The sequence below is a fragment of the Flavobacterium sp. W21_SRS_FM3 genome, assembly GCF_052113625.1.
Taxonomy (GTDB): domain Bacteria; phylum Bacteroidota; class Bacteroidia; order Flavobacteriales; family Flavobacteriaceae; genus Flavobacterium.
In genome coordinates this window covers 115,344-173,014 of sequence record NZ_JBGQOD010000004.1, presented here as the reverse complement: position 1 = coordinate 173,014, position 57,671 = coordinate 115,344, and the positions used below count along the sequence as shown (strand labels likewise).

Here is a 57,671-nt window from a genome sequence, read left to right as displayed (position 1 = left end):
GATAAATACTTGTATTCTCAGAAGGAAGGTGATGTACAGAAAAAACAATATAATTTAAAAATCAAAAAAGGAAGTAAAACCCGGAAATTAACCGTTCATCCTGACGGCGAAATTGTAGCAGGAATTTAAATAAAATAACCTTGGGCTGTTTATTTATCTAAACAGCTCTTTTTTGGTGTATTTTCTCCTCGCAAGCAATAAAATTTAAAATAGCATACTTGTAAAACTACACTATTTATTACAAAATAGAATTCAACTTCTGAAAAATCTTATTAAATTATCTGGAAAAACCTACTATTTATTAACAAAACATAGTATTATAATTAACACTTTAGGGACTTAAAAAGAGTAACTTTACAATAGTGAGCTTTTTAAACAGACACACAAACCATTGTTTAACAATCACTTACATTGCTCCAAATGATGAATTTTTATATGTAACCACATTATTAACTTAAATACATAACATCATGAAATCATTTATTATTACCCTATTAATTATCGGTTTAAGTGTTCCGGCTTATGCCCAAGTCAAAACAAAAAAAAATGCTGAGAGTGGCATGGTTAAAATGGAAGAATTACCTGCAGTTGTCATAAAAAGAGCGGGAGCTGACTTTTCAGTTTATATTCCAGATCAAAATCCCGATCAAACAGTAAGACGTATGGAGGAAAAATTTATTGCCTATGATTTAGGTAAAGATTATGAAGGTTATGAAAACTACTTAGTCCTAATGGAAACTAAAAATGGATCCTTATCTGCGACTTATAATGAAAAAGGAAAGCTAATCAGAGTTATTGAAAATTATAAAAATGTACGATTACCCAGCAAGGTCATTTACTCTATTTACAAAACGTATCCAGGGTGGACTATTGTGAATGATAAATATCTGTATACTCAAGAAGAAGGAGACATCATTAAAAAACAATATAACCTCAAAATTAAAAAGGACAAAGAAACTCGAAAATTAATCGTTAAAGCTAATGGAGATATTATTAAAGTGAATTAACATATTAACACTGCAATAAAGGCTGTACAAGATAAACTTGTACAGCCTTTATTTTTTTTAAATCAATAAGATCGTTATTTTAAACTTACTACTGCATTTATATTTGCAGTTATAAAAGAGGTATCATACCCACCAAATGCCTTCATATAACTTCTAATCGAAGTCCCATAGGCATCTTTTATGTACCTTTTCCCATTGTTCTTAAAATATCTTTTCACAGATCCAGCACCTCCTAAGTGAGCAGCTGCTAAAATTCCCGATTCTGTGACTAAGATACCGTTGACTTCAGTACCTTCATATTTTTCGATAACATCTTGTAGAATCGCTTTGTTTTTAGATAAAAGCGCTACAAAAGCTCTTTCTTGCATCTTAGGACTTCTTAAGAATAGAAGGCTATCATGAATTCCAACTGATTTTAAGGTTTCAACGCCAAACTGGTATTTACCTAAATAACCAAGAGAATTAATTTTTTTGTATTTTCCTTCAGATTCTTTGTAACCTAATGCTTCTTTAAAACCAATAAATAAATTTCCAGTAAAAGGAATATTCAAATTGGTGTAATCTTCTTGTTCTAAAGATGGATATAAGTATTGTTTCCCATCTGTGTTTTTTACTAGAAACCATTTATTTGTGTCTAATTTAAGCGGCTTAAAACCGGAACTTAAAAAGGCTATAATAATAGTTAAACTTGCATAAAAATACCACTTCTTTACCATAAATTGTTTTTCTTCAAAACGCTGTCCCGTTAAGAAATTTCTGCGTGCAAAGATACAATAAAATTTATAATACTGAAAATCAACCCGTTAAAGTTGTCTAAAAATACAAAATGTGAGTTCTAAATCCCTCATTAAGTGAGTATTCAATCGATGGAGCGGGGATTTTGATCGAATTAAAAACCGTGAAAAAAGTCTTTAAAAAAGGTGAATTTGTATCGATTTTCGTCAGATCAACGTCAAAACTAAGATAAAACTGTCGTTTTCTTCCCGATGCGGAAAGGTTCTTTTTGTCAGAATAATCCCCGTTTCCAGACAGCATTCCGTCGGCTCCATAACCCACTGCAAGATTTAACCATTTGGGAATTTTTGATGCTTTTGCAAATGAATGCAAATTGACCGATAGCCAATAGGTTTGACCGTTATAATCTTTTAGAATTTCTTCGGCTAAGTTTTCTCCTAAGGCAGTAGGACGAATTGCTGCATATTGTGTTCTGTGAAAGGAGAATTTGGGTTGGATTCGTTGTTCATTCCAGATTAATTCTTGTGAAACATATAAGGCAGTTCCAGAAGCATTAGCGACAATATCCCCCATAGAGAACCCCCATTCTGAAGAAAAACCATCCATTAGCTCGACAGTTGTTAAAAATGCAAAACCTACTCCAGCACCATACAACAACTGTGTTTTTTGACAAGCACCACTCCACTTAAGCGCCTCAGAACTAAATCTTCCTAACTGATAAGACGAATAGGCGTGTCCAACTTTATCCACTTGGAGCCATTCCTCAGTGTCATTAATGAGATGGAATTGAGATTGTGGATAGTCAGCATACCACAACTGGTTTAAGGCAGCTAAAGTTGCCGTAGCTAACAAACCCTCAGAAAGTAACACAGTGTTTTGCCTTTTTGCATTTAGTGTATCAGACGGCTTTAAGAATTTATTTAATCCATTTTGGCCATAAGACAACGAACATGCAACTATGAAAAAGATAAGAACTAAATATTTTCTATAACCCAAAACTATCTTTTTACTCCTTGGGCGTTAATCCAGTCTGAATATTTTTTTGCATTTTTATTATGCTCTGCTAAAGTCGCTGCAAATTCATGGTAACCAAAACGATCAACACTAGCACAGAAATAAATAAAATCATTTTTTTCTGGATTTAACACTGCTTCTAATGCAGTAATATCAGGCATCGCGATAGGTCCAGGAGGAAGTCCTATATTGACATAAGTATTGTAAGGAGAAGCCATCGTTAAGTCATTATAAAACACTCTTTTGATTACTTGGTCAAAATCGTTATCTCTCTTTTTAATGGCAAAAATCACTGTTGGATCTGCTTGAAGAGGCATTCCTAATCGCAAACGGTTTAAATAAACACCAGCAATCCTAGGACGCTCGTCCTTTTTAACAGATTCTTTATGAACTATAGATGCTAGTATTGTCGCTTCGATAGGCGACAGACCTTGCTTTTCAGCCTTGGCTACGCGTTCTTTGTTCCAAAAATTACGGTATTCTTTAATCATTTTATCCCTAAACTTTTCAGCCGAAGTGTTCCAATAAAATTCATAAGTATTAGGAATGAACATAACAAACACATTATCCTCATTAAAACCGTTTTCTTTCAAAAATATCGAATCTTTAAATGTTGTTAACAGTGAAATACTATCTGCTTCAATTTGCGAACCTACTCTACCAGCAAGGTTCTCTAAACGTTCTTGATTATTAAAGGCTAAGCTAACAGGCACATTAGAACGCAAACTTTTCACTAATTCGTAACTGTTCATTCCTTTAGTAAATAAGAAACGCCCAGACTTTACTGATTGTGGATAGTTTCTTTTATTGGCCACCATTTCAAAACGGTCCATATTGTCAACATAAGAAGCAATAATCACTTTCGCTTGTGCATAGGTAGCATCTGTCGGGATGTGAACGTAAACCTCTTTCTCGGCAAATTTAGTGTTGGCTGCAAATATTTGTCTTACTAGTATGAAACCATAAATGATTAAACCCGTGACAACAACTACGGCTACGATTGATATAATTTTCTTTAAGTTCAAAGTTTTAAATTTAAAATTGTTGGTTGATTAATTGGTATACCGCTTCGTCTTTATAAGCCCCTTCCACTAAATTCCAATCTTTTTTTATCCCGATGCATTGAAAACCAAATTTAGTAAAAAGTGCTATACTAGCTTCATTTTTAGTGTCAATATTTGCATAAAGTTGGTGCAAATTCAAATGATAAAATGAGTACGTAATTAGCAACTCAAGTGCCTCTGAACCTATGCGTTGATTGCGTTGATCATTCTTTTGAATAACGATCCCTACTCCCGCTCTATTATTTTTTGGGTCAAAATTAAATAAATCAATCAATCCCAAGGCGGGAAAATCCTCATCTTGACATATTGCTAAACGCAATTGTTTCGCTTCATAAATATCTTGATGTGCATTTTCCAAATATTGTTTTACTAGAAATCGGCTGTAAGGTGTTTGCGTATTACTAACGCCCCAAATGCTCTCATCATTTTCTATTGCATAGATAAATTCCAGATCATTAGGTTCAAGTGCTCGAATATAGATATTGTCTCCTTTTAGCGTAATCATTTATTTATTGTTTACTATACCTCAATAGTCCCCTCAAAAACAAATTCTGCAGGACCTTTCAAGAATACATTACTATACTGATCATTAGTTACATCGAATGAAACAGCTAATTTACCCCCTTCTACATTCAAATTTATTGCAGTTGCATCCGTAACTCCGGTAGCATTCATAGCAATAGCCACCGCTGTTGCACCTGTACCACAGGCTAAGGTTTCGTCTTCAACGCCTCGTTCATACGTACGAAGAGAAAAAGTAGTATCGTCTATTTTTTTTACAAAATTAATATTACTTCCTTCGTCACCATATAACTCACTGTAACGGATGGCAGCTCCACTGTCTTTTACATTATAAGTTTCCAAATCATCAACTATTTGCACATGATGGGGTGAACCTGTATTTAAAAAAGAATAGTGTTCAAATCTATTGATGCTGTTTACGTCAATCATTTGTAATGAAACTATGCCGTCTACGTCAATTGAGGCGTGATGTAAACCATCAACTGCATTAAAGGTAGTTTTATTATCTATGACTGCAAGTTTTTTGGCAAAAGCCACTAAACATCTACCTCCATTACCGCACATTGTACTTTGATTCCCATCAGAGTTGTAATACACCATTTTAAAATCAGATTCAGGATCATTTTCTAATAAAATTAGTCCATCTCCCCCAATTCCAAAACGTCTGTCGCATAAATGGGCTATAAGTTTGATGTCCTCTTTAGGAAAGTTTTGTGCACGATTATCAATCATTACAAAATCATTTCCTGTTCCTTGATATTTATAAAATTTTATTTGCATTATCTAAGCTATTATTCTCTACAAAAGTAAGATTATTAATGAAATGTTAATCATTGTTAAAGAGCGTTAAACTGCTTTTTAACATTTGATTTTAGCACTAAATTTACCTTACAAATAACGTAAAAACGATTTTTATTATGAAACAATTTTCCAAGCTATTTTTGGTATCGCTTTTAAGTGGTGCCACCACGTTAGGAGCTTATAAATTATTATTCGATAGTAATGGCTATTTTTCGACTCATAATAATCCCATTACTACAGTTGCAAATGAGTCTTTTGGAAGAAAAGTAGGCTTATCATCTGATGTAGTTGACTTTACTGAAGCAGCAGAAAACACAGTGCATACTGTGGTTCACGTTAAAAATGTATCCTACAAAACAATCTCTAACCCCATGCTTGAATATTTTTATGGTTATAAAGGCGGACAATCCCAAGAGCAAGTTGGAACAGGATCAGGAGTGATTATTTCTGCAGATGGATATATTGTCACTAATAATCATGTTGTGAAAGATGCTTCGGAAATTGAAATTACCTTAAATAATAAAAAATCATACAAAGCTAAACTTATTGGTACGGACTCCAAGATGGACATTGCCCTTTTGAAAATTGATGCCGATGAAAAATTACCTTATACTAGTTTTGGGAATTCAGATTCAGTGAAAGTCGGCGAATGGGTTTTGGCAGTCGGAAATCCATATAATTTAACATCGACAGTAACTGCTGGAATTGTTTCGGCAAAAGCCAGAAACTTAGGAACCAGTGGTATCCAGTCTTTCATTCAAACGGATGCAGCGGTAAACCCAGGAAATAGTGGTGGTGCTTTAGTGAATACCCGAGGAGATTTAATAGGAATTAATACGATGATTTCTTCCATGACGGGCTCATATGTTGGCTATTCTTTTGCGGTTCCTTCAAATATTGCCAGAAAAATTATTGAGGATATTATGGAATACGGTAATGTGCAACGTGGAATCCTGGGCGTAGAAGGTGGCGAACTAAATTCAATGGCTTCAAAAGAATTGGGCTTGACACAAACGGAAGGGTTCTATATCAATAAGGTTACTAAAAATTCTGGTGCTGAGAAATCAGGTCTAAGAAAAGGAGATATTATTGTAAAATTAGACAATCAAAACGTAGCTACATTTGCTGATTTATCGGGTTACATTAATACTAAAAGACCAAATGATAAAGTTGAAGTTACGATTTTACGAGATGGAAAAATGAAAGCAGTTCCCGTTGTTTTGAGTAAAAATGAATTTTTTACTACCGAATTCAAGGGAATAGAACTAGAAAATATCGACGCTGCAGACAAAAAGAGGTTTCGTATCGATTATGGTGTTAAAATTAAAGCCATAAATAACGAGAATCTTAGACAGTACGATGAAGAATTAAGAGGAAATATAATTCTAAGTATTGATAATGTAAAAGCTAAAGATATCGAAACGGTTGCTAAACTTTTAAATAAAAAAGAAGAGAATCAAAGTATGCGACTTGAAATGATTAACAAAAATGGGGAAGTCATTAGAATTATAATCTAACAGTTTCAAATATATACAGTAAAAGCCAGCTTGTAAATCAAGCTGGCTTTTTTTTATTTGAAAAAAAAGTGAAAAATAGTTTACGAAATCGATTGAAATGGGTATTTTTGCGCCAAATTTAAAAAAATAACTACTCAATTTTTACAAATTTTCATTTATGAAAAACACAGCTTTGTACCAAAAAGAAGTTTCATTTCAAGTCGACAGACGTCGTGCGGGAGTCGAATTAATTAAAATCATTAGTGATTTATGGTATGACAAATCCATCGAAATGGTTTTGTTCAAAAACCAATTATTAGACAAAAACGTTAGCGACATTATCAATTTGCATCATTATGCAGGAGAATTTGTAGGTAAGCCAATTACTATCTTTGATTCAGTCGAAATTGCTAGAGTCGTTTTAGAATTAGATTTGCCACCTTCAAAATTAGATATTGGTAAATTAACTTATGAATACCTTTTAGAAGATGAAAAATATCCAGATGCAAGACATTTTGTACTTGACAAACTAAAAGATGCTAAAACATCCGAAGAAATTCAGCCTAAAGATGTAGTTCTTTATGGTTTTGGTAGAATTGGACGCTTACTAGCAAGAGAATTAATGTCAAAAACAGGTAAAGGGAATCAATTAAGGTTAAGAGCCATTGTTACTAGAGATAAAAATGATGCTGCAAGTCTTGAAAAAAGGGCTTCTTTATTACGTTATGACTCTATTCATGGAGACTTTCAAGGTTCTGTAGTGGCTGATCCAGAGAACAATGCTTTAATAGTAAATGGAACTACTGTTCATGTGATTACAGCCAATGCTCCTGAAGATATTGATTATACTGCTTATGATATAGACCATGCATTAATAATCGACAATACAGGTGCTTTTACTACTGAGGAAGCATTAAGCAGACATCTGGTTTCTAAAGGTGCTCATAAAGTCTTACTGACTGCACCAGGAAAGGGTGTTCCCAATATCGTTCATGGGGTGAATCAAAATGAATACAATCCTGACGAAATCAATATTTTTTCGGCAGCATCTTGCACTACTAATGCTATAACACCAATTCTTAAAGCTGTTGAAGACACTTTAGGAGTGGTAAAAGGCCATTTAGAAACAATTCATTCGTATACAAACGACCAGAATTTAGTAGATAATATGCACAAAAAATACCGCCGTGGAAGAGCTGCAGCCTTGAACATGGTGATCACTGAAACAGGAGCAGGAACGGCTGTTGCCAAAGCACTGCCTTCACTAACCGGAAAACTGACTTCAAACGCGATACGTGTTCCTGTACCTAATGGTTCTTTAGTAGTATTGAATTTGGAGGTAGAAAAAGAAACTTCAGTAGAAGAGATTAACACTATCATGAAGAAATATGCCCTTGAAGGGGAACTAGTGGAGCAAATTAAATACTCCGTAAATAATGAGTTAGTTTCTTCAGATATCGTAGGGACCTCAGCACCATCAATTTATGACAGTAATGCTACTATTGTATCTAATGATGGGAAGAACATTGTATTATATATTTGGTATGATAATGAATATGGTTATAGCCACCAAGTAATTCGTTTAGCCAAATACATTGCTAAAGTAAGACGCTTTACGTACTACTAGCCTTCCGCTTACAGGTTGGAATCGGTTACTATATATTTTTAGTTTTTAGTTTTTAGTTCAAGTTTTAGATTAAAGTTTATAACCCCAGCCTGTATAATATCAAAAATCCGTTTCGTGCAATACGAAACGGATTTTTTTATGTTTAGTAAAAATAGAATAAAGGAATCCTTTTCCTTTGCTTTTTATTCTATTATAAGAAGTTATTCTTTCGCCTTTGTCAAATAATACACTGGTATACCAAGTAGCATGATCAAAACTCCCCAGCCACTCGTACTAGTTTTTGTATAAAGTAAAGCAATACAAATAGCACTTGCAATAATAATATATAGCGCAGGCAAGAATGGATATCCAAACGCTTTATACGTGCGCTCTGCATCTGGCATTTTTTTACGCAATATAAAAATCCCAAGAATAGTTAAGATATAGAATACCAACACAATGATGACTACAAAATCGAGCAAATCTCCATATTTCCCTGTCAAGCACAAAGCAGAAGCCCAAATACATTGTGCCCAAATAGACCAAGCAGGAACTTTGGCATCATTTAATTTAGCTGCTTTTTTGAAAAACACACCATCTTGTGCCATAGTGTAATACACTCTGGCTCCTGCCATAATTAAACCATTGTTGCAGGCAAATGTAGAAATCATAATCATCACCGCTATTATCAATGTTCCAATGGGACCAAAAATATATTGAGAAGCGACCACTGCTACTCTATCTGACTCGGCTGTAGCAATTTCTTGTAAAGGGACTACCGCCAGATACATAATATTAGCTAAAATATAAATGATACTAACTATCATTGTTCCTAAAAACAGACTTAAACCTACATTACGCTTTGGGTTTTTAATTTCAGCAGCTATAAAGGTCACCCCTTCCCAAGCCACACTAGAGAACATGGAACCCACTAAGGCAGCAGATATTCCTGAAATCAATGCCGTTCCACTTATAGGCAACCATGAACCACTTGCTACATCTAATGATTGCGATGCCCAGGCATTAGCCCAGTTTGCATCCCAAACCTCAGCCTTCGCAGCAAAAAAGCCAAAAAGTATTAATCCTGCTAATGACAATATTTTAATTACAGTCAAAACCGTTTGTAAAATCTTTGAGTTTTTTACTCCCCTACTATTTAAGTAACTCAGTAATACAATCGTGACTATCGACACAATTTGAGCCGCATTCAATTTAAAATCTCCTATTTCATACAAGATATTTTTATCACTAAAAGAGGGAAACAAATAGGCGGCAAATTTTGAAAACGCAACCCCTACGGCAGCAATAGTACCCGTTTGTATTACGGCAAAAAAGCTCCAACCGTATAAAAATCCTATCAACTTACCATAAGCCTCCTTGATATACACATATTGTCCACCAGCTTTAGGAAATAGGGCGCTCAGCTCACCATAACTAACAGCAGCAATCACCGTAATCGTTCCCGTAAGAACCCACATAGCAATCAACCAACCGGCCGAACCCAACTGTCGCACCATATCAGAACTGACTATAAATATTCCTGAACCTATCATTGATCCCACAACCAGCATGGTTCCATCCATGAGGCCGAGTTCTCTCTTAAAATCATCTTGATTATTCTCTTGCATATTTGTTTTTGCTTTTAATAGTTGTCTAAAGATATACTTTTTTTTGAAAAAGTATAAAGTATCTATAAAACTTAGCTCTACTGATTCCAGAAGAAATATATTACTTAAAAAAATATGTGGCGCATTATTAATTGACTGCGTTAGTACTTAATTCAAGAATTGATTATGCAGAATCATAGATGTATTGCGAAAAATCAAAAACTTAAGTTTTTTACTTTTATATTTGAATTCGCTTCTTAGCTACCAACACCTAAAAATTATTAAAATGTTTGAAGTTTTTTTTTCTCATATACTTAAAAAAGTTTCCCTCACGGAGAATGACAAAGAAAATATCAAAACCTATTTCATTGCAAAGAAACTACGAAAAAAAAACTTCTTACTTGAAGAAGGCGAAGTTTGTAAATACCTGTCATTCGTAGAAAAGGGTTTACTAAAATCTTATAATATCGATCAAAAAGGAGTCGAGCACATCAACATGTTTGCAAGTGAAGGTTGGTGGATAGCTGATATTTGCAGCTTTTTTTCAGCTGAAAAAGCAGTTTTAAATATAGATGCTTTAGAAGATGCTGAACTGCTGATGATATCGCTTCAGGATTTTGAAAAAATGACTTTAGAAGTACCGATAATGGATCGTTACTTTCGAATCCTTTTCCAAAATAGCCTTTTTACAAAAGAAAAAAGGTTAATGAGTGCTATTACACATACTGCCGAAGAAAAATATATCCTCATCACTCAAAATAATCCAGAACTTATTCAACGAGTGCCGCAGCATTTAATTGCGTCTTATTTGGGTATAACCCCAGAAACCCTGAGCCGTATTAAAAAGAATATTTTGATTAAGTAATGCATGAGCTTACCATAGATCAATATTATTTCTTATTTTACATCAACATACATCCAATAGCTGAACTTTATATTTGTAATCAAATTAAATAATTAGAATTACTAAAGATTTACATAACGATGGCAAATACAAATCCCAGAATACTTATTACTGGAGCTACTGGTCAGGTTGGTAGCAAAACAATAAATTACTTATTATCAAATCCGTCTATAGAAATTGTTGCAGCTGTACGTACCGTTGAAAAAGCAGCCTCATTTAAGTCTAAAGGCATTGCAACTGTTATTCTTGATTTTGATGATGAGAGCACACATCTTACTGCGTTTGAAAACATTGACTGTGTTTTTATAGTTACTGGATACACGGTCGATATGCTACGCCAGAGCAAGGCTATATTAGATGCAGCTAAAAAAGCAGGAGTTAAACATATTGTGCATTTGGGGGCTTGCGGACCAGACGATACCACTGTAGGTCATTGGGTTTGGCACCAATTTGTAGAGCGTTATATCGAATGGTGTGGTTTTTCATTCACTCACTTGCGACCTCAGGATTTTATGCAAAACCTTATTGGCTATGGTGGAAAAAAAGGAATTAAAAATGGTGTCCTTCATCATTATGTTTCTAATGCCCGATTAAGTTGGGTGGATGTGAATGATGTAGCGCAGGTTGCTGCAATAACATTAGCTAATCCAGAAATACACAACGGTAAAACCTATAGACTTGGCTATGACGCGCTGAATTTTACTGAAATCGCTAAATTGATGACTTCAATTATAGGTCAACGTTTTCGATATGAGCCCTTATCCCCTGAGGTTTTTTTACAAGCAATGATTGATTCGGGGGCAGAAATGGCATACATGACTTGTGTGTATGACCATTGGAAGAGACATGCGGCTGGAACGATACCTAATGCAGATGAAACTTTTGACAATTTCTACGCAATAACTGGCAAACAACCAACAAAATGGGCGGAGTTTATTGAGAGACATAAAGACCAGCTAGTATATTAAGGCATTGCATTTTAGTTCAATGGAAAAGTTGACTAAATCTAATTCTTCCCTTATAGCCATAATTATATAATCCTTAATGTGATTATGCAGCTACTGTAATGTGGAATAGACAGCTAAAAAAAACTGCATTTTTAAAAATGCAGCTTTTTTTTAAAATTGATAAAAACTAAATATATTTATTTAGTTTTCATTGGTGGTAAATCAAATGCCGCTGATTCATGATTAAAATTGTTACGGTGCGACCCATCGCAGAAAGGTTTATTGGAGGATAATCCACAACGGCACAACCCTAAAGCTGTTCTTCCTTCTAATCCATATACTTTACCGTCACAATCCATTATTTCGAAGTCACCCTCTATTTTAATTGATCCGTTGTTGTTAATTATTAATTTTGTCTTGCTCATAGTTTCTTTGTTTTTCTGAGTTCAAAGATTATAAAATATCTACTAATCTTTTATATTGATTTGCATTTTTTATGAAGTACTAACGCTATTTACATTAATTCTATTTTAACGAGTTAATTTCATTGTTAAGTTGATTCTAACAGTTCTTTTATTTTTTAAAAGGCAGCTACACAAAAGACAGCTGTTCTAAATCCCTTTTCGTTTTGTAGGTCAAATCAAGTATATTTACAAAACTGCTGTTGGATTACAAGCAGCACTTTGGCTATTTAATAAATCTACTGCATTTAATAAAAACACTATTTATAGCATGAATAAAAAAATTGGACTCTTTGAAGCAATGTCAATTGGTATTGGCGGAATGGTAGGCGGCGGTATTTTCGCCGTACTTGGTTTAGCCGTTTCACTAGCACAGGGCGGCACTCCACTCGCCTTTCTATTTGCGGGACTAATTGCTTTGATCACTTCCTACAGCTATGTAAAATTATCTCTAGCGTATCCTGATAGAGGCGGAACTGTAAAATTTATCAACCAAGGCTTTGGTCAATCTGTTTTTAGTGGCGGAATGAATAATATATTATGGGTGAGTTATATCATTATGTTATCACTTTATGCCTCTGCTTTTGGTTCTTATGCTCCTAATTTATATTCAATAAGCTCTAAAGCTGTAGACTTTCATATCTATGCAAGTGCCATCATAATAGTAGCAACTGCCATTAATTATTATAGCATAAAAGTGGTGGGTCAAATCGAATCTTATGCTGTAATTATCAAACTTTCTATCTTGCTTCTATTTACCATAGTTGGCGTATATGGTTTGTTTGGAAATGCCAATTTATCCCAACTGACAATTTCCAATTGGGAAACTCCAGTTAAACTTTTAACTGGAGGGATGGTCATATTTGTAGCCTATGAGGGATTTGAGTTGATTGCCAATGCTGCTCCTGACATTGAAAATCCAAAAAAAAATATTCCAAAAGCCTACTACTATTCTATCCTTTTTGTAATTGTGTTATATGTAATTATTGCAGTTGTCACCGTAGGCTCTTTGCCATTTTCAACTATTGCAACTGCAGAAGATTACGTGTTAGCCGCAGCAGCAGAACCTATGATAGGGAAAGCGGGGTTTACCATCATCACCATTGCCGCTTTAATCTCAACTTTCTCGGCCATCAATGCCTCCTTATATGGAGGCAGTAGGGTCAGTTATGAAATTGCCGAAGAGGATGAATTGCCTCATCACTTAACCAGTAAACTTTGGAACCAACCTATAGGATTACTGATTACAGCTATTGCTACTTTAACAATTGCTAATTTGTTAAAATTAGAAAGTCTTTCAACTGCGGGAAGCGTAGGTTTTCTCTCCATCTTTGCAATTGTTAATTACGTAGGTTTTAAATTGCATAGCCAAATTAATGGTAACAGAGTCATCCCGTTACTAGGTTTTTTACTTTGTTGCAGTGCTTTGGTAATCCTAATACAGCAACAATATTTATCAAATAAAACAGCTGTAATTGTTGCCTTATCAATCATAATTAGCTGCTTTGTTTTAGAATGGATTTATAAATCAAAAACGCACCCATCATTGCAGTGATAGACAACAAAATCTCTATTTAATTTTTCTATTATTGCAAACATGAAAACGAAATTATTTAAAGAAGTTTATACCTAGTTATATAGTCTAATATTGGTCGTTTAAATGATGTATTTATTTGTTGACTTATTCAAAAACCAATATTATTTTAGTATCACCCTAAAATCACCCTCAAATATGGAAGATAGATCTTTAGACACTGATTTTTTAACCAGCTTAAAATTTGAACCTTTAGAAAAAAAGAATTGGCATCAATTGGTAAAGTTATTTGGAAACAATGGCGCTTGCGGTAATTGCTGGTGTATGTACTATCGCCTTAAAAAAAGTGATTTTGATGAAGGAAAAAGCAATGAAGGTAATAAGGATGCAATGAAAGAATTAGTTTGGGCTGAAAAACCAACAGGACTTCTTGCTTTTTATGAAGACATTCCTATAGCTTGGTGCGCCTTTTCGCCTAGAGATGACTTCTCTAAACTAGCTAGATCTAGAGTACATAAGCCTATCGACAATCAATTAGTCTGGTCTATACCTTGTACTTTTATTGCCAAAAAATTTAGACGTCAGGGCGTTTCTGTAGCAATTCTAAAGGGAATAGCAATCTATGCAAAAGCTGCGGGGATTAAAATTATAGAAGCCTACCCTACAATCCCTACACAGGAAAAACTCCCCGACTCATTCGCTTGGATTGGTTTGTATAAATCTTTTGAAAGAGCGGGTTTTGAAATTGTAGATCGTACTTCAAAAAACAGACCTATGGTACGCTATTATGTAAAATAACAGCACTCCCCTATTTTATTATAAGGTTTTTCGTTTTGTAAACATTACCAGAAAATAAATGGTAAATTAGTGCTTCTTTTTTAGCATTTTGAAAACAGAAGAATTTAAAAAAATTGGATAAAATTAATCAGACAATACTAATATGGATAAATTAAAAATAGGATGGGTAGGACTTGGTAATATGGGGAATCCCATGGTTATGAATTTACTTAAAGCAGGTTATGAAGTAAGCGTCTTCAACCGTACCAAGGATAAAGAAGCAGCTTTAATTACAGAAGGAGCAAAAGCGGCGACTAGTTTGAAAGACATAATAGACAACAATGATGTCATTATCACCATGCTATCCAATGATGCTGCTGTGAAAGAAGTATTTGAAGGGGAGGGTGGCCTGTTATCTGCCAATTGTTCTGGAAAAGTCATTATCAACATGAGTACAGTTTCTCCAGAGACTTCTCGTTATTTGAATACTCTTTGCAAAGAAAAACAAGTACATTTTATAGACGCACCTGTTTCTGGTAGTGTTAAACCCGCCCAAGAGGGAACATTAGTTATCCTAGTAGGAGCTACTACCGCTGATTTTCAAATAGCTAAACCTATATTTGATGTTTTGGGTAAAATTGCAATTCATGTTGGCGAACCCGCTGTTGCCAGTTCGGCCAAACTTGCTATTAATTATTTGTTAGGTCTTAATCTACAAGGACTAGCCGAAACTGTATTATTTGCCGAAAAAAATGGCGTAAGTAAAGCTGATATGCTAAACATTATAAACCAAGGTGCCTGCGGTAACGGTATCACAAATATCAAAGCTCCAGCAATAATCAACGACAACTACCCTGCTGCCTTTGCTTTGAAACATCTGGTAAAAGATTTAGGCTTAGCCAAAGCAGCAGGTTTAGATTCACCATTAATTCACCCACTGTATGATAGTTTTGTTCAGGCACAAGATGAAGGATTAGGTGAACAAGATGTGATGGCTATTATAAGTAGTTTAAAAAACAAATAAAACGATTTCAAATAATAATAATAATAATAATAATAATAACACTTAGTAATTTATGGGTTTATTTTCAGCACTTCTAGGCAACGCAGGAGCGGTAAGTCAAGAGCAACTAGCTAAAGAATACGGGCAGTTAATGATTGATGGTGAGGAAATAGAATTGGGTTTTAAATTAATTCGCGACACTTTTATTTTCACTACTAAACGCTTAATATTAGTCGATAAACAAGGATTAACTGGCAGCAAAACTGAGTACAAATCGATTTCTTATAAAAGCATCTCAAGATTCAGCATTGAAACAGCGGGCACCTTTGATCTCGATGCGGAATTGAAAATTTGGGTGTCTAGTGAATTGCAACCCAGTATCAGAAAACAATTTAATAAATCCGTGAATGTATATGAAGTTCAAAAAATACTTGCTCATCACGTATTAAGATAAAAAAAACATGAACACAAAACTTCAGCTTTGCCTACTTGTCAGTTTATGCTTCATCAGTTGTAAACCAACCATAGACGAATCTACTAAAATAAAACAGCTGCTTGAAAAAGAATCAGCGACATGGCGCTCTGGAGACAGCCAGGCACATGCATCTTGCTGGCACATTCAGCCCTACAGTAAGATACTTGTTTCTACCATGGATGGCAAAACCTATGATGTCCCTCCAATGGAGATGATTAAAATAAACCCCGATAATGTAGGCAGTGGCGGAAGTTCAATAAATACCAATTATAAAATGAGCATCCATAAAAACAATGCTTGGGTAAGTCATGATGAAGTATCAACTGCAAAAGATGGAAGTATAAGCTATTCCCATGAAATCAGATTATTAGAGAAAGTAAATAAAGAATGGAAACTGGTAGGACAATCCATTCATGTTTTTAAAAAAGAATAATTAAACGCCATTTCTGTTATTGAAATGTTAATATGGTAATGCTGTAAGCTTTCAAAAAAGTTTTGTAACAGCTAAGATTCTCATTTATAAGATCTTTGTAATCTAATTATTAGTGACAACTCAAAATATAGATATCATGGAAAATGAAAAAGCAATAAACCTATTAAACAATTTAATTGAAATTAATAACGACAGAATTGAAGGCTATGATACCGCTTCGAAAGAAACAGAAGAGGGAGATTTAAAAGCATTATTTGCACAATTTATTCAAACTAGTCTAAAATGTAAAGAAGAATTAGTTATTGAAGTTACCAGTTTAGGTGGTGAACCAGCAGAAGGTACTAGAGTAACAGGTAAATTTTTCAGAGTTTGGATGGACGTTAAAGCTGCTCTAACTGGAAAAGACAGAAAAGTAATTTTAGAATCTTGTGAATACGGAGAAGATATAGCAAAGAAAAATTACGAAGACACCTTAAAAGACCATGCAACAGACTTGTCATTTAATGTGCAATCTATTCTTAAAAACCAGTATCTACAAATCAAAGCAGATCATGATCGAGTTAAGGCTATGTGCCAAGCATTAGACTAAAATTTTTGAATAGAAAAAAAATTGTAGAAAAATGCAAAATGTGGAAGAGTGCATTTTTCTACAATTTATAAAAATAAAAACGAGCTTATAAAACGCGGTTAATCTGGCTTACTTTTTTACTGTAATATTTTTCTTTAATAGAGGAAATGATCACACCTCCACTAACAGAAGCATGAATAAACTTAATATCACCGTCGTTAACGTCAACAACCATTCCTACATGATTGATGCGATTTCTACGACTTGTTTTAAAAAAAATTAAATCGCCTTTTTGTGCATCCTCATTATTGATTACAACTCCATATTGAGATTGTTCCAGCGAAGTTCTAGGCAATTGAATATCAAAAGCACTAAAAGTATTACACATTAAACCAGAACAGTCGATTCCGTTTTTAGAAGTACCGCCATAAACATACCTTGTTCCTAAGTTTTCTGATGCTGTCGAAACCAACTTGTCTAAAAATTCAGAATCGTAAGCTGTTTTTCCAGTATATGGTGCAGTATATTTGTCTGCTGTTTCATTTGAAGCTATCGCCTCTTCAACTGGAGCTGCTTGTTTTTTACTGCGAATCGTAAGTACAAAACCAACAGGCAAACTGCGAGAAATTTTAGGGTTTTGCCTTTCTAATTCTTTCACAGAAATCCCAAACTCTTTGGCTATACCATATTTAGTTTCTTTGGCTAAAACTTCGCGATTAATTACTGTTTCAGCAACTTCATCGGCTACAACTGGGACTTTTACTTCAGCTAGAGGTGCTTTTTGAATCTCTTGCATTTTGATTTCTTTTTTAGCAACACTTGCAACAGCTTCTTCCATCTTTTTTGTCTCCTCTACCACAACAGCATTTTTAGAAGTAGTTTCAACCTTACTTGGAATAATTATTTTTTGCCCTATTTTCAAAGCTTCAGTTTCTAAAATAGGATTTGCTTGATCTAACTCTGCAACCGTTACACCATATTCTCTTGCTATAGCATATTTAGTTTCATTAGGTAAGATTTCTCTAATAATTCCTCCTGACGAGATTTCAGAAATAGTAGCTGAAGATTTTTGACTGCTACTACTTATATCATTCCCTTGTTTAGCTGATTCATTAGTAGTGACATTAGATTTTATAGCTTTATCGGCAGTGACTAAATTTGATTCTAAAACGGGAACTTGAATCTTTTGACCGTTCTTTAATCCTGATTTTTGAAGTGTTGGATTGATTTTGTATAAATCATCAACTGTAATTCCATGCTTTTTAGCAATGCTGTATAACGTTTCTTTAGGATAAGCTGTATACGTTTTTGTAGTTGTTGTTACAGCTTTTTCAGCTACTGGACTTTTAGTCTTTTGACCTGCATTTGGTATTAACAGTACTGATTTAAACTTTATTCCCTTTTTAGCATCAGGATTTAAATTGTAAATCTCACTGGCTTTGATATTGTATTGTTGAGCAATTTTAGTAATAGTTTCTCCCTTTGCAACTGTGTGTTCTTTGTAATTTTCTTGTGAAAAAGCACTAAAACCACTCATAAAAACCATTCCTAAAATCCAAGTACGATACCTCATAAACACTATTTTAACTTTATTTACTCCTTATTAAACTTCAAAACACTTCTGAAACGTCAGTTTAACATTAATTCAAAATTTATGTATACACTAACGTAAAAAGATGCTACTTAAGTATTTTGAAAAGCGAATTTAACCTATAAATACAAATATCGCACTTTTTTAACAACCTATTATAGTGATTTTAACAATTTTTTCAAAATTTAAAAGTGCGCTGGGACAAAAAATATATAAATTTGAGCTAGATACAAATAAAAAATGCTCTGTTTTCACAGAGCATTTTATTATAAAATAGAATACTTACTATTAAGCTTTACCAGCAGCTATTAAGTTTAAAGCTGAACCTGCAACAAACCAGCCAATTTGACCTTCGTTGTAAGTATGGTTAGCTAAAATTATATCTTTAGTACCGTCAGCATGCACAAATTCTAAAGTTAATGGCTTAGCTGGAGCAAAATCGACTAAATCAATGATATTGATTGTATCATCTTCTTGTATTTTATCGTAATCGGCTTCATTAGCAAAAGTTAATCCTAAAAGACCTTGTTTTTTAAGGTTTGTTTCGTGGATTCTTGCAAAAGATTTCACCAATACGGCTTTTACTCCTAAGAAACGAGGTTCCATTGCAGCATGCTCACGAGAAGATCCTTCACCATAGTTATGGTCACCCACAACAATTGATGGTACACCAGCCGCTTTATAAGCACGTGCTACAGCAGGAACTGCATCATAAGCACCCGTTAATTGATTTTTTACAGTATTTGTTTTTTGGTTGAATGCATTAATAGCACCAATCAACATATTATTTGATATATTATCTAAATGTCCACGGAAACGCAACCATGGTCCTGCCATAGAAATGTGATCTGTTGTACATTTACCGTATGCTTTAATAAGTAATTTAGCACCAGTAATATTCTTACCATCCCATGCATCAAAAGGAGCTAATAATTGTAAACGCTCTGAATCTGCACTAACAGAAACAATTACACCAGAACCATCAGCAGCTGGCGCTTGAAAACCTGGATCTTCAGCATCAAATCCTTTTGGAGGTAACTCATCACCTGTTGGCGCGTCTAACATTACTTCCTCACCATTTTCATTAATCAATGAATCTGTCAATGGATTAAATCCTAAATCACCAGCAATAGCCATCGCAGTCACTAACTCTGGAGAACCTACAAAGGCAAGCGTATTTGGATTACCATCTGCACGTTTTGAGAAGTTACGGTTAAAAGAGTGAACGATCGTATTACGCTCTTCTTTTTCAGCTCCTTCTCTATCCCACATACCAATACATGGTCCACAAGCATTTGCAAATACAGTAGCACCAATTTTATCAAAAGTATCAATAAAACCATCACGTTCTATAGTATAACGAACTACTTCAGAACCCGGAGTAATTGTAAACTTCGATTTTACTTTTAAGTTTTTAGAAGTAACCTGTTTTGCTAATGAAGCAGCACGAGCTATATCTTCATAAGACGAGTTCGTACAAGAACCAATCAAACCAACTTCAATTTTTAATGGCCAGTTATTTTTAATGGCTTCTTCTTTCATTTTAGAAATAGGAGTCGCTAAATCTGGCGTAAAAGGTCCGTTTAAATGTGGCTCTAATTCAGATAAGTTAATTTCAATAACTTGATCAAAATATTGCTCTGGATTAGCATATACTTCTGGATCACCAGTTAAGTAATCTGCTACTTTATCAGCAGCATCAGCTACATCAGCTCTATTTGTAGAACGCAAGTAACGACTCATAGAAGCATCATATCCAAAAGTAGAAGTCGTAGCACCAATTTCAGCACCCATATTACAGATAGTCCCCTTTCCTGTACAAGACATAGAAGTAGCACCTTCTCCAAAATATTCTACAATAGCACCAGTTCCACCTTTAACAGTTAGAATACCAGCAACTTTAAGTATTACATCTTTTGGAGCAGTCCAACCTGAAAGTTTTCCTGTTAATTTAATTCCAATTAGTTTTGGAAATTTCAATTCCCATGCCATACCCGACATTACGTCAACAGCATCAGCTCCACCAACACCAATAGCAACCATTCCTAAACCACCTGCATTTACAGTGTGAGAATCAGTTCCAATCATCATTCCACCAGGAAAAGCATAGTTTTCAAGTACAACTTGGTGAATAATTCCCGCTCCTGGTTTCCAAAAACCAATTCCGTATTTATTAGATACTGAAGAAAGAAAATCAAAAACCTCATTACTTTGTGTTTTGGCTCTAGCCAAATCCGTAACAGCATCTACTTTAGCCTGGATCAAGTGATCACAGTGAACCGTTGTAGGAACTGCAACTTTAGATTTACCAGCATGCATAAACTGCAATAATGCCATTTGAGCAGTTGCATCTTGACACGCAACTCTGTCTGGAGCAAAATCAACATAATCAACACCTCTTTTAAAAGCTTCAGATGGTGTACCATCCCAAAGGTGATTGTATAAAATTTTCTCAGTTAATGTAAGTGGACGACCAACAATTTCACGTGCTTTATCAACACGAGAAGTCATGTTGTCATACACTTTTTGAATCATTTCAATATCAAAAGCCATAATATATAGGTGTTTTTTTGTTTATTTGTGATGCAAATTTACGTATTTATGATGAGATTTAAAAAAAATTTAATAGAACTCCTGTTTTGAAAAATTATTATTGCAAAATATTAACTTACATTGCACATTATTAAGAAAAAATCAAATTTTTAACTTAATAATACATATTTAGCAATTATACTTCCTTTTACTATTAAAGTGGAAATGGAGATTTAAAACTATCTCTTTCTAAATTGCACATCATCACTTTTCAACGTAACCTGAACAACTAAGTTGGGATTATAGTAATTTATTAATAATAACTTCTTCAGTAACCCCCTCTGCATCAGCTTTATAATTCCTAATAATTCGATGACGTAATATTCCTATAGCAACCGCTTTTACATCGTCAATATCTGGGGAATATTTTCCTTGGAATGCAGCATGGGCCTTGGCGGCCAAAATTAAATTTTGAGAGGCCCTAGGACCAGCACCCCAATCTAAATAATTTTTAACAAATTCATTTGACAAACTGTTATCCGGTCTTGTTTTACTAACTAAGGTGACAGCATATTCAATAACATTATCTGCAACAGGAATTCTACGAATTAACTGCTGAAAATCAATAATTTCCTGTGCCGTAAATAATGGATTAATCGTAGTCCTAACATCTGAAGTGGTTTTTTTAACCACTAAAACTTCTTCCTCAAATGAAGGGTATTCTAATTTAACAGCAAACATGAAGCGGTCCAGCTGTGCTTCTGGCAGAGGGTAGGTTCCTTCCTGCTCAATTGGATTTTGAGTTGCAAGAACAAAATAAGGCAAGTCCAACTTATAATTTTCACCTGCAATAGTAACTGCTCGCTCTTGCATAGCTTCTAATAAGGCAGCTTGCGTTTTAGGAGGAGTTCTATTAATTTCATCTGCTAAAATTATATTCGAAAAAATAGGCCCTTTTATAAATTTAAAGTGACGGTTTTCATCTAATATTTCGCTTCCTAATATATCCGAAGGCATTAAATCAGGTGTAAATTGAATTCTTTTAAAATCGAGTCCTAATGCCTGAGAAAGTGTATTGACCATTAAAGTTTTGGCCAGTCCAGGCACACCTATTAAAAGCGCATGCCCTCCCGAAAATATACTTAGCAGTATTTGATCAATTACAGTATCCTGACCCACAATTATTTTGGCAATCTCACTTTTAAGTTCTTGTCGTTTCTGAACCAAATTTTGTATTGCTGCTACGTCAGACATCTATAAATGTTTTTTAAATTAAAAAAGAGTTAGTTCTATGAATTCATAAAACTAACTCTTTTTATTTATTTTAGAAAATATTATTTTTTTAACCAATTGTTTGTAAAGTCACAATCTCTATATTCTCCTAGTATCTTAATATAGGTATGTTTAATTGTTTCATCAAACCATTTCCCTATTGCTTTAAACTGTTTTTCTTTTAAAGCCAACTCCTTAATTTTAATATAGTCTGTAGCATAATCAGCAATATGCTCATTTATTCTATTAGTTACAGTAATCAATTTAAAGCTCTTTTTTCCGTTTTCATCAGTATCTAAAATTGGCTGTGAAATTTCGTCATCTTTTAGATTAGAAACTTGGCTGTATAAGCTAGGATCCATCTTTGTCAATTCAAAACGGGTATCCTGTGTTTTAGGATTGATTAATACACCACCATTAGCCTTAGTTTCTTTTTGATCAGACTCGGTACGAGCAGCATCAGCAAAAGAAATTTTCTTGTCAACAATTTTACTTCTTATTGCTGTGATTTTTTCTTTAGCTGCAGTTATAGCATCTTCAGACACAGAAGGCGTTAATAAAATATGACGTAATTCAACTTCCTGACCTTTAATTTTTTCTACATAAATAATATGGAATCCAAAATCTGTTTCAAAAGGAGCCGATATCTCACCTTCTTGTAAACTAAATGCAACATCTTTAAACTCCTTAACAAATGGTGTTTTTCTATTCATTTTATAGTAACCTCCGTTTGTAGCTGAACCAGGATCTTTAGAATACAATACAGCTTTAGTAGAAAAACTAGAACCTTCCTCTACTTCTTTTTTAAACCCGTTAAGTCTATCAATTACTTTTTGTTTCTCCGCATCTGAAACTTTTGGAGTTACCACAATTTGCGCTACTTCCATTTCTGCACCAAAAAGGGGCAACTCATCTTTAGGTATTGATTTGAAAAAATTACGAACTTCTTCAGGCGTTATTTCGACTTCTTCAACAATTTTCTTCGTCATTTCTGAAGCTAACTTTTGCTCCTTTAAAATATCAAAGAAATAGCTTTTAAAATCCTCCTCAGAATCTTTTTTATAATACTTAACTACTTTTTCAAGAGAACCAATCTGGCTTACCATATAGTTCAAACGCTCTTCCATCATTCCTTTGATTTCAGAATCAGTAACTTTAATACTGTCTTGAATAGCCTGATGTGCGTATAGCTTATCTTCTAATAACTTCCCCATCATTTGACATCTAGAGATATCTTTAACAGAACCCCCTTGGCTTGATATTTCTAAATAAGCCTTATCGATATCAGAATCTAAAACAATATAATCTCCTACCGTCGCTATAATTCCGTCAATTTTTACTCTTTGACCGGTTTGTATCTTTTTAACAGGAACAACTACACTATCCTTAATAATTTCTTGTGCTTTAGTAATTGTAGTAGATAACAGAAAAAGAACCAAAGCAATTTTAATATTCACGGACTTCATTTGTAATGTTTTTAATAGCATTATTTGAGATTTATATTTTAAAGTAATGTTTTGCGAATGAAATGAACCTCAAACTAATTTTGAAGACTGTCGTTCAACGAGGCCAAATATACGCCATAAGTATTAAGAAATAAAAATGATTTCATAAAGTCTTATGGATAATTAAGGCGAACAAAAATAACAATTCAATTACATAATACAACTTTAGCGATTAGTATTAACAAAAAATTATAGTAGCTCAAACTCCTTTTCTAAATTACTGACAGTCCTTGATTTAAACTATTAAGAAATCGCTCCATTCTCTTTATAAGTTTTGAATACGAAATTCATTTTTGAGGGTTACAAAAATCCTGATATTAATTCATGGTCTAAAATTAAGATCTCCCCAATAATTTGAAACCAGGGTTACTAAATAACCTTTATTAAAACACTCAATTAAAGCCATATATGAATAAGTTGTCAACACTATAACGTTTTCGTAAAGTGATTTAAATTTGTTTTTTCCAATCGAATACCTTTTTCAATACATTAGTCCTCTTAATGCTATAATTATTAAAAAAAATGTCTATAATTTATATAATTAACAACTAAACATTAAATAAAGCAAGAAGTTCTCAAACTTCGATTTAAAAACATTATTTGTGACAAAATAAATTTTCCAAAAATATAATACCCAAATCTATTTTTAACCTAAAAACCACTTTATGAAAAAAAGTCATTTTAAACTATCCTTACTAACCGTTTTAGCATTCGGATTGTATTCTTGCACTTCAAATGAAGACAACCCAACTATAAGCAGTGCTGACGCTAAAGCTCATAGTAAAGTAATTGACGTCACCCATCACGACGGAAGACCGTTTAGCACAGGCAAGTCGTCAACATCTACTACAGCAAAATATGTTGCTAATCCTGGTGGTGGTGTAATGATGCAAGCCTTTTATTGGGATGTCCCAGCAGGAGGGAATTGGTGGAACACTGTTGGCACAAAAGTAACTGATTGGGCAAATGCCGGTATAGGATCGATATGGCTTCCGCCAGCATCTAAAGCTCAGAATGGACCTTTTTCTATGGGATACGACCCCACTGACTACTTTGATTTTGGAAATTACAATCAAAACGGAACTATCGAAACTCGTTTTGGATCCAAAACAGAATTGGTCAATTTAATCACTAAAGCCCACACTGAAAATTTACAAGTATATGCTGATATGGTTTTGAACCATAATAGTGGGGGTCAATTAGAGAACAACCCGTTCACAGGTACCCAAACTTACACTAATTTTACTGCTGTTGCTTCAGGAAAGTTCCCGCGTACCAGTGCCGATTTTTATAAAAATTCCTATGGAAATAATGACGAAGGTGCCTTTGGAGGTTTTCCTGACCTAGCCCATGTAGTACCAAACGTGCAAAACTGGTTATGGTTAAGAGCAGATGGTGTAGGTAAATATTATAAAAACACTATGAAATTTGACGGCTGGAGATTTGATTATGTGAAAGGTTTCGGTCCATGGGTTGTGAAGGACTGGAATGCTAACGTAGGAGGATTCTCTGTGGGTGAATACTGGGATTCAAATGTAAATACCTTAGAATGGTGGGCAAACAATGCCAACAGTTCCGTATTTGATTTTGCTTGTTATTACAAAATGAATGATGCCTTTGATGGAAATAATTTGAACATATTAAATGATGACATGATGTGGAAAAGAAACCCGTACAAGGCGGTGACTTTTGTAACTAATCATGATACCGATGAAATATGGAAAAAAGACCTTGCTTATGCCTACATATTAACACACGAAGGGTATCCAACTATTTTCTATAGAGACTACGAAGAGTGGTTAAACAAAACAAAATTGAACAACCTAATATGGATTCACAATAATAAAGCAACAGGAACCACATCTATTTTATATACCGATGACGATGAATATATCGCAAGAAGAAATGGTTACAATGGAAATCCAGGTCTAGTAGTTTATATTAACAATTCGTCCTCTTGGCAGGAAAGATGGATTCCTACTAACTGGGCCAATGCACAAATCAAAGATTTCACAGGAAATTCGACTTGGATTCCTACTACACAAGGAGACAAATGGGTTAAAATTCAATGCCCTCCAAATGGCTACTCAGTATGGTCAATTAATATGTAAATTTTAAATTCTCACAATATAAATGAGGCTGTCATAAAAGACAGCCTCATTTTTTTTAATTAGCATTTATAAATAGTACTTTTGCAAACTATTTACAGTAAATATGAGCTTTTTAAAAGAAATACAAAGAAGAAGAACTTTCGGAATTATATCGCATCCTGATGCCGGTAAAACAACACTAACAGAGAAACTCCTACTTTTTGGGGGAGCTATTCAAGAAGCAGGTGCCGTAAAAAACAATAAGATTAAAAAAGGTGCCACGAGTGATTTCATGGAAATTGAACGCCAGAGAGGGATCTCGGTTTCTACGTCTGTATTAGCATTCAACTACCAAGATAAAAAAATCAATATTCTTGATACTCCTGGTCACAAGGATTTTGCAGAAGACACCTTTAGAACATTAACTGCAGTTGATAGTGTTATCGTTGTAATAGATGTTGCAAAAGGAGTTGAAGAGCAGACAGAAAAATTAGTCTCTGTTTGTAGAATGAGAAAAATTCCAATTATTGTTTTTATTAACAAGTTAGACCGTGAAGGAAAAGATGCTTTTGATCTAATGGATGAAGTAGAGCAAAAACTTGGATTAACAGTAACGCCTCTAAGTTTCCCAATAGGAATGGGTTATGATTTCCAAGGAATATACAATTTATGGGAACAAAACATCAACTTATTTAGCGGAGACAGTCGTAAAAATATCGAAGAAACAATTGCATTTTCAGATGTTCAAAATCCAGAATTAGAAAAAATAGTAGGTCAAAAAGCGGCTGATCGTTTGCGTGAAGAACTAGAATTGATCGATGAAGTTTATCCAAAATTTGATCGTCAAGATTATCTAGATGGTAAATTACAACCCGTATTTTTTGGTTCGGCTTTGAATAATTTCGGAGTGCGTGAATTATTGGATTGTTTTGTCTCCATAGCACCATCACCGAGGCCAAAAGAGTCAGAAACCAGATTAGTGGATCCTACAGAAGAAAAAATGACTGGTTTTGTGTTTAAAATCCATGCTAATATGGACCCTAAGCACAGAGATAGATTAGCATTTATAAAAATTGTTTCGGGTACTTTTGAAAGAAACAAACCCTATTATCATGTACGTCAAAAAAAGAATTTAAAATTTTCTAGTCCCAATGCTTTCTTTGCTGAAAAGAAAGAAATTGTAGACATTTCCTATCCTGGAGATATTGTTGGTCTACACGATACTGGAAATTTCAAAATTGGAGACACTTTAACTGAAGGTGAAATAATGAGCTTTAAAGGGATTCCGAGCTTTTCACCTGAACACTTTAGATACATCAATAATGCCGATCCAATGAAAGCCAAACAGCTAGATAAAGGAGTCGACCAATTAATGGATGAAGGTGTGGCCCAATTATTTACCTTAGAGATGAATAATAGAAAAGTGATTGGAACAGTAGGGGCTTTACAGTATGAAGTAATACAATACCGTTTAGAGCATGAGTATGGTGCTAAATGTACTTATGAGAACTTCCCTGTTCATAAAGCTTGCTGGGTTAAGCCTGACGATGCAAAGAACGATGAATTTAAAGAGTTTAAAAGAATCAAGCAGAAGTACTTAGCTAAAGACAAATACGGTCAATTAGTTTTCTTAGCTGACTCAGACTTCACAATTCAGATGACACAAAATAAATACCCATCTGTTAAATTGTTTTTCACATCAGAATTTGAATAGAAAAAACAATTGAAAACAAAAAAAACGCTAATTATATAATTAGCGTTTTTTTTTATACCTATTTAAATTCTTCTAGTAAATACTTATGCTAAAGACGTTTCAAAGTTAACTGCTTTTTTCAAAAAAGCTTTGATTAACAAACGGTTTGGCGCTAGTCCAGAAGTCATAATTTGTTTTTTTGTATTGATCCCTTCTGTAGAGATTGTAGTATTAGGATCTTGTTTAGTACCCATGAACCAAAGAACGAACTCCATATTTGCTGCAGCTTTATTGTCTTGCTTAACTTCGTTAGTTGTTACACCATTCGAAACAGATGCAACTGCATTGTATTCTGAAGTTTGACTAAATGCTGAAACATTTGATAATAAAATAAAAATAAACATTACAAAAATGGTTATTGATTTTTTAGAGTCGTTATGTTTTGAAAAATTGTTCATAAGGGGCTTTGTTTTTGGAAAGAGATCTTTTTAATTCTCTAATTCTTTAACAAAACTACTGCAACAATACGCTTCCTAAAAATATTTCCGACAAACAACCATAAAACTCGTTTAGCTACAAAAACAGCTTATAATAAGGCATGTTTCCAGATAATTATCATTCCTTAATCAAATGATTACCAAACTGACAGATTGAAAAGCCTGCTGTTAAATTATCACTAACGATATATAAAGAAAAAGGCTCCATAAGAATATGGAGCCTTTTATTATTAAATTATGCTTGTCCCGCCGGACCAAAATTGAGAGGAATGGGAGGTTGTTCAGTATCTTTAATTTCGCCATGAGCGATTTCAAAACGATGAATATTTTCACCAATAGCCTTCAACAATCTTTTAGCATGTTGTGGAGTCAAGACAATTCTTGATTTTACTTTAGCCTTAGGAATACCTGGCATGATGCTTACAAAGTCAAGAACAAATTCTGACGAAGAATGATTAATAATAGCTAAGTTAGAATAAATTCCCTCAGCTGTTTTTTCATCCAGTTCTATATTAATTTGATCTTGTTGATTTGAATTACTCATACCTTAATAAATATATTCTTCTTTATTAGCCATCATATCATTGTAATCTTCTTTTGAACCTACAATTGCATTATCATATTCTCTCATACCAGTTCCAGCAGGGATTCTATGACCAACAATTACATTTTCTTTCAATCCTTCTAAGTAATCAATTTTACCTGCAACAGCAGCTTCGTTTAGTACTTTAGTTGTCTCTTGGAAAGAAGCCGCAGAGATAAATGATTTTGTTTGTAGCGAAGCTCTTGTGATACCTTGTAAAACAGGTGTACCAGTTGCAGTGATAACATCACGAGCTACAACAATATTTTTATCGTTACGTTTCAATAAAGAGTTTTCATCACGTAATTCACGAGGCGAAACAATTTGACCTTCTTTTAAGTTAGTCGAATCTCCCGCATCTTCAATTACTTTCATACCGTAAAGTTTATCATTTTGAACGATAAAGTCTTTAGTATGGATTAATTGATCTTCTAAGAACAACGTATCTCCTGGATCTTGAACTCTAACTTTACGCATCATTTGACGTATTACTACCTCAAAGTGCTTGTCGTTAATTTTCACCCCTTGAAGACGGTATACTTCTTGAATTTCATTTACCAAGTACTGTTGAACAGCAGCAGGTCCTTTAATTCTTAAAATATCTTCAGGTGTAATAGCTCCATCAGACAAAGGAACACCAGCTCTTACAAAGTCATTCTCTTGTACAAGAATTTGACTTGATAATTTAACTAAGTATTTCTTAATCTCACCAAACTTAGATTCAATAACGATTTCACGGTTACCTCTTTTAATCTTACCAAAAGAAACCACACCATCAATTTCTGAAACCACAGCTGGGTTAGAAGGATTACGCGCTTCTAAAAGCTCTGTAATTCTTGGTAAACCTCCCGTGATATCTCCTGATTTAGAAGAACGACGTGGAATTTTAACCAATACTTTACCTGCCTTAATTTTCTCACCGTTTTCAACCATCAAGTGGGCACCAACTGGTAAGTTATAAGAACGAATTAATTCATTGTCTTTACCATAAACTAATAAAGTTGGAATTAATTTTTTAGCTCTTGATTCTGAAATTACTTTTTCTTGGAAACCAGTTTGCTCATCAATTTCAACCATGAATGATTGACCTTGCTCTAAATCTTCGTAAGCAATTTTACCAGTAAACTCAGAAACAATAACTCCATTATATGGATCCCATTTACAGATTACATCTCCTTTTCCAACAGACTGACCGTCTTTTACAAAAATACTTGAACCGTAAGGAATATTATGTGTATTCAATAAAATACCTGTTTTTTCATCAACTAATTTTAATTCAGTTGAACGAGAAACAACGATATCTACTGCATTACCTTCACTATCTTCACCTTTAACAGTTTTTAAATCTTCGATTTCTAACTTACCATTAAATTTAGTAATGATGCTAGATTCCTCAGAAATACCACCCGCAACCCCTCCAACGTGGAAAGTACGTAATGTTAACTGTGTACCTGGTTCTCCAATAGATTGTGCTGCAATTACACCAACTGCTTCACCTCTTTGTGTCATTTTACCAGTAGCTAAGTTTCTACCGTAACATTTAGCACAAATACCTTTCAACGCTTCACAAGTCAATGGGGAACGAACTTCCACTTTCTCGATAGGAGAAGCTTCGATTTGTTTCATAATCGCCTCAGTGATTTGTTGTCCAGATTGAATCAACACTTCATTAGTTAAAGGATTAATTACGTCTTGCAATGCAACACGTCCTAAAATTCTTTCTCCTAATGATTCCACAATTTCTTCATTCTTTTTCAATGCTGATACTTCAACACCTCTTAATGTTCCACAGTCTTCAATGTTAACAATAACATCTTGAGAAACATCATGTAGTCTTCTTGTTAAATATCCTGCATCCGCCGTTTTCAAGGCAGTATCCGCAAGACCTTTACGCGCACCGTGAGTAGAGATAAAGTACTCAAGGATAGAAAGACCTTCCTTAAAGTTAGAAAGAATCGGGTTTTCAATAATCTCACCACCACCAGCAGTAGATTTTTTAGGCTTAGCCATCAAACCACGCATACCAGTTAACTGACGAATTTGTTCTTTAGAACCCCTCGCTCCAGAGTCAAGCATCATATACACTGAGTTGAAACCTTGTTGGTCTTCTCTAATGTTTTTCATTGCTAATTCTGTCAATTGAGCATTGGCAGAAGTCCATACATCAATAACTTGGTTGTAACGTTCGTTATTAGTAATAAGACCCATGTTATAATTTGCAGAGATACCTTCAACTTGCTCTCTAGCATCTGCAATTAATTTAGGCTTTTGATCTGGAATTCTAATATCTCCTAATGAGAATGACAATCCACCTCTAAAGGCAAATTTGTACCCCATGTCTTTCATATTATCTAAGAAGGCAGCCGTTTCAGGTACACTAGTCGCGTTCAATACGTGACCAATAATATCTCTAAGGTTTTTCTTAGTTAATACATCATTGATATATCCAGCTGCTTCAGGTACTACTTCATTAAATAATACACGACCTGCAGTTGTTTGAATAATTTTAAACACTAATTCTCCAGCGTCATTAAAATCTTTTGCTCTAATTTTCACACGAGCATTCAATTCTAATCGTCCTTCGTTTAATGCAATATTTACTTCTTCAGCAGAATAGAAAGTCAAATCTTGACCTAAAATTTTCTTCTCTGGAGTAGTTAATCTTTCTTTGGTCATATAATATAGACCCAAGACCATATCCTGAGATGGTACCGTAATTGGAGCACCATTTGCAGGGTTTAAGATATTGTGAGAAGCCAACATTAATAATTGTGCTTCAAGGATAGCTTCTGGTCCTAAAGGCAAGTGAACTGCCATTTGATCCCCATCAAAATCCGCATTAAATGCAGTACAAACTAAAGGGTGCAATTGGATTGCTTTTCCTTCAATTAATTTTGGTTGGAAAGCTTGGATACCTAGTCTGTGCAAAGTAGGAGCACGATTCAGTAAAATCGGGTGACCTTTAATTACATTTTCAAGGATATCCCAAACTACAGGCTCTTTCTTGTCTATTATTTTCTTAGCTGATTTAACCGTTTTTACAATACCTCTTTCTATCAATTTACGGATAACGAAAGGCTTGTATAGTTCAGCTGCCATATCTTTAGGGATACCACATTCGAACAATTTCAATTCAGGTCCAACAACAATTACCGAACGAGCAGAATAATCCACACGTTTTCCAAGTAAGTTTTGACGGAAACGTCCTTGCTTACCTTTTAGGGAATCAGATAATGATTTTAATGGTCTGTTTGATTCTGTTTTAACAGCAGATGCTTTTCTTGTATTATCAAATAATGAATCTACAGATTCTTGCAACATACGTTTCTCATTTCTCAAGATCACTTCTGGAGCTTTAATCTCCATTAATCTTTTCAAACGGTTGTTACGAATGATTACACGACGGTATAAGTCATTTAAATCTGAAGTTGCAAAACGACCTCCATCAAGCGGCACAAGCGGACGTAATTCTGGTGGGATAACAGGAACCACTTTCATAATCATCCATTCAGGACGGTTTTCACGGTTCAAGTTAGACTCACGGAAAGATTCAACAACTTGCAATCTTTTTAATGCTTCTGTTTTACGTTGTTTAGACGTCTCATTATTAGCACTGTGTCTCAATTGGTAAGATAACTCATCAAGATCAATACGTGCTAATAAATCCATAATACACTCCGCTCCCATTTTGGCAACGAATTTATTAGGATCAAAATCATCTAAATACTGGTTGTCTGCAGGAAGTGTATCTAAAATGTTCAAGTATTCTTCTTCAGTTAAGAAGTCTAATCTTTGAACAGATTCACCTTCAGCATTTTTAGCAATACCAGCTTGGATTACTACGTATCTCTCGTAGTAGATAATCATATCTAATTTCTTAGAAGGAAGACCAAGGATATAACCAATTTTATTTGGAAGTGAACGGAAATACCAAATATGAGCAATAGGCACAACAAGGTTGATATGCCCCACTCTGTCTCTACGTACTTTTTTCTCGGTAACTTCAACTCCACAACGGTCACAAATAATTCCTTTGTAACGAATTCTCTTGTATTTTCCACATGCACATTCAAAATCCTTCACAGGCCCGAATATTCTCTCACAGAAAAGACCGTCACGCTCAGGTTTGTGCGTACGGTAGTTTATAGTTTCAGGTTTTAAAACTTCACCTCTTGATTCTTTCAAGATAGATTCTGGAGAAGCTAAACCAATCGAAATTTTATTGAATCTTTTTACAGGATTCTTATCTTTATTATTTCTATTATTCATCATAGTTTTTACTATTGATTTATTTGCAATTGAAAATTGATTCTCGTTTTAGTCTAATGTCAAATGTCATAAAGTTTTTAAAGTCATAAACGACTTTGGACTTTCGACTTTCGAACTTTGGACTATAACATTACCTCGGATTACTTCTCTAAACTTCAAACGACGATTTGAAGTGCTAATTAAAAACTACATATAGTTATTAAAAAATCGGAACGATTTACGGGTATAAATCCTAAAAACTCTTAAAAAAAGAGAATTCAGCCCTGAAAAATCAAGGCTGAAAACTACTATATAATATTATTCTTCTAATCGAATATCTAATCCAAGTCCTTTCAATTCATGCATCAATACATTGAATGATTCTGGTAAACCTGGCTCTGGCATAGACTCTCCTTTTACGATAGCTTCGTAAGTTTTAGCTCTACCAATAACATCATCAGACTTCACTGTTAAGATTTCTCTAAGAGTACTTGATGCTCCATAAGCTTCAAGTGCCCAAACCTCCATCTCTCCAAAACGTTGTCCTCCAAATTGAGCTTTACCTCCAAGTGGTTGTTGTGTAATCAACGAGTATGGTCCAATTGAACGTGCGTGCATCTTGTCATCAACCATATGTCCTAATTTCAACATATAGATAACTCCAACAGTAGCCGCTTGATGGAAACGCTCTCCTGTACCACCATCATAAAGATGAGTATGTCCAAAACGTGGAATTCCAGCTTCGTCAGTCAATTCATTAATTTGATCAAGTGAAGCACCATCAAAAATTGGAGTAGCAAATTTTCTACCCAAGTTCATACCAGCCCAACCTAAAACAGTCTCATAAATTTGACCAATGTTCATACGTGAAGGTACCCCAAGTGGATTCAATACGATATCTACTGGTGTTCCATCTTCAAGGAAAGGCATATCTTCATGACGAACTATTCTTGCAACAATACCTTTGTTACCGTGACGTCCAGCCATTTTATCCCCAACCTTTAATTTACGTTTTTTAGCGATGTATACTTTAGCTAATTTCAAGATTCCTGCTGGCAATTCATCTCCAACAGTAATAGTGAATTTCTCTCTACGTAATGCACCTTGTAAATCGTTCAACTTAATTTTATAGTTATGAATTAATTCATTCACCATTTTATTAGTTGCATCGTCAGCTACCCATTGACCTTTGCTTAAGTGAGCAAAATCTTCAACAGCATAAAGCATTTTTTGAGTATATTTTTTACCTTTTGGTAAAACTTCTTCACCCAAATCATTCATTACACCTTGAGACGTTTTCCCATTAACGATCAAGAAAAGTTTCTCTACTAATTTGTCTTTTAATTCAACAAATTTAGTTTCAAATTCCATTTCTAAAGCGCCTAAAGCATCTTTATCTTGTGTACGCTTACGTTTATCTTTTACCGCTCTCGCGAATAATTTTTTGTCTAGAACTACACCATGTAAAGAAGGAGAAGCTTTTAACGAAGCATCTTTAACATCACCTGCTTTATCACCAAATATTGCACGAAGCAATTTCTCTTCTGGAGTAGGATCTGATTCCCCTTTAGGAGTAATTTTTCCGATAAGAATATCACCAGGTTTAACCTCAGCACCAATTCTAATCATACCATTTTCATCTAAGTCTTTTGTAGCCTCTTCAGAAACGTTTGGTATATCATTTGTCAATTCTTCGTTTCCTAATTTAGTATCTCTAACTTCTAATGAATAATCATCAACGTGAATAGAGGTAAAAATATCGTCACGAACTACTTTCTCAGAAATTACAATCGCATCCTCAAAGTTGTATCCTTTCCATGGCATAAACGCCACTTTTAAGTTACGACCTAAAGCTAGCTCTCCATTTTGAGTAGCATAACCTTCAGATAAAACTTGTCCAGGTATAACTCTATCCCCTTTTCTTACGATAGGTTTAAGGTTAATACTTGTCCCTTGATTGGTTTTTCTAAATTTAATTAAGTTGTATGTTTTCTCATCAGATTCAAAACTAACCATTCTTTCTTCTTCAGAACGATCGTATTTAATAGTAATGATATTTGCATCAACATACTCTACAACTCCATTTCCTTCAGCATTAATTAATACTCTAGAATCAGAAGCTACTTGACGCTCTAAACCAGTTCCAACAATTGGCGCTTCAGGACGAATTAATGGTACGGCCTGACGCATCATGTTAGATCCCATCAAGGCTCTATTCGCATCATCATGTTCTAAGAAAGGAATCAAAGAAGCTGAAATAGAAGCAATTTGATTTGGAGCAACATCAGTATAATCAACTAACGCTGGATCAATTACAGGGAAATCACCTTCTTGACGCGCAATTACGTTTTCGGCAATGATTTTACCAGAATTATCCATTTCAATATTTGCTTGCGCAATCAATTTTCCTTCTTCTTCTTCTGCGCTTAAGTAAATAGGTGTAGACTCTAAATCTACTGTTCCATTTGTTACTTTACGATAAGGTGTTTCAATGAAACCCATTCCGTTTACTTTAGCATAAACTCCAAGAGATGAAATCAAACCAATGTTTGGTCCCTCTGGTGTTTCAATAGGACATAAACGTCCGTAGTGCGTATAGTGAACGTCACGAACCTCAAATCCAGCTCTTTCTCTCGAAAGTCCACCTGGTCCAAGTGCAGATAATCTTCTTTTGTGCGTTATTTCAGCTAGTGGATTCGTTTGATCCATAAATTGAGATAACTGGTTTGTTCCAAAGAAAGAGTTGATAACTGATGATAATGTTTTAGCATTAATCAAGTCAATTGGTGTAAACACCTCGTTATCTCTAACGTTCATACGCTCTCTAATGGTTCTAGCCATACGTGCTAAACCAACACCGAATTGTTGAGACAATTGTTCACCAACTGTTCTCACACGACGGTTTGATAAGTGATCAATATCATCAATATCAGCTTTCGCATTGATAAGTTCAATCAAATACTTAACAATAGTTATGATATCTTCTTTGGTAAGCACTTGCTTTTCCATTGGGATATCTAAACCAAGTTTTTTATTCATTCTATAACGACCTACTTCACCTAAGTTGTAACGTTGATCAGAAAAGAATAGTTTATCTATAATACCACGAGCAGTTTCTTCATCAGGCGGTTCTGCGTTACGCAATTGCCTGTAGATATGCTCAACAGCTTCTTTTTCAGAGTTTGTTGGATCTTTTTGTAATGTATTATGAATGATAGCATAATCAGCTTGATTAGCATCTTCCTTATGCAACAAAATAGATTTAACGTTAGAATCAATGATCTCTTCCACATTATCTTTGTCGATAATAGTATCTCTATCAAGGATTATTTCGTTACGTTCGATAGAAACTACTTCACCAGTATCTTCATCTACGAAATCTTCATGCCATGTATTTAATACACGAGCAGCTAATTTTCTACCGATATATTTTTTAAGTCCTGTTTTAGAAACTTTAATTTCTTCTGCAAGGTCAAAAATTTCAAGGATATCCTTGTCTCTTTCAAACCCAATAGCACGGAATAAAGTAGTTACAGGTAATTTTTTCTTTCTATCGATATAAGCGTACATTACACTATTAATATCTGTAGAAAATTCTATCCAAGATCCTTTAAAAGGAATTACTCTGGCAGAATATAATTTTGTTCCATTAGCATGAAAAGACTGTCCAAAGAAAACCCCTGGAGATCTATGCAGCTGAGAAACAACAACGCGTTCAGCACCGTTGATTACAAACGTACCACTTGGTGTCATATAAGGAATTGTACCAAGATACACATCTTGTACAATAGTTTCAAAATCTTCGTGCTCTGGATCTGTACAATATAGCTTTAACCTAGCTTTTAAAGGTACGCTATGAGTTAGACCTCTTTCTATACACTCTTGGATTGTGTAACGTGGTGGATCTACAAAGTAGTCAAGAAATTCCAATACAAAGTTATTTCTTGTATCTGTAATTGGAAAATTTTCCATGAAGGTATTATAAAGTCCTTCATTGCCTCTTTCATCAGATTTAGTTTCTAATTGAAAAAAATCTTGAAAAGATTTTACCTGAACATCTAGAAAATCTGGATAATTCGGGATATTTTTAGTAGAGGCAAAATTCAATCTTTCAGTCTGATTTGTTATCATCAATGGACAAAATTTTGATTATAAAAGTAATTTTTGTGTACAAATAAATAGTATTCATACGAAAATTTTACGCCATTACATCTTTAAAAACCAATTTAGGATAACTACTTTCTTATTATCTGTTAATTTTTTTTCCTCGTAATGGGTAAAAAGTATTTTAAATTAAAAGGCTATTTTGTAGCAAAACAACATAGACTTTTATTATACGAAAAATGGTTTAGGTCATTGGGCGACTAAACCCAAGACCTAAACCTTATTTCAAACTATGTTAGAATTATTTTAATTCAACAACAGCTCCAGCTTCTTCTAATGATTTTTTAAGACCTTCAGCCTCTTCTTTAGAAACACCTTCTTTAACGTTTGATGGAGCAGAATCAACTACATCTTTAGCCTCTTTAAGACCTAAACCTGTAAGTTCTTTTACCATTTTCACAACAGCTAATTTAGAAGCACCAGCTTCTTTTAATACAACTGTGAATTCAGTTTGAGCTTCTTCAGCAGCTTCTCCACCACCTGCAGAAACTACTACAGCTGCAGCAGCTGGTTCGATTCCGTACTCATCTTTTAATATTGTTGCTAATTCATTAACTTCTTTTACAGTTAAGTTAACTAATTGTTCTGCGAATTGTTTCAAATCTGCCATTTTTTCTATCGTTTTAAAATGATTTGTAAAATTATATTTTGTTTATTGTGCGCGTTGTAAGTAATAAGAATTGAGTTGAACTCGATACTTATTATTATGCTTCTTCTGTTTCAGCTTGCTCTTCTCCAGCAAATTTGTTTTGAAGTGCAGCGATAATTCTTTGAGCAGGTGATTGAAGTAATCCAATAAGTTCTCCAAGAAGCTCTTCTTTAGATTTGATAGTAGATAACATATCTAACTGATCATCTCCAATATAGATTTCAGAATTAACATAAGCTCCTTTTAAAATAGGCAAAGCCGATTTCTTACGGAAATCTTTAATTATCTTTCCTGGTGCATTTGCTACATCTGCAATAAAAATTGCACTGTTTCCAGTTAATACTGTAGGCAGTTCACCATACTCATTTTCAGAAACCTCCATTGCTTTTACAAGCAAAGTGTTTTTTACTACTTCTAATTTAATTCCAGCTTTAAAACAAGCTCTTCTTAATTTTGAAGTTGTATCTGCATTCAGTCCAGAAATATCTGCTACATAAACAATATTTGTACCAGCTAACTGTGCAGTTAAATTTTCAATCGCGATTGATTTTTCTTCTCTAGTCATACTAAAAATTATTAACTACCAATTATACTGCTTTTGGGTCTAATGCAATAGCAGGACTCATTGTACTTGTAAGGTAGATACTCTTGATGTATGTTCCTTTAGCAGCAGTTGGCTTAAGTTTGATTAATGTTTGAATAATTTCGTGTGCATTGTCAACAATTTGCTCAGTTCCAAAAGAAACTTTACCAATTCCTGCATGTACAATACCAGTTTTATCAACTTTAAAATCGATTTTACCAGCTTTTACCTCTTGAACAGCTTTTGCAACATCCATAGTTACAGTACCTGTTTTAGGGTTAGGCATTAAACCTCTAGGTCCTAAAATACGACCTAATGGACCTAATTTACCCATAACACTTGGCATAGTGATGATTACATCAACATCTGTCCAACCGTCTTTAATTTTTTGTAAATATTCGTCAAGACCTACATAGTCTGCACCAGCTTCTTTAGCTTCCGCTTCTTTATCTGGAGTAACTAATGCTAATACTTTAACATCTTTACCAGTTCCATGAGGTAATGTTACTACACCTCTTACCATTTGATTCGCTTTTCTTGGATCTACGCCTAAACGTACTGCGATATCAACAGACTCATCAAATTTTGCAGAAGCAACTACTTTAATTAATGCCGCAGCATCTTTTAAAGAATATAGTTTGTTCTTTTCAATTTTTGAAGCAGCCTCTTTTTGCTTTTTTGTCAATTTTGCCATGTCTTTCTCTTAATTAAAAAGGAGCGTCTCCTGATACAGTTATACCCATAGATCTAGCTGTTCCAGCAACCATACTCATTGCAGACTCCATAGTGAATGCATTTAAGTCAGGCATTTTGTCTTCAGCAATAGCTCTAATTTGTTCCCAAGTAACACTAGCTACTTTTTTACGATTAGGCTCACCAGAACCAGATTTAAGCTTCGCAGCTTCCAATAGCTGAACGGCTGCAGGAGGAGTTTTAATAACAAAATCAAAAGATTTGTCTTTATACACAGTAATTTGTACTGGGCATATTTTGCCAGGTTTATCTTGTGTTCTAGCATTGAACTGCTTACAGAACTCCATGATGTTTACCCCAGCAGCTCCTAAAGCAGGTCCAACCGGTGGCGACGGATTCGCAGCACCTCCCTTAACTTGTAGTTTAACTACTTTACTAATTTCTTTAGCCATTTTTTTAAAAATTTAACATCACAATCATTGGAAGCGATTGCAATGGATATTATAGGTAATGTAACAAAAATTATACTTTTTCAACTTGCATAAAACTTAATTCTAATGGCGTTTTTCTTCCGAAAATTTTAACCATTACTTCAAGTTTACGCTTTTCATCATTAATTTTTTCAACTGTTCCGTTAAAACCATTAAAAGGTCCATCAATAACCTTAATTGTTTCACCTAAGTTGAAAGGTATTGCATGAGTATCTGTATTTACAGCTAACTCATCTACTTTACCTAGCATTCTATTTACTTCAGAAAGTCTAAGAGGAACTGGTTCACCACCTTTGGTTTCACCTAAAAATCCTATTACACTTGTTATAGACTTAATAATATGAGGTATTTCCCCTACCAAATTCGCTTCAATCATTACATAACCAGGAAAATAAACTTTTTCCTTAACTATCTTCTTACCTTCTTTCACAGTAACTACTTTTTCAGTAGGAACTAGTACTTGAGAAACATAGTCTTCCATCTCTAATCTAGAAATTTCAGTTTCTATGTAAGCTTTCACTTTATTCTCTTGACCACTTACTGCGCGAACAACATACCACTTTTTTACATTATTATCTGTCATCACAAAAATTAAGCTTTTATCCAGTTAAAAAATCCAGCTAATGCTTTTGCAAAAAACTCATCTACTCCCCAAGTTGCCAAGGCAAATAAGACTGAAAAAATAGCAACAATAATTGTTAGACGTTGCACCTCAGCCCAAGTTGGCCAAGTAACATTTGACTTTAATTCCTCAAATGATTCTGTTATGTAATTAACTATTTTCGCCATTTTTGATATATTTTTTTTGCACGGGCGGAGGGATTCGAACCCCCATCAACGGTTTTGGAGACCGCTATTCTACCCTTGAACTACGCCCGTTTATTAAAAACCAGTAACAACCTAAGAGGTTACTGGTTTTAGAATTATTTTATAGAATTATGCAATTTCAGTTACCTGACCTGCACCTACAGTTCTACCACCCTCACGGATTGCAAAACGTAAACCTACGTTTAATGCGATAGGGCTTAATAATTTAACATCAATTGTTAAGTTATCCCCAGGCATAACCATCTCTACACCTTCTGGTAAAGTAATGATACCAGTTACGTCAGTTGTACGTACGTAGAATTGTGGACGGTAGTTATTATGGAATGGAGTATGACGTCCACCTTCTTCTTTTTTCAAGATATAAACCTCAGCTTTGAATGAATCATGTGGCTTAACAGAACCTGGCTTACAGATTACCATTCCTCTTTTGATGTCTTCTTTTTGAATACCTCTTAAAAGGATACCTACGTTATCTCCAGCTTCACCTCTATCAAGGATTTTACGGAACATCTCAACTCCTGTAATAGTAGAAGTCAATTTCTCAGCTCCCATACCAATGATCTCAACAGGATCTCCAGTGTTAGCAACTCCAGTTTCGATACGACCTGTAGCAACAGTTCCACGACCTGTAATTGAGAATACATCCTCAACTGGCATCAAGAAAGGTTTTGCAACATCTCTTTCTGGCTCTTCGATCCAAGCATCAACAGCTTCCATCAATTCAAGAATTTTAGGAACCCATACTGGATCATTGTTCAATCCACCTAAAGCAGAACCTTGAACAACAGGACCATTATCTCCATCATATTCGTAGAAAGATAATAAATCTCTAATTTCCATTTCAACAAGCTCTAACAACTCAGCATCATCAACCATATCCACTTTGTTCATGAATACAACGATTCTAGGAATACCTACTTGACGACCTAATAAGATGTGCTCACGAGTTTGTGGCATTGGACCATCAGTTGCAGCAACTACAAGAATAGCACCATCCATTTGAGCAGCTCCAGTAACCATGTTCTTTACGTAATCCGCGTGACCTGGACAGTCAACGTGAGCGTAATGACGATTAGCTGTTTCGTACTCTACGTGTGATGTATTAATTGTAATACCTCTTTCTTTTTCTTCCGGAGCATTATCAATTTGATCAAATGATTTTGCTTGACAGTAACCTGCATCAGACAATACTTTTGTAATTGCAGCAGTTAATGTTGTTTTTCCGTGATCTACGTGTCCAATTGTACCTATGTTTAAGTGCGGTTTGGAACGGTTAAAATTCTCCTTTGCCATTTTACTTAATTTTTAATCTTAGTTATATATTAATTTCAATTTCCTACTTACTTGAGCCAATGTCGGGAATTGAACCCGAGACCTCTTCCTTACCAAGGAAGCACTCTACCCCTGAGCTACACCGGCAGAGTTCTTAGTTAGCATTTTAAAATTCTAGTCTTTACTTTCAAAAAGGCCCTAGCAATCAAAAAACACAAAACCCAACATTTTTTTTTGTGGGGAGAGCAGGATTCGAACCTGCGAAGTTTACACAGCAGATTTACAGTCTGCCCTCGTTGGCCGCTTGAGTATCTCCCCTCTTTTTTTATTTTTACCATTATCCTTAGCCAAAGATAACATTAATGCTTTTTCAGAGCCGGCGGAGGGACTCGAACCCACGACCTGCTGATTACAAATCAGCTGCTCTAGCCAACTGAGCTACGCTGGCATTATTAATAAAAAAAGTCCGCTATTTCTAACGGACTGCAAATGTATAGATTTTATCTCTCAATCAAAACATTTTTTTAAAAAATTTTCACATTATATGTGTGCTCTTATTTTTTCTTTCCTTTTTAACAGCATTCTCTCTAATGATTCTGCAGAAAGTTCAACTGCCTCCTCAAATGATTTGCATTGTTTTTTCACTAAAAAATCGTCACCAGGCACATTCATCTTTACCTCTACTATTTTATTTTCCTTATCACTTGTATTCTCCACCTTCAAATAAACATCAGATGAAACGACCTTATCGTAATACTTTTCTAACTTATCCATTCTTCCTTGAACATAATCTACTAGTTTTCCGTCAACAGCAAAGTTAACTGCATGAACATTTACCTTCATAATCATTTTTTTTAATGGTTAAACTTTCAATAAGCTGTTATTTATTTCTAGGATGGGCATTGCCATGGATTTTTTTTAGCTCTGCTAAACTACTGTGCGTATAAACCTGTGTCGATGCTAAACTAGAATGTCCTAACAACTCTTTTACCGAATTCAAATCAGCTCCGTTATTCAATAAATGAGTCGCAAATGTGTGCCTTAAAATATGCGGGCTCTTTTTTACCTTTTCAGAGACTTTACTAAAGTAAGAATTTATTAAACGATACACAAAAGATTCATTCAACTTTACCCCTTTTTTTGTTAGAAAAAAATATTCTTCATCCACAATAACTTCCAGCGAAGACCTCTCCTTAGCATAGGAAGCTAATTGATCCACAATTATAGGTAAGACAGGAATTATTCGCTCCTTATTCCGCTTTCCTACCACTTTAAGAAGATTACTATTAAAATCAACTGCATTTAAGTTCAAATGAATCAACTCTGCCCTTCGCATCCCAGTAGTATAAAATAATTCAATAATTAACTTATTCCTTATTTCTTCAAAACCCATTGCAACCTCAATACCATTTAAAAGTTGCAACACTTCTTTTTCTGAAAATGGAATTTGAAGTTTTTTAGAAGCCTTCAAAGCCTTATGTTTCAACATAGGACTGTTATCGATATATTTAATCTTTAATAAGAATTTGAAATACGCCTTCAAAGAAGCCATTTTCCTGTTCACAGAAGCGTTCGAAACTCCTTGATCAACAAGTGACAAAATCCAACTTCGAATTTGAGCATAATTAGCTAGCGCTACATCATCTTGCTCAAAATGGATTTTATTAAAATCCTTAAAACTTACTACATCATTTAAATACGCATGCACAGTATGAGGAGAATAATTCTTCTCCTTTTGCAAGTAGTCGCGAAATGCTTCAATCGTAGTAACCATATAAAATAAAAAAACCGTTAGCATCAAAGTTAAAAAACTTTAATGACTAACGGTAATTATCATGTAAAAAGAGCTACTTAGTTTTCTAAGTTGTCTTTCATGTTTTGGATGTAAGCTGCTTTTTGAACTTTAATCCTATTTTTTACAGAAGGCTTAATAAAAGCAGTACGTGCTCTTAACTGACGAACAGTTCCTGTTTTATCAAATTTTCTTTTATAGCGCTTTAATGCTCTATCTATATTTTCTCCGTCTTTAATTGGTATAATTAACATAATTTTGACACCCCCTTTCGTTAAGTGTGCAAAAGTAAACATTATTTCGACTTAAAGACTATAAATTGCGAAATATTTTGGGTGTGCCGGCAAAAGCACGATTTGAAACTTTCAAAAAATCCCGTTTGCCGTCAGGCTATCCGTTACAATCTTTTATTGCTTTGCTCTTCATAAAAGGATTTCCACTGCTATCCTTCACACAAAAAAAATAACCAATAAACAAACTGGCCCTTTATTTTATTTTTTAAAGTTAGCTAACAATTACTCGACAGCAGGCTTATAGTTTTTATTATCAATAATCATTTTTGATAAAATCTCTTTCAAAATTTCCGAAGTCCCACCACCAATTGGACCTAAACGACTATCTCTTAACAATCGAGCCAAAGGATATTCTTCCATATAACCATAACCACCTAACATTTGCAAACAGCTGTAAATTGTCTCATCAGCTACTTTTGTAGACTTTAACTTAGCCATAGTAGCTTCTTTAACTACATACTCGCCTTTATCAAGTCTCGCTACTGCAGCATAATTAAAGATCTTACAGTGCTCCACATCAGTTGCATGCTCCACTAAAGTATGTCTTAATGCCTGAAACTTATCTATTGTTTTACCAAAAGCTTCTCGCTGTGACATATAATCTATAGTATACTCAATGGCATATTCAGACCTGGCATGAGCATTAATGGCCATAATCAAACGCTCTAAAGCAAAGTGTTGCATAATATAAGGAAAACCCTTCCCTTCTTCACCCATTAAATTTTCAGCCGGAATCTCTACATTGTCAAAGGCAATTTCTGCAGTATCGGAAGCTCGCCAACCTAATTTATCCAACTTAACTGCTGACACTCCTTTAAGATTACTATCCATCAAGAACATACTTATCCCTTTATTCCCTAACTCAGGACTTGTTTTTGCAGCAACCACATAATAGTCTCCATACACCCCATTTGTAATGAACGTTTTAGAACCATTAATGATGTATTTATCACCTTGTTTTACTGCAGTAGTGCGCATACCCGCTACGTCACTACCTCCAAACGGCTCAGTTATACACAAAGCGCCTATTTTATCCCCCGAAATACTTGGTGCTAAATAATCTTGCTTGATTCTTTCATCACCTTCAGCATTTAAATGCGTCATAGCCAAATAAGAATGAGCCCACATAGCAGCCGCAAAACCAGCCGATTTAATCTTTTGAAGCTCTTCTAAAAATATAACAGTATAAAACAAGTCCAGGTTCAAACCACCATAAGCCTCAGGATAACGTATACCGAAAAAGCCCATTTCTCCAAACTTTTTCCATATAAAACGTTCAATTGTGCCCGTTTTTTCCCATTTTTCAATATGAGGCACCACTTCTTTTTGTAGAAATCCTTTTAGACTCTCCCTAAATAATTCATGTTCTTCTGTGAAATAATTTGAATTCATGTATTTTATAATTTTTTTACTTTAACAATTGAGATAATTCCAAACATTAAGCAAGGCATCGTGTCTCAGATTTAGATTTTCTTTAAGCCTCATAACAAAGTTACGATATACCGAAAGTAAATGCACTGCAAATTTTTTAATTGCAACTATTAACTAAATATTTAGCTAACTCAATATGCACATTTAATTAAAGTCCAAATATAAGCTAATTATTTTTGCATTTTCAACAGGAAAATCCTTAATTTTTATTAAATCCTCAATATTTTTAAAATCACCATTCATACTTCGATAGGTAATTATGCTTCTAGCAAGTCCATAATTAAAGTAGTGAAACTGTGAGATTTCCTTCAAAGAAGCATTATTGATGTCTAATTTCTTAAATACGGGAACCTTGTCTACTTTATAATGAGATAAAAGTCCTTCAATTGCTTCTGGGGAAAGTCCCCACACAAGTCTAATTTGCTCCATGGTCGCAAAGCCACCTAAAACTTCTCTCTCTTTTAAAATGCGCAAAGAAGTAACTTCTCCTATCCCATAAATTTTAATCAAATCGTCTTGAGTAGCTTTATTTATATCTTTAAGAACAATCTTCTCACCGCTACTAAACTTTTTTTGATAAGAATTAGAAAATCTTTTGAACTCTTTTTTACTATTCACCCAAGATGGAAATTTAAAATAAGGGCTAATCGTATTTAATAAAGAATCCGAAACTTTAGTAACTTTTTGAAACTCTTCAGCAGAGTTCACATATTTATTCTGTTTTCTAAAAAGTAATAACCGATCGATTTCTACAACAGACATTCCTAATTTGTAGCCTTTATAATCAGTTATAAAATTAGGATTGAAAGGATATATCTTCACAACATATTCAGCTTTTTCCTTTTTTAGAATATCAATCTTAGATTGTAGGGAAAGCCATTGCTGTTTTTGCTTATCGTCTTCAACAGCAACTGAACTAAAATCAGCAAAAAAATATATCCCTTGTAAAACGACAATAACAGAAAAGAGAAACAACAAAGCTTTGTTTTGCTCATTTGTAAACTTAAAAAAAGTAGCCAATCTCTTGATATTCATTTATTAAATCATATTAAGTAAAGAAACTTATAACAACGTCTTAGAAGTGGGAAACACCAGTTGCATTCCTACCTATAAATATATACTATTTTTCATACCAAAGCGTAAGCAATCTTAAAATCAAAATTACCATTATCAATAGCTAAAGACTTAATATCGAAAGTAATCATTAAAATACAATTAAAATACTTAGAAATATTAAATTTTACATTCATATCCCTATGAATTTTATTTTCAAGTTAAATTGAAATATTGTTTTTATATTTTGTAAAAAATAATACATTTGGGCACTAATAACAATTAACCTAAAAACATATGTCAATTTGGAAAACAAAACCACTTTCGGTTTTATTAAATGAAGCTTCAGAAGACGAAAAAGGTCTAAAGAGGACACTATCCGCACGATCATTAGTTGCACTTGGTGTTGGTGCTATTATTGGTGCTGGATTATTCTCATTAACAGGAATAGCAGCGGCAGATAATGCAGGACCAGCGGTAACGTTATCATTCATCTTAGCAGCTGTAGGCTGTGCTTTTGCAGGATTATGCTATGCTGAATTTGCCTCTATGATCCCAGTTGCAGGTAGTGCATATACGTATTCATATGCGACAATGGGAGAATTTGTTGCTTGGATTATCGGATGGGATTTGGTTCTTGAATATGCACTTGGAGCAGCAACTGTTGCTGTGAGCTGGTCTCAATATGTAGATAAATTCCTCGGTAATTATGGCCTCCATATTCCGCAGGAGATACTCCATGGGCCATGGGATGAGAAAGCAGGATTCATTAATTTACCTGCAATTCTAATTATTTTTGCGCTATCACTGCTTTTAATTAGAGGTACAAAGGAATCTGCTTTATTAAATAATATTTTGGTTATTTTAAAAGTAACTGTTGTAATTGTATTTATCGCTTTAGGTTGGGGCTTCATAGATGGAGCAAATCATACTCCATTTATTCCTGTAAATGAAGGTGAAGCAATGTTAAGCTCTGGAAAAATGACATTCTTAAACTTCTTTAGTAGTGATTACTTTGGTCATTACGGATGGAGTGGTATTTTAAGAGGTGCTGGAGTTGTGTTTTTTGCATTTATTGGGTTTGATGCTGTTTCTACAGCTGCACAAGAGGCAAAAGACCCACAAAAAGGTATGCCAATTGGTATCTTAGGATCATTAATAATTTGTACTATTTTATATGTTCTTTTCGCTTTTGTACTAACTGGTTTAGAAAACTACCTCAACTTTAAGGGAGATGCAAGTCCTGTAACTACGGCATTTGCTAAGACTGGTTATACTTTCCTGAATTCAGCGTTAACTATTGCGATTATTGCAGGATATACTTCTGTAATGTTAGTGATGTTAATGGGACAAAGTAGGGTTTTCTACAGTATGAGTGTGGATGGATTACTACCTAAATTTTTCAGTGCATTACATTCAAAAAACAGAACACCATACAAAACAAACCTTCTTTTCATGGTATTTGTAAGTGTCTTTGCTGGATTTGTCCCTGTGTCAGACCTAGGTCATATGGTAAGTATCGGAACATTATTTGCATTTGCACTGGTATGTATTGGAGTTATTGTAATGAGAAAAACTAACCCAGATGCAGAAAGAGGCTTTAGAGTACCTTTTGTACCCGTATTTCCAATCGTAGGAGTTATCATCTGCTTAATTTTAATGGCTGGTTTACCTATTGTAAGCTGGGAAAGACTTGCAATTTGGATGATTATTGGTGTTGTAATTTATTTCTTATACGGAAAGAAAAACAGCATATTAAACAATCCAGACAGAGAATAATACATAAAATGAATCAACAAAAAAGGGATTATAAAGTTTGAAGCTTTATAATCCCTTTTTATATTTAATCCCTTTTTTATAAATCAAAAACTGAAGTCCTTTTAGCACGTATTAAATCTTTGAGTCTAATCCAAAAAGCCAAAGTGAGATATACTCCAAACCATAGACCAGCTGTAACAAAGGAGATATAAATAAAAAATAAGCGTACACTTGTTACCCGCATACCCAATTTGTCAGCCAAACGAGAAGATACATGAAAGCCATATTTTTCAAAAAAATATTTTAGTTTAATTACCCTAGCTATTTTCTGTGCCATATTCTTTATTCCTACATTACTATTTTACAAAAATACATTATTATTTTTGCTTAATACAAACCTACGCTCCTTTAAGCAGCCAAGTTCCTATACCACACTGCAAGCACTTACTCTTTGTGCAGTATTCATTTTTTAGTTGCAATAGTGATTGTGTTTCAAATGCATTATCTGACTTCAAACCAAAAGAAGTAAATTTGTCAATCACAGCATTTTTCTCTGCAGCAACCTCTAACATTAACTTCATCAAATCTTCAGTATTGTCTTTACCTTGACTCCTAGCATAAGCAAACAAGATAGGAATTAAGGTATTTACTACTATCAAATCTACAAAAGCTTTGGACAGCTTTTTGTCCTTTTTTGGGCTCACTTTATCAAACTGATAGTGTTCTTTCCAATAATGCGAAACAGACACATTAAATAGCTTGTAAATGTCAGATAAGGAAGTAAAACCAGTTACTTTACCAAATAAGTTTTGATGCACGCAGTATAGATTAGCCAACTGAGAAAGACGGATGGTAGGAAAATTATCTGGACGGAGTTTAAAAAATTGAGCTGCAAAAAGAATGGATTTATCGAGCTGGTATTTATGTAACAGATAATAGTATTTGAACTGTAAATCTTTAAAATAATTATCTTGTTTATCACTTTCCAAAAGCCCTGCTTTTCCTAATAGTAAAGCCTCTAGGTTTTCAAGTTCGAAGCTTTCTTTTCTAATAATAGAAAAAGGGATGCTTTTTGCCATTCTATAAAAAAGCTCACCATTTGTATTTAGCCCAAAATTTTTGGCTAACATAATAAACAATACGGCTTCCCAATCATTGTCAGTTTCCTTTAACAACTCAAAAATCAAACTGGATTTTCTTTCTAATCGCTCAAAAAACAGTCGCTCTTGCCAATTTCGAATAACAAAAGAGTCTAGGTTTTTTAAGTCTTTTTCACAAAAAATCCATGACTTGGGATTCATCAAAGATTGGTAAGATTCCAGAGCCTGCTGCTGAACATAATTTTTGAGCTCCAAAACTGGAATTTCGGTATTATCCTTTCTAAATATTTCAGTATCGTGTTCCCATACTACGTGTAAAATAACGTTTTCATAGGCTTCATCTCTTTCATGATGATGCACATACCAATCTGAAGATTTAAGGTGAATTTCAACATTCCCTGCCCATTTTTGGGAAGCAATTGTAATTTGTGCATTAAAGAAGTCGGGGCCAGCTAATTCAAGATATTGCCCTACACTGACAATAGTGATTTGCTCCTTATTGGTAGTTCTTAAATTTAAAGTATCAAATTTTTTAAATTTCCATAGGTAGTGGAGAAAATCTTCTTTCATTATAAATACCTGTTATATAACAACTAAAGTAATGAAAAAATAAATACACAAATAAATTAAGACAACTATCTAAGTAAATATAATTGAGCGCAAGCACGAGCATCTGAAAGTGCCTCATGATGATTTAGAGCGATATTCATTGCATTACAACAATCGCTCAATTTAGTTGGCTTCAAACCTTTAGCCTTATAAATTTTAACGGTACATTCCCATCGTGTAGCGATATTCAAAATGTCGTAATCTAGATTATGGAGCGCCATTGATTTAACCAATACATTTCTATCAAAGCTCTCGTTATGGGCCACCACTACCCGATTTTGAAGTCTTTTTTGAATTTCAGGGAAAATTTGTGCGAATGATTTTGCATTTGCCGTATCCCGAGGGTGAATGCCATGAACCCTGATTGTAAAAGGAGAATAAACGTTATTTGGAGGTTTAATTAAACTGACAAATTCATCAACAATAATTCCATTCTCTACAGTTACAATTCCCACTGAGCAAGGATGATGTGCAGTAGCAGTTTCAAAATCTATAGCGGTAAACGTCATACTTTTATTTTTAAAATTGTGATAGTAACATTTGATTCATAACTGAATATAAAAAACCACGAATTTCAAAGTTTAGCATTCCCATGCCAAGCCGAAATTCGTGGTAAAAAAAAATTATTTGATATTATTTAATTGAACCAATAATATCATATTTTGTAATAATATGATGTTTTCCATTTCCTAATTCAACGAGCACAGCTTGATTTTCTTTGCTAAACAACTTAGACACCTCTTCTATAGTCGTACCAAGCTTAACAATTGGGTATGCTTTACCCATTACTGCACGAATTGGTCTATCGGCAGTATTTTTATCTGAAACATAACTCTGAAATAAATCAGACTCATCTAACGAACCTACAAAACCAGTGATATCGATAACTGGAATTTGAGAGATTTTATACTTACGCATTCTTTCAATTGCGTGTGAAACTAGTTCTTCCGTACGAGCAACAATTAGAGGTTTGTCGATATGGTCTTTAATGACATCTTCTGCTTTTGTTACTTCTTCCTCAAGAAATCCACGTTCACGCATCCAATCATCATTAAACATTTTCCCTACATAACGACTTCCAGAATCATGAAATAAAACTACTACTACATCTTCGGGTTTAAAATGCTCTTTAAGTTGCAACAGTCCTTTTATTGCAGCTCCAGCCGAATTACCAACAAAAATCCCTTCTTCTAGAGCGATTTTACGAGTGTAAACAGCAGCATCTTTATCAGTAACTTTTGTAAATCCATCAATTATAGAGAAATCGACATTTTTAGGTAAAATATCCTCACCAATACCTTCAGTAATATAAGAGTAGATTTCGTTTTCATCAAAAATCCCAGTTTCATGGTACTTTTTAAAAACCGATCCATAAGTATCAATTCCCCAAATTTTAATATTTGGATTCTTTTCTTTTAAATACTTTCCAATACCTGAAATCGTACCACCTGTTCCCACACCTACTACAAAATGAGTTATCTTACCTTCAGTTTGTTCCCAGATTTCAGGACCCGTTTGCTCATAATGAGCTAAAGCATTTGATGGATTGTCGTATTGATTTACATACCAAGAATTAGGCGTTTCAGTTGCTAATCTTTTTGAAACTGAATAATAAGATCTTGGGTCAGTAGGTTCAACATCAGTTGGACAAACAACAACTTTTGCGCCAACCGCTCTAAGGATATCCATTTTTTCTTTGGACTGTTTGTCAGAGATTACACAGATTAATTTGTATCCTCTAATAATAGCTACTAGTGCTAATCCCATTCCGGTGTTACCAGAAGTTCCTTCAATAATGGTTCCCCCAGGCTGTAAACGACCATCAGCCTCTGCATCATCAATCATTTTAATCGCCATACGGTCTTTAACCGAATTCCCAGGGTTAAAAGTCTCTACTTTCGCTAATACTAACGCATCCACTTCACTAGTTACTTTGTTTAATTTCACTAATGGAGTATTTCCTATCGTCCCTAATATGTTTTCTGCGTATTGCATTTAATTATCTGTTTAAGATTGTAGTTTGTTATAAATAATTTTGCAAAGATAGTATTTTGTTATAAATATTCTTAATTATACTATTTTGCGTTCGTGATAGTAGCGACATCCTTTGCTTGCTTTCTTTAAGCAAGGAAAGATATAGCGGATAGCGCGATAAAACGCCCAAGAAAGGATTACAATTTACTCTGGCCTAATTGAAAAAGTTCCAGATTAATCCAAAACGAATCACAAAGTCGCGATAAGGATTATTAGGCGCTGCATAGAAATTATTTCCTGTCACAGCTGAATTGAAGTGTTCAGCTTTAAAGTAAATTCTGGTTCTTTGAATCTTAGCATTGATAAAGAAGTCAAGATTAGGGTAATTCCCTATTTCTTTTTTATTTTGAATGAAAAACTCACCTATCACAGGATTGTAATCATTAGCTAAGTACTTTGTAAAATAATTTAAAGTAATTCCTGTTTGTAAGAAAAGAGCTTTCTTGAATAAATAATCTGTGTAGTAAATTGTATTTCTTGTAACAATTTGTGGAACGTTTAAAATCGCTTCACTTTGATCAACCTTTTGATACAAGATGGTGTTTTCTAATGCAAATTTCCCAAAGTTAAACTCTCTATTGGCTTTAATGGCAAGGTAATTTATGGTATTCTCATATTGTTTTGGAGACACCAATTGTTGCTCATCGTTGTTAGAAGTATTTGAAAAATACAAATGATCTTTAAGAGTCATTAATTGCAGCGAAGCATTAACCCAAGACGTATTTGCTTTAGCGGAAATAGCATTTATTTTTTCGTTTTTAAAGTCATTAGACCAGTTATAATCAACATAACTGCTTTGATGCAAATTATAGTTGTCGTTTGGTAATTTATTTAAGTTTTGATACTCAAAAGTGAACTGGTTGTCCTCATTCAACTCGTATTGCATTTTAGCATCTAGATTAGACAAAGACTGATTAGTGACTGATCTTGAGTATAAAAATTTTCCTAACCATTTATTTTTTTGATAATCATACTGGCCACCTACATTGTTGATATTTCTGGTTAAAGAGGCGGGAATAGTCTCGTTATCGCGAATTAGGATTTGATAGTAGTAAAAATTACTTCTATAGTCATCTGCAAAGAACTGAAATTTACCTAAAGTTAGGTTCTCGTATGTCAACCCTGCTTTATTGTACATCTTGTTATAGTGTGTTTGATCATTGATACCGCTGCTTACGTACGAATCGCCAAATCTATTTACAGTAGTAGCACCAACCGTAGAGGCCACTGTTGCTTGATTGTATTCAAAAAACTTGTTTTCATAATTGAATTGATGAGAGACATACAAATTATTCTCCCCTTTAGTAGGATTGATTCTTAAGAAATGATCCACAAATATTCTTTTCCCTTTCAAGAATGACTTTGCATCGGTTAAATACACTTCTAATCTTTGACGGTTATCGTATTTAGGATCTTCATCTTCAAAATCACTAATAGTTGTAATTCCGCCATTTTCTTCATTTAAAATATCTTGATAGGTATAATGCGCATTAGCAAAATAACGGTTGTTCAACGTGTTGTAACTTGTCGTAAATCTAAAATTCCCAGTGCTTGATAGCTGGTTGATATATTTCCCTTCTGATCGTAATCCTTTATAGGCTATTGAAAAATTAAGCCTTGGAGAAATATTGAGAGTAAAGAATGCATCTAATGATTGCCCTTTTTGCATTACTGACTTAAAATACAATTCAGTTACAGGTGTTGCAACTGAGCTATATTTAATATCGTTTGCTTCCAAGAAGTTAAAATGCTTTGCTTTGAAACCCATTTCAGGATATGGCGAAAATTTATCTAAGCCATATTGCAAGCTGTTATAAGTTTGCCCCTCATTAGGAAAAGCTAATAAACCAAAATTATCTTTGCGTAAATAATTAAAAGTGTATTCTCTTTGTATAGTTAAAGAGGTATCCAGATAGGTTGTATCGCGTTCTATAGATATAAAGCGATATTGGTCAATTGTAGCGGTTTTTTCTGTAATTATAGTATCAGTAAGACCTTGACCTCTATCACTATTTAAATTACTATTATTTTGTTTTACTTGAGATAATAAAACTGTAGGAAATATTAAAATATAAAAAAGAAGTATTCTCATTTGAGCAAAATATAATTAAGTTACTGTTTCCATTACACATATTGCGACAAAGATAAATGATAATAAGTAATAAAATAAAATTAGCTAAAATCATTTATCTAAATATGAGTACAGCTAATGTATTTGATTAAAAGAAAAATGAAGCCACTAGAAACAACAAAACCGAGTTAGCTCATTGCTAACTCGGTTTTTATTAATACAATAAAATTTTTAACTATCTGTTAGCGTTAACAGACTCATCAATATTATCATTAGCATCTATTTCAGACTGAGGAATTTTTAGATAAAACTTTTTATCATTTACACTTAAATTAGCTGATGAACCAACACGATGATTCCCCGTTCTAGTAATCGCTTTTTGTAATCGCTTAGCATCAAACCATTCAACTCCTACTTCAGCATATAACTCTTTTCGTCTTTCAAGTAAGATTTCATTAATTAAAGCTGTACCTGTATTAGTAGAAATTACAGCATTCACATCTCTATCTTTCTGCAATTTATATAGTAAAGTATGAGCTTCAATTTCCTTACCTGGTATTCTTGCTTTTGCTTCAGCTTCAATTAATATCATTTCTGGAGTTCGCATAATTGCATTATCTCCAGCAAAAGTAAAAGTGAATTTACGAGTAATCCAGTATCTATAATCTGAAAGATTTGTTATAGCCGCACTTTTTCTAACAAAATACGCTCTAACATCAGTTGCTGAAAATAAATTAACAAAGTCTCTGTTAATGAATGTAGCTGAGTAAGAAGTAGTAAAATGATCTGCCATAGAAGCAGGTGCATTCCAATAATAATTAGATTGATCAGTACTTTGTGCACTACCCCAGATCCACTCTACATTAGAAATATCATCAAAGCCAGCTCTATAATCCTTAGCATTTAAGACCGCAGCAGCATTACCTCCGTAAGCAGCATTTGCAGCATCAGCCGCTCCTTGCCAATTACCCATTACTTGATATACTTGCGCTAAAATCCCTTGTGCTACATTTTTATTGATATATGATTTACCTAGTCGATCTGCTGTAAGACCATTAACTGCTTTCGTTAAATCGGAAACTATTAATTGGTAAACTTCGTCAACAGTAGACATTGCTTTACCAGCAGCAACAGACTCAGTGTAGATTGGTGGAGCTGGAAAACTTTTATCTAATGAATAAGTAGGACAAAATTCTAATACTAATTGGTGGTAAAAGAATCCACGTAATGCATAACCGTAAGCAGACAGTTCTTTTTTATCTGCAGCACTTAAACCACTAGCATCAACGCCTGCAATCAAAGAGTTAGCCTGATTGATCATATAAAAACAGTAGTTCCACGTGAACCTAGTTCTTCTGTACGTAGGCTCACGATTATCATTAGCGTAATCATCTCTAAACCAAGTGCTTGACTGTATTATGTCATTACCTTTTAAACTTCTGGCATAAAACATTGAATTTAAACCCGCAGAATCTGTTGAGTCATATTGTCCTCTAAACCTTCTCATTATACCAGATATAAAGGCTTCGACACCTTCTCTAGATCCGAATACAACCTCCGGAGAAACGGTATCTGTAGGAGTCGGTTCTTCTAGAAACGCTTCACTACAACTTACAGTCATAAACAAGGCTATAAAAGCTATGAATATTTTTATAATTATATTTTTCATATTTTTTTTTTTTAAAATTCTAAATTAACACCAAAAGATATAACTCTTTGGTTGTATGATCTATTATTAGTAGTACCTGCAAAACTTTGCTCAGGGTCAATTCCTTTATGAGATTGATAAGTCCATAAATTATCACCTTGGAAATATAATCTAAGTTTACTTAAACTCATTTTTTCAACCATCTCAGTCGGGAAATTATATCCAAAGTTTAAAGCTTTCAATCTTACATAGTCATTTTTGAATAAGAACCTACTAGAAGTAGAATTGAAATCATTGTTTGATGCTAATAAAAGTGGTGTGTCTGTAAGATCACCAGGATTTTGCCAACGGTTTTCGATATCTTGATGAGCAGCTCGTCCTGCAGCTTCAAATCCTTCCATTAAACTCGCATAAGTACTATCATAAATGTATGCTCCATAACTAAAATTGAACAAGATATTTAAATCTAAATTTTTAAACTTGAAGTAATTTGTTAATCCACCTACAGCTTTAGGTAAAGATGATTTTCCGGAGTAATTTCTAGACGCTTGAGTATAAACTTTTGTAGTTTCTTTTTCGCCTGTAGGCTTCCCATCTCCATCTAAGATGTCTTTATACCACATTCCGTATCCATCAGCTGAATCAACTCCTGCCCATTCTTGAATATAAAATTCATATAATGACCTTCCAACTTCCCATCTTTTAGTACCGTTAATAAAACTTTTTTGAGTTAACTGAGTTATCTCATTTTTATCTATTGAGAAGTTTAAACCCGTTGTCCATGTAAAGGTAGGGTTTTGAATATTAGTAGAACTCAAAGCAAATTCCCAACCATAATTTCTTAACGCTCCTACATTAGTAAGAATTCCAGTATTTCCAGTAGAACCTGCAACTGGTTGATTATAAATCAAGTCAATTGACTCTTTATTATAGTAATCAACCGAACCTGTAATCCTATTATTAAAAAGTCCAAAGTCCAACCCTATATCTGTAGAAGCTGTCTTTTCCCATGTTAAATTTCTATCCACTGCACTTCCTAATACTACTCCTGTATTAGTTAATTCATTATAACCAGTTTCAAAAGACTGTATGTAAGGAAAATATGATGGATTCCCATTATTATCTAGAGTTTGATTATTTCCTAATTCTCCATAAGATCCTCTCAGCTTAAGTTCAGAAATAAAATTACTATCCTTTAAGAAATTTTCTTCAGATACTAACCATGATCCTCCAACTGCATAGAAGCTTCCCCATCTAACATCAGAACTAAATCTAGAAGATCCATCTCTACGAAATGATCCTTCTAAGAAATATTTCTCTTTGTAATCGTAACTTAAACGACCTAAATAACTAGATATTCTATCTTTTGCAGTATATCCTGAAACAGATGATGGAGTTGTACTACCATTTAAGACCTCAACTCCTGGTAAAAAACCTTCACCTTGTGCACCTAAAGCATCAATCTTATATTGGTATGCCTCTTGAATTAAATCTGCTCCGAAAGTATGATCTCCAAATGTTTTTTTATAATTTAAAGCATTTGTAATATTTACACCAGTAGTAATATCCCTATTTTGAGTAACTCTACCCTGTACATTTGACGCATATCCTACTTCACTACTTGCATAAGTAAAGGAGTCATACAGGTATTTTTCAAAAGCTATTGTAGTTTTAAATGAAAGACCTTCTGTTAAAGCCGCTTCTAAATAAGTATTGGCAGTGTAATTATCCCTTTTGTAACCAATATTATATTTATACAGTGAACCGTAAGCATTTTCATTATCGAACACTGGACGATTTGCGTTTAACAATTGACCAGTATTAGCACCATAATCAAATGATTTTTGTCCGTTGCCATCTAGTAACAAATCTCCATTTCCATCTCTTTTATAAACTGGATAAATTGATGATACATTATAAATAAATTGAATAGCACTTTGATAACTCGTTCCACTTTGAGATGGAAAATTTTGATCTGAAGTAGAGTAAAACATTGTCACGCCACTTTTTAACCAATCATTTACTTTAGTATCAATACTCAACCTTGTATTTAATCTGTCAAATTTTGATGTAGTTACATTTCCTTCTTGTGAAAGGTAATTTGTTGTAAAATAATACTTAGTATCTTCACTACCAGCAGATATTGCTAATGTATGTTCAGTTCTAACAGCTGAATTATCTAGTATTAAATCTGCCCAGTTTGTATCCCATTTCTTATCGGTAGTAACCAAATTTCC

Annotated in this window: 49 protein-coding genes and 4 tRNA genes (2 of these 53 cut by a window edge); 15 read left to right on the top strand and 38 right to left on the bottom strand. The window is 34.0% G+C overall.

Annotated elements, in window-relative coordinates:
- Together ACEN2K_RS08700 and ACEN2K_RS08695 are read left to right on the top strand one after the other, a co-directional pair.
- On the top strand, positions 1–129 hold the end of the coding sequence (locus ACEN2K_RS08700) for a hypothetical protein (RefSeq protein ID WP_441758938.1). 408 nt of this gene lie to the left of the window's left edge; the window shows 129 of its 537 coding nt (coding positions 409–537); its start codon lies beyond the left edge, outside the window; the stop codon is at positions 127–129.
- Positions 130–470: 341 nt separating this feature from the next.
- Positions 471–1,007 carry a hypothetical protein gene (locus ACEN2K_RS08695; protein ID WP_441758937.1) on the top strand — a complete coding sequence of 179 codons (537 nt, stop codon included), beginning with the start codon at positions 471–473 and terminating at the stop codon, positions 1,005–1,007.
- A gap of 74 nt (positions 1,008–1,081) precedes the next feature.
- On the opposite strand, the gene ACEN2K_RS08690 is transcribed toward ACEN2K_RS08695, so the two are convergent.
- From ACEN2K_RS08690 to dapF, 5 genes are all read right to left on the bottom strand, one after another.
- On the bottom strand, positions 1,082–1,723 hold the full coding sequence (locus ACEN2K_RS08690; RefSeq protein WP_441758936.1) for a peptidoglycan-binding protein LysM: 642 nt from the start codon (positions 1,721–1,723) through the stop codon (positions 1,082–1,084).
- A gap of 97 nt (positions 1,724–1,820) precedes the next feature.
- A complete protein-coding gene (locus ACEN2K_RS08685; protein WP_441758935.1) occupies positions 1,821–2,738 on the bottom strand; it encodes a DUF2279 domain-containing protein in 918 nt (305 codons plus the stop codon).
- Between the two features lie 2 nt (positions 2,739–2,740).
- On the bottom strand, positions 2,741–3,781 hold the full coding sequence (gene mltG / locus ACEN2K_RS08680) for an endolytic transglycosylase MltG (RefSeq protein ID WP_441758934.1): 1,041 nt from the start codon (positions 3,779–3,781) through the stop codon (positions 2,741–2,743).
- Between the two features lie 10 nt (positions 3,782–3,791).
- A complete protein-coding gene (locus tag ACEN2K_RS08675) occupies positions 3,792–4,325 on the bottom strand; it encodes a GNAT family N-acetyltransferase (RefSeq protein WP_441758933.1) in 534 nt (177 codons plus the stop codon).
- Between the two features lie 14 nt (positions 4,326–4,339).
- Complete coding sequence (dapF, locus tag ACEN2K_RS08670; RefSeq protein ID WP_441758932.1) at positions 4,340–5,122, bottom strand: diaminopimelate epimerase; 783 nt, start codon at positions 5,120–5,122, stop codon at positions 4,340–4,342.
- 137 nt (positions 5,123–5,259) lie between these two features.
- Here dapF and ACEN2K_RS08665 point away from each other — a divergent pair, with 137 nt between their 5' ends.
- On the top strand, positions 5,260–6,660 hold the full coding sequence (locus ACEN2K_RS08665) for a trypsin-like peptidase domain-containing protein (RefSeq protein WP_441758931.1): 1,401 nt from the start codon (positions 5,260–5,262) through the stop codon (positions 6,658–6,660).
- A gap of 157 nt (positions 6,661–6,817) precedes the next feature.
- On the top strand, positions 6,818–8,266 hold the full coding sequence (locus ACEN2K_RS08660) for a glyceraldehyde-3-phosphate dehydrogenase (RefSeq protein ID WP_441758930.1): 1,449 nt from the start codon (positions 6,818–6,820) through the stop codon (positions 8,264–8,266).
- Positions 8,267–8,466: 200 nt separating this feature from the next.
- Here the strand turns inward: ACEN2K_RS08660 and ACEN2K_RS08655 are convergent, their stop codons facing one another.
- Positions 8,467–9,873 carry an APC family permease gene (locus tag ACEN2K_RS08655; protein ID WP_441758929.1) on the bottom strand — a complete coding sequence of 469 codons (1,407 nt, stop codon included), beginning with the start codon at positions 9,871–9,873 and terminating at the stop codon, positions 8,467–8,469.
- 265 nt (positions 9,874–10,138) lie between these two features.
- On the opposite strand from ACEN2K_RS08655, the gene ACEN2K_RS08650 reads away from it, so the two are divergent.
- Together ACEN2K_RS08650 and ACEN2K_RS08645 are read left to right on the top strand one after the other, a co-directional pair.
- Positions 10,139–10,717, top strand: coding sequence for a Crp/Fnr family transcriptional regulator (locus ACEN2K_RS08650; RefSeq protein WP_441758928.1), 579 nt, complete (start codon positions 10,139–10,141; stop codon positions 10,715–10,717).
- Positions 10,718–10,836: 119 nt separating this feature from the next.
- Entirely contained in the window at positions 10,837–11,724 is an 888-nt protein-coding gene (locus tag ACEN2K_RS08645; RefSeq protein WP_441758927.1) for an SDR family oxidoreductase, read from the top strand.
- A gap of 176 nt (positions 11,725–11,900) precedes the next feature.
- Here ACEN2K_RS08645 and ACEN2K_RS08640 read toward each other — a convergent pair whose 3' ends face one another.
- On the bottom strand, positions 11,901–12,128 hold the full coding sequence (locus ACEN2K_RS08640) for a CDGSH iron-sulfur domain-containing protein (RefSeq protein ID WP_441758926.1): 228 nt from the start codon (positions 12,126–12,128) through the stop codon (positions 11,901–11,903).
- A gap of 307 nt (positions 12,129–12,435) precedes the next feature.
- On the opposite strand from ACEN2K_RS08640, the gene ACEN2K_RS08635 reads away from it, so the two are divergent.
- The 6 genes from ACEN2K_RS08635 to ACEN2K_RS08610 all read left to right on the top strand — a co-directional run bounded on the left by ACEN2K_RS08635 (position 12,436) and on the right by ACEN2K_RS08610 (position 16,975).
- Positions 12,436–13,719 carry an APC family permease gene (locus ACEN2K_RS08635; protein WP_441758925.1) on the top strand — a complete coding sequence of 428 codons (1,284 nt, stop codon included), beginning with the start codon at positions 12,436–12,438 and terminating at the stop codon, positions 13,717–13,719.
- Positions 13,720–13,896: 177 nt separating this feature from the next.
- Positions 13,897–14,496, top strand: a complete 600-nt coding sequence (locus ACEN2K_RS08630) for a GNAT family N-acetyltransferase (protein WP_441758924.1) — start codon at positions 13,897–13,899, stop codon at positions 14,494–14,496.
- A gap of 142 nt (positions 14,497–14,638) precedes the next feature.
- Positions 14,639–15,499 (top strand): NAD(P)-dependent oxidoreductase, encoded by an 861-nt coding sequence (locus ACEN2K_RS08625; RefSeq protein WP_441758923.1) that lies wholly within the window; start codon positions 14,639–14,641, stop codon positions 15,497–15,499.
- Positions 15,500–15,551: 52 nt separating this feature from the next.
- Positions 15,552–15,932 carry a PH domain-containing protein gene (locus ACEN2K_RS08620; RefSeq protein WP_441758922.1) on the top strand — a complete coding sequence of 127 codons (381 nt, stop codon included), beginning with the start codon at positions 15,552–15,554 and terminating at the stop codon, positions 15,930–15,932.
- A gap of 7 nt (positions 15,933–15,939) precedes the next feature.
- Positions 15,940–16,386 carry an endo-arabinase gene (locus tag ACEN2K_RS08615; protein ID WP_441758921.1) on the top strand — a complete coding sequence of 149 codons (447 nt, stop codon included), beginning with the start codon at positions 15,940–15,942 and terminating at the stop codon, positions 16,384–16,386.
- Positions 16,387–16,522: 136 nt separating this feature from the next.
- Entirely contained in the window at positions 16,523–16,975 is a 453-nt protein-coding gene (locus ACEN2K_RS08610; protein WP_441758920.1) for a ferritin-like domain-containing protein, read from the top strand.
- Between the two features lie 85 nt (positions 16,976–17,060).
- On the opposite strand, the gene ACEN2K_RS08605 is transcribed toward ACEN2K_RS08610, so the two are convergent.
- The 4 genes from ACEN2K_RS08605 to ACEN2K_RS08590 form a co-directional block, all read right to left on the bottom strand.
- On the bottom strand, positions 17,061–18,527 hold the full coding sequence (locus ACEN2K_RS08605; RefSeq protein WP_441758919.1) for a LysM peptidoglycan-binding domain-containing protein: 1,467 nt from the start codon (positions 18,525–18,527) through the stop codon (positions 17,061–17,063).
- 306 nt (positions 18,528–18,833) lie between these two features.
- Positions 18,834–21,098 (bottom strand): aconitate hydratase, encoded by a 2,265-nt coding sequence (locus tag ACEN2K_RS08600; protein ID WP_441758918.1) that lies wholly within the window; start codon positions 21,096–21,098, stop codon positions 18,834–18,836.
- A 279-nt stretch (positions 21,099–21,377) separates the two neighbouring features.
- On the bottom strand, positions 21,378–22,331 hold the full coding sequence (locus ACEN2K_RS08595) for an AAA family ATPase (protein ID WP_441758917.1): 954 nt from the start codon (positions 22,329–22,331) through the stop codon (positions 21,378–21,380).
- Positions 22,332–22,411: 80 nt separating this feature from the next.
- A complete protein-coding gene (locus tag ACEN2K_RS08590; RefSeq protein WP_441758916.1) occupies positions 22,412–23,836 on the bottom strand; it encodes a peptidylprolyl isomerase in 1,425 nt (474 codons plus the stop codon).
- Positions 23,837–24,519: 683 nt separating this feature from the next.
- Between ACEN2K_RS08590 and ACEN2K_RS08585 the strand changes: the two genes are divergently transcribed.
- Entirely contained in the window at positions 24,520–25,965 is a 1,446-nt protein-coding gene (locus ACEN2K_RS08585; protein WP_441758915.1) for an alpha-amylase, read from the top strand.
- Positions 25,966–26,068: 103 nt separating this feature from the next.
- Positions 26,069–27,658 carry a peptide chain release factor 3 gene (locus ACEN2K_RS08580; RefSeq protein ID WP_441758914.1) on the top strand — a complete coding sequence of 530 codons (1,590 nt, stop codon included), beginning with the start codon at positions 26,069–26,071 and terminating at the stop codon, positions 27,656–27,658.
- Positions 27,659–27,741: 83 nt separating this feature from the next.
- Here the strand turns inward: ACEN2K_RS08580 and ACEN2K_RS08575 are convergent, their stop codons facing one another.
- The 20 genes from ACEN2K_RS08575 to ACEN2K_RS08480 form a co-directional block, all read right to left on the bottom strand.
- On the bottom strand, positions 27,742–28,095 hold the full coding sequence (locus ACEN2K_RS08575) for a hypothetical protein (protein ID WP_441758913.1): 354 nt from the start codon (positions 28,093–28,095) through the stop codon (positions 27,742–27,744).
- Positions 28,096–28,369: 274 nt separating this feature from the next.
- Entirely contained in the window at positions 28,370–28,678 is a 309-nt protein-coding gene (locus ACEN2K_RS08570) for a DUF3467 domain-containing protein (protein WP_441758912.1), read from the bottom strand.
- A 3-nt stretch (positions 28,679–28,681) separates the two neighbouring features.
- Positions 28,682–32,989, bottom strand: a complete 4,308-nt coding sequence (gene rpoC, locus ACEN2K_RS08565) for a DNA-directed RNA polymerase subunit beta' (RefSeq protein WP_441758911.1) — start codon at positions 32,987–32,989, stop codon at positions 28,682–28,684.
- A gap of 294 nt (positions 32,990–33,283) precedes the next feature.
- Positions 33,284–37,096, bottom strand: coding sequence for a DNA-directed RNA polymerase subunit beta (gene rpoB, locus ACEN2K_RS08560; protein ID WP_441758910.1), 3,813 nt, complete (start codon positions 37,094–37,096; stop codon positions 33,284–33,286).
- Positions 37,097–37,370: 274 nt separating this feature from the next.
- Entirely contained in the window at positions 37,371–37,739 is a 369-nt protein-coding gene (gene rplL, locus ACEN2K_RS08555; RefSeq protein ID WP_026708579.1) for a 50S ribosomal protein L7/L12, read from the bottom strand.
- 94 nt (positions 37,740–37,833) lie between these two features.
- Positions 37,834–38,343, bottom strand: a complete 510-nt coding sequence (rplJ, locus tag ACEN2K_RS08550) for a 50S ribosomal protein L10 (protein WP_441758909.1) — start codon at positions 38,341–38,343, stop codon at positions 37,834–37,836.
- A gap of 22 nt (positions 38,344–38,365) precedes the next feature.
- Entirely contained in the window at positions 38,366–39,055 is a 690-nt protein-coding gene (gene rplA / locus ACEN2K_RS08545) for a 50S ribosomal protein L1 (protein WP_441758908.1), read from the bottom strand.
- 13 nt (positions 39,056–39,068) lie between these two features.
- The gene (gene rplK / locus ACEN2K_RS08540) at positions 39,069–39,506 is read right to left on the bottom strand and encodes a 50S ribosomal protein L11 (RefSeq protein WP_026708576.1); all 438 of its coding nucleotides are present in this window, start codon (positions 39,504–39,506) and stop codon (positions 39,069–39,071) included.
- Positions 39,507–39,576: 70 nt separating this feature from the next.
- Positions 39,577–40,128 carry a transcription termination/antitermination protein NusG gene (nusG, locus tag ACEN2K_RS08535; protein ID WP_441758907.1) on the bottom strand — a complete coding sequence of 184 codons (552 nt, stop codon included), beginning with the start codon at positions 40,126–40,128 and terminating at the stop codon, positions 39,577–39,579.
- A gap of 8 nt (positions 40,129–40,136) precedes the next feature.
- Positions 40,137–40,334: a preprotein translocase subunit SecE gene (gene secE, locus ACEN2K_RS08530; protein ID WP_441758906.1), complete on the bottom strand. Its 198-nt coding sequence runs from the start codon at positions 40,332–40,334 to the stop codon at positions 40,137–40,139.
- Positions 40,335–40,353: 19 nt separating this feature from the next.
- Positions 40,354–40,424, bottom strand: a tRNA-Trp gene (locus ACEN2K_RS08525).
- Between the two features lie 57 nt (positions 40,425–40,481).
- Complete coding sequence (gene tuf / locus ACEN2K_RS08520) at positions 40,482–41,666, bottom strand: elongation factor Tu (RefSeq protein WP_441758905.1); 1,185 nt, start codon at positions 41,664–41,666, stop codon at positions 40,482–40,484.
- Between the two features lie 54 nt (positions 41,667–41,720).
- Positions 41,721–41,792, bottom strand: a tRNA-Thr gene (locus ACEN2K_RS08515).
- Between the two features lie 90 nt (positions 41,793–41,882).
- A tRNA-Tyr gene (locus ACEN2K_RS08510) sits at positions 41,883–41,963 on the bottom strand.
- A gap of 56 nt (positions 41,964–42,019) precedes the next feature.
- Positions 42,020–42,093: transfer RNA gene (locus tag ACEN2K_RS08505), tRNA-Thr, on the bottom strand.
- 92 nt (positions 42,094–42,185) lie between these two features.
- Positions 42,186–42,488: a ribosome hibernation-promoting factor, HPF/YfiA family gene (gene hpf / locus ACEN2K_RS08500; RefSeq protein WP_441758904.1), complete on the bottom strand. Its 303-nt coding sequence runs from the start codon at positions 42,486–42,488 to the stop codon at positions 42,186–42,188.
- 37 nt (positions 42,489–42,525) lie between these two features.
- Positions 42,526–43,419, bottom strand: coding sequence for a tyrosine-type recombinase/integrase (locus ACEN2K_RS08495; RefSeq protein WP_441759015.1), 894 nt, complete (start codon positions 43,417–43,419; stop codon positions 42,526–42,528).
- A gap of 77 nt (positions 43,420–43,496) precedes the next feature.
- On the bottom strand, positions 43,497–43,691 hold the full coding sequence (gene rpsU / locus ACEN2K_RS08490) for a 30S ribosomal protein S21 (RefSeq protein ID WP_007137807.1): 195 nt from the start codon (positions 43,689–43,691) through the stop codon (positions 43,497–43,499).
- 261 nt (positions 43,692–43,952) lie between these two features.
- Positions 43,953–45,122 carry an acyl-CoA dehydrogenase family protein gene (locus tag ACEN2K_RS08485; protein ID WP_441758903.1) on the bottom strand — a complete coding sequence of 390 codons (1,170 nt, stop codon included), beginning with the start codon at positions 45,120–45,122 and terminating at the stop codon, positions 43,953–43,955.
- A 183-nt stretch (positions 45,123–45,305) separates the two neighbouring features.
- Positions 45,306–46,181, bottom strand: a complete 876-nt coding sequence (locus tag ACEN2K_RS08480; protein WP_441758902.1) for a ComEA family DNA-binding protein — start codon at positions 46,179–46,181, stop codon at positions 45,306–45,308.
- Positions 46,182–46,511: 330 nt separating this feature from the next.
- Between ACEN2K_RS08480 and ACEN2K_RS08475 the strand changes: the two genes are divergently transcribed.
- Entirely contained in the window at positions 46,512–47,993 is a 1,482-nt protein-coding gene (locus ACEN2K_RS08475) for an amino acid permease (RefSeq protein WP_441758901.1), read from the top strand.
- 76 nt (positions 47,994–48,069) lie between these two features.
- Here the strand turns inward: ACEN2K_RS08475 and ACEN2K_RS08470 are convergent, their stop codons facing one another.
- The 7 genes from ACEN2K_RS08470 to ACEN2K_RS08440 all read right to left on the bottom strand — a co-directional run.
- Positions 48,070–48,309, bottom strand: a complete 240-nt coding sequence (locus tag ACEN2K_RS08470) for a PspC domain-containing protein (RefSeq protein ID WP_369752465.1) — start codon at positions 48,307–48,309, stop codon at positions 48,070–48,072.
- Positions 48,310–48,370: 61 nt separating this feature from the next.
- The gene (locus tag ACEN2K_RS08465; RefSeq protein ID WP_441758900.1) at positions 48,371–49,642 is read right to left on the bottom strand and encodes a DUF2851 family protein; all 1,272 of its coding nucleotides are present in this window, start codon (positions 49,640–49,642) and stop codon (positions 48,371–48,373) included.
- A gap of 65 nt (positions 49,643–49,707) precedes the next feature.
- Positions 49,708–50,190, bottom strand: coding sequence for a 3'-5' exonuclease (locus ACEN2K_RS08460; RefSeq protein WP_441758899.1), 483 nt, complete (start codon positions 50,188–50,190; stop codon positions 49,708–49,710).
- A gap of 124 nt (positions 50,191–50,314) precedes the next feature.
- Positions 50,315–51,676 (bottom strand): pyridoxal-phosphate dependent enzyme, encoded by a 1,362-nt coding sequence (locus ACEN2K_RS08455; protein WP_441758898.1) that lies wholly within the window; start codon positions 51,674–51,676, stop codon positions 50,315–50,317.
- Positions 51,677–51,869: 193 nt separating this feature from the next.
- Positions 51,870–53,807: a putative porin gene (locus ACEN2K_RS08450; protein ID WP_441758897.1), complete on the bottom strand. Its 1,938-nt coding sequence runs from the start codon at positions 53,805–53,807 to the stop codon at positions 51,870–51,872.
- 214 nt (positions 53,808–54,021) lie between these two features.
- Entirely contained in the window at positions 54,022–55,455 is a 1,434-nt protein-coding gene (locus ACEN2K_RS08445) for a RagB/SusD family nutrient uptake outer membrane protein (protein WP_441758896.1), read from the bottom strand.
- 11 nt (positions 55,456–55,466) lie between these two features.
- On the bottom strand, positions 55,467–57,671 hold the 3' portion of the coding sequence (locus ACEN2K_RS08440) for a SusC/RagA family TonB-linked outer membrane protein (protein WP_441758895.1). 930 nt of this gene lie beyond the right edge of the window; the window shows 2,205 of its 3,135 coding nt (coding positions 931–3,135); its start codon lies off the right edge, out of view — the gene reads right to left on this strand; it ends in the stop codon at positions 55,467–55,469.

Excerpts from the sequence above, each read along its gene's own strand:
- rpoC (WP_441758911.1), bottom strand. The coding sequence starts at position 32,989 with ATGATGAATAATAGAAATAATAAAGATAAGAATCCTGTAAAAAGATTC.
- ACEN2K_RS08635 (WP_441758925.1), top strand. The coding sequence starts at position 12,436 with ATGAATAAAAAAATTGGACTCTTTGAAGCAATGTCAATTGGTATTGGC.
- ACEN2K_RS08575 (WP_441758913.1), bottom strand. The coding sequence starts at position 28,095 with ATGAACAATTTTTCAAAACATAACGACTCTAAAAAATCAATAACCATT.
- ACEN2K_RS08475 (WP_441758901.1), top strand. The coding sequence starts at position 46,512 with ATGTCAATTTGGAAAACAAAACCACTTTCGGTTTTATTAAATGAAGCT.
- ACEN2K_RS08600 (WP_441758918.1), bottom strand. The coding sequence starts at position 21,098 with ATGGCTTTTGATATTGAAATGATTCAAAAAGTGTATGACAACATGACT.
- nusG (WP_441758907.1), bottom strand. The coding sequence starts at position 40,128 with ATGACAGATAATAATGTAAAAAAGTGGTATGTTGTTCGCGCAGTAAGT.
- rpsU (WP_007137807.1), bottom strand. The coding sequence starts at position 43,691 with ATGTTAATTATACCAATTAAAGACGGAGAAAATATAGATAGAGCATTA.
- ACEN2K_RS08630 (WP_441758924.1), top strand. The coding sequence starts at position 13,897 with ATGGAAGATAGATCTTTAGACACTGATTTTTTAACCAGCTTAAAATTT.
- dapF (WP_441758932.1), bottom strand. The coding sequence starts at position 5,122 with ATGCAAATAAAATTTTATAAATATCAAGGAACAGGAAATGATTTTGTA.
- ACEN2K_RS08665 (WP_441758931.1), top strand. The coding sequence starts at position 5,260 with ATGAAACAATTTTCCAAGCTATTTTTGGTATCGCTTTTAAGTGGTGCC.
- ACEN2K_RS08620 (WP_441758922.1), top strand. The coding sequence starts at position 15,552 with ATGGGTTTATTTTCAGCACTTCTAGGCAACGCAGGAGCGGTAAGTCAA.
- ACEN2K_RS08570 (WP_441758912.1), bottom strand. The coding sequence starts at position 28,678 with ATGAGTAATTCAAATCAACAAGATCAAATTAATATAGAACTGGATGAA.
- secE (WP_441758906.1), bottom strand. The coding sequence starts at position 40,334 with ATGGCGAAAATAGTTAATTACATAACAGAATCATTTGAGGAATTAAAG.
- ACEN2K_RS08585 (WP_441758915.1), top strand. The coding sequence starts at position 24,520 with ATGAAAAAAAGTCATTTTAAACTATCCTTACTAACCGTTTTAGCATTC.
- rplL (WP_026708579.1), bottom strand. The coding sequence starts at position 37,739 with ATGGCAGATTTGAAACAATTCGCAGAACAATTAGTTAACTTAACTGTA.
- ACEN2K_RS08615 (WP_441758921.1), top strand. The coding sequence starts at position 15,940 with ATGAACACAAAACTTCAGCTTTGCCTACTTGTCAGTTTATGCTTCATC.
- ACEN2K_RS08660 (WP_441758930.1), top strand. The coding sequence starts at position 6,818 with ATGAAAAACACAGCTTTGTACCAAAAAGAAGTTTCATTTCAAGTCGAC.
- ACEN2K_RS08580 (WP_441758914.1), top strand. The coding sequence starts at position 26,069 with ATGAGCTTTTTAAAAGAAATACAAAGAAGAAGAACTTTCGGAATTATA.
- rplA (WP_441758908.1), bottom strand. The coding sequence starts at position 39,055 with ATGGCAAAATTGACAAAAAAGCAAAAAGAGGCTGCTTCAAAAATTGAA.
- hpf (WP_441758904.1), bottom strand. The coding sequence starts at position 42,488 with ATGAAGGTAAATGTTCATGCAGTTAACTTTGCTGTTGACGGAAAACTA.
- ACEN2K_RS08455 (WP_441758898.1), bottom strand. The coding sequence starts at position 51,676 with ATGCAATACGCAGAAAACATATTAGGGACGATAGGAAATACTCCATTA.
- ACEN2K_RS08590 (WP_441758916.1), bottom strand. The coding sequence starts at position 23,836 with ATGCTATTAAAAACATTACAAATGAAGTCCGTGAATATTAAAATTGCT.
- ACEN2K_RS08445 (WP_441758896.1), bottom strand. The coding sequence starts at position 55,455 with ATGAAAAATATAATTATAAAAATATTCATAGCTTTTATAGCCTTGTTT.
- rplJ (WP_441758909.1), bottom strand. The coding sequence starts at position 38,343 with ATGACTAGAGAAGAAAAATCAATCGCGATTGAAAATTTAACTGCACAG.
- ACEN2K_RS08485 (WP_441758903.1), bottom strand. The coding sequence starts at position 45,122 with ATGAATTCAAATTATTTCACAGAAGAACATGAATTATTTAGGGAGAGT.
- ACEN2K_RS08655 (WP_441758929.1), bottom strand. The coding sequence starts at position 9,873 with ATGCAAGAGAATAATCAAGATGATTTTAAGAGAGAACTCGGCCTCATG.
- ACEN2K_RS08470 (WP_369752465.1), bottom strand. The coding sequence starts at position 48,309 with ATGGCACAGAAAATAGCTAGGGTAATTAAACTAAAATATTTTTTTGAA.
- rpoB (WP_441758910.1), bottom strand. The coding sequence starts at position 37,096 with ATGATAACAAATCAGACTGAAAGATTGAATTTTGCCTCTACTAAAAAT.
- ACEN2K_RS08495 (WP_441759015.1), bottom strand. The coding sequence starts at position 43,419 with ATGGTTACTACGATTGAAGCATTTCGCGACTACTTGCAAAAGGAGAAG.
- ACEN2K_RS08625 (WP_441758923.1), top strand. The coding sequence starts at position 14,639 with ATGGATAAATTAAAAATAGGATGGGTAGGACTTGGTAATATGGGGAAT.
- ACEN2K_RS08640 (WP_441758926.1), bottom strand. The coding sequence starts at position 12,128 with ATGAGCAAGACAAAATTAATAATTAACAACAACGGATCAATTAAAATA.
- ACEN2K_RS08465 (WP_441758900.1), bottom strand. The coding sequence starts at position 49,642 with ATGAAAGAAGATTTTCTCCACTACCTATGGAAATTTAAAAAATTTGAT.
- rplK (WP_026708576.1), bottom strand. The coding sequence starts at position 39,506 with ATGGCTAAAGAAATTAGTAAAGTAGTTAAACTACAAGTTAAGGGAGGT.
- ACEN2K_RS08675 (WP_441758933.1), bottom strand. The coding sequence starts at position 4,325 with ATGATTACGCTAAAAGGAGACAATATCTATATTCGAGCACTTGAACCT.
- ACEN2K_RS08610 (WP_441758920.1), top strand. The coding sequence starts at position 16,523 with ATGGAAAATGAAAAAGCAATAAACCTATTAAACAATTTAATTGAAATT.
- ACEN2K_RS08450 (WP_441758897.1), bottom strand. The coding sequence starts at position 53,807 with ATGAGAATACTTCTTTTTTATATTTTAATATTTCCTACAGTTTTATTA.
- ACEN2K_RS08605 (WP_441758919.1), bottom strand. The coding sequence starts at position 18,527 with ATGAGGTATCGTACTTGGATTTTAGGAATGGTTTTTATGAGTGGTTTT.
- ACEN2K_RS08595 (WP_441758917.1), bottom strand. The coding sequence starts at position 22,331 with ATGTCTGACGTAGCAGCAATACAAAATTTGGTTCAGAAACGACAAGAA.
- ACEN2K_RS08650 (WP_441758928.1), top strand. The coding sequence starts at position 10,139 with ATGTTTGAAGTTTTTTTTTCTCATATACTTAAAAAAGTTTCCCTCACG.
- ACEN2K_RS08690 (WP_441758936.1), bottom strand. The coding sequence starts at position 1,723 with ATGGTAAAGAAGTGGTATTTTTATGCAAGTTTAACTATTATTATAGCC.
- tuf (WP_441758905.1), bottom strand. The coding sequence starts at position 41,666 with ATGGCAAAGGAGAATTTTAACCGTTCCAAACCGCACTTAAACATAGGT.
- ACEN2K_RS08695 (WP_441758937.1), top strand. The coding sequence starts at position 471 with ATGAAATCATTTATTATTACCCTATTAATTATCGGTTTAAGTGTTCCG.
- ACEN2K_RS08645 (WP_441758927.1), top strand. The coding sequence starts at position 10,837 with ATGGCAAATACAAATCCCAGAATACTTATTACTGGAGCTACTGGTCAG.
- ACEN2K_RS08460 (WP_441758899.1), bottom strand. The coding sequence starts at position 50,190 with ATGACGTTTACCGCTATAGATTTTGAAACTGCTACTGCACATCATCCT.